72 protein-coding genes, 1 rRNA gene and 1 other annotated feature (1 of these 74 cut by a window edge) are annotated in these 55,057 nt (G+C 46.6%); of the genes, 3 read left to right on the forward strand and 70 right to left on the reverse strand.

Annotated features, from left to right (window positions below):
* The 3 genes from KJS65_RS28075 to KJS65_RS28085 form a co-directional block, all read right to left on the reverse strand.
* Positions 1-85 (reverse strand): 16S ribosomal RNA (locus KJS65_RS28075); the annotation flags it as partial.
* Between the two features lie 362 nt (positions 86-447).
* Positions 448-678: a hypothetical protein gene (locus tag KJS65_RS28080; RefSeq protein WP_136609141.1), complete on the reverse strand. Its 231-nt coding sequence runs from the start codon at positions 676-678 to the stop codon at positions 448-450.
* Between the two features lie 190 nt (positions 679-868).
* Positions 869-1,477, reverse strand: a complete 609-nt coding sequence (locus KJS65_RS28085) for a stage II sporulation protein M (protein WP_213653120.1) — start codon at positions 1,475-1,477, stop codon at positions 869-871.
* A 90-nt stretch (positions 1,478-1,567) separates the two neighbouring features.
* Here KJS65_RS28085 and pdaB point away from each other — a divergent pair, with 90 nt between their 5' ends.
* Positions 1,568-2,374 (forward strand): polysaccharide deacetylase family sporulation protein PdaB, encoded by an 807-nt coding sequence (gene pdaB / locus KJS65_RS28090; RefSeq protein ID WP_213653121.1) that lies wholly within the window; start codon positions 1,568-1,570, stop codon positions 2,372-2,374.
* Positions 2,375-2,409: 35 nt separating this feature from the next.
* On the opposite strand, the gene KJS65_RS28095 is transcribed toward pdaB, so the two are convergent.
* The gene (locus KJS65_RS28095) at positions 2,410-3,003 is read right to left on the reverse strand and encodes a KinB-signaling pathway activation protein (RefSeq protein ID WP_213653122.1); all 594 of its coding nucleotides are present in this window, start codon (positions 3,001-3,003) and stop codon (positions 2,410-2,412) included.
* Positions 3,004-3,127: 124 nt separating this feature from the next.
* Here KJS65_RS28095 and gerD point away from each other — a divergent pair, with 124 nt between their 5' ends.
* Positions 3,128-3,823 carry a spore germination lipoprotein GerD gene (gerD, locus tag KJS65_RS28100; protein WP_213653123.1) on the forward strand — a complete coding sequence of 232 codons (696 nt, stop codon included), beginning with the start codon at positions 3,128-3,130 and terminating at the stop codon, positions 3,821-3,823.
* Between the two features lie 53 nt (positions 3,824-3,876).
* On the opposite strand, the gene KJS65_RS28105 is transcribed toward gerD, so the two are convergent.
* From KJS65_RS28105 to KJS65_RS28125, 5 genes are all read right to left on the reverse strand, one after another.
* Complete coding sequence (locus KJS65_RS28105; protein ID WP_213653124.1) at positions 3,877-4,974, reverse strand: Mrp/NBP35 family ATP-binding protein; 1,098 nt, start codon at positions 4,972-4,974, stop codon at positions 3,877-3,879.
* Positions 4,975-5,041: 67 nt separating this feature from the next.
* A complete protein-coding gene (cwlD, locus tag KJS65_RS28110) occupies positions 5,042-5,815 on the reverse strand; it encodes an N-acetylmuramoyl-L-alanine amidase CwlD (protein ID WP_213653125.1) in 774 nt (257 codons plus the stop codon).
* Positions 5,816-5,883: 68 nt separating this feature from the next.
* Positions 5,884-7,053, reverse strand: a complete 1,170-nt coding sequence (gene sat, locus KJS65_RS28115; RefSeq protein WP_213653126.1) for a sulfate adenylyltransferase — start codon at positions 7,051-7,053, stop codon at positions 5,884-5,886.
* A 34-nt stretch (positions 7,054-7,087) separates the two neighbouring features.
* Positions 7,088-7,780 (reverse strand): phosphoadenylyl-sulfate reductase, encoded by a 693-nt coding sequence (locus KJS65_RS28120; protein WP_213653127.1) that lies wholly within the window; start codon positions 7,778-7,780, stop codon positions 7,088-7,090.
* Positions 7,781-7,960: 180 nt separating this feature from the next.
* Positions 7,961-8,449 carry a spore coat protein gene (locus KJS65_RS28125; RefSeq protein WP_213653128.1) on the reverse strand — a complete coding sequence of 163 codons (489 nt, stop codon included), beginning with the start codon at positions 8,447-8,449 and terminating at the stop codon, positions 7,961-7,963.
* A 184-nt stretch (positions 8,450-8,633) separates the two neighbouring features.
* On the opposite strand from KJS65_RS28125, the gene KJS65_RS28130 reads away from it, so the two are divergent.
* Positions 8,634-8,972, forward strand: a complete 339-nt coding sequence (locus KJS65_RS28130) for a hypothetical protein (RefSeq protein WP_213653129.1) — start codon at positions 8,634-8,636, stop codon at positions 8,970-8,972.
* 79 nt (positions 8,973-9,051) lie between these two features.
* On the opposite strand, the gene KJS65_RS28135 is transcribed toward KJS65_RS28130, so the two are convergent.
* The 61 genes from KJS65_RS28135 to KJS65_RS28435 form a co-directional block, all read right to left on the reverse strand.
* The gene (locus KJS65_RS28135; RefSeq protein WP_213653130.1) at positions 9,052-9,201 is read right to left on the reverse strand and encodes a hypothetical protein; all 150 of its coding nucleotides are present in this window, start codon (positions 9,199-9,201) and stop codon (positions 9,052-9,054) included.
* 182 nt (positions 9,202-9,383) lie between these two features.
* Positions 9,384-9,776 carry a 30S ribosomal protein S9 gene (gene rpsI, locus KJS65_RS28140; RefSeq protein ID WP_136609131.1) on the reverse strand — a complete coding sequence of 131 codons (393 nt, stop codon included), beginning with the start codon at positions 9,774-9,776 and terminating at the stop codon, positions 9,384-9,386.
* A 19-nt stretch (positions 9,777-9,795) separates the two neighbouring features.
* On the reverse strand, positions 9,796-10,233 hold the full coding sequence (rplM, locus tag KJS65_RS28145) for a 50S ribosomal protein L13 (protein WP_213653131.1): 438 nt from the start codon (positions 10,231-10,233) through the stop codon (positions 9,796-9,798).
* 183 nt (positions 10,234-10,416) lie between these two features.
* Positions 10,417-11,193 carry a tRNA pseudouridine(38-40) synthase TruA gene (truA, locus tag KJS65_RS28150; protein ID WP_213653132.1) on the reverse strand — a complete coding sequence of 259 codons (777 nt, stop codon included), beginning with the start codon at positions 11,191-11,193 and terminating at the stop codon, positions 10,417-10,419.
* 251 nt (positions 11,194-11,444) lie between these two features.
* A complete protein-coding gene (gene rplQ, locus KJS65_RS28155) occupies positions 11,445-11,810 on the reverse strand; it encodes a 50S ribosomal protein L17 (RefSeq protein ID WP_136609128.1) in 366 nt (121 codons plus the stop codon).
* 33 nt (positions 11,811-11,843) lie between these two features.
* A complete protein-coding gene (locus KJS65_RS28160) occupies positions 11,844-12,788 on the reverse strand; it encodes a DNA-directed RNA polymerase subunit alpha (RefSeq protein ID WP_127606487.1) in 945 nt (314 codons plus the stop codon).
* A 134-nt stretch (positions 12,789-12,922) separates the two neighbouring features.
* The gene (gene rpsK / locus KJS65_RS28165; RefSeq protein WP_127606489.1) at positions 12,923-13,318 is read right to left on the reverse strand and encodes a 30S ribosomal protein S11; all 396 of its coding nucleotides are present in this window, start codon (positions 13,316-13,318) and stop codon (positions 12,923-12,925) included.
* A 19-nt stretch (positions 13,319-13,337) separates the two neighbouring features.
* A complete protein-coding gene (rpsM, locus tag KJS65_RS28170; RefSeq protein WP_136609127.1) occupies positions 13,338-13,706 on the reverse strand; it encodes a 30S ribosomal protein S13 in 369 nt (122 codons plus the stop codon).
* A 21-nt stretch (positions 13,707-13,727) separates the two neighbouring features.
* Complete coding sequence (gene rpmJ, locus KJS65_RS28175; protein WP_003322638.1) at positions 13,728-13,841, reverse strand: 50S ribosomal protein L36; 114 nt, start codon at positions 13,839-13,841, stop codon at positions 13,728-13,730.
* A gap of 230 nt (positions 13,842-14,071) precedes the next feature.
* Positions 14,072-14,287 carry a translation initiation factor IF-1 gene (infA, locus tag KJS65_RS28180; RefSeq protein WP_018753971.1) on the reverse strand — a complete coding sequence of 72 codons (216 nt, stop codon included), beginning with the start codon at positions 14,285-14,287 and terminating at the stop codon, positions 14,072-14,074.
* A 2-nt stretch (positions 14,288-14,289) separates the two neighbouring features.
* The gene (locus tag KJS65_RS28185) at positions 14,290-14,598 is read right to left on the reverse strand and encodes a KOW domain-containing RNA-binding protein (RefSeq protein WP_213653133.1); all 309 of its coding nucleotides are present in this window, start codon (positions 14,596-14,598) and stop codon (positions 14,290-14,292) included.
* A gap of 10 nt (positions 14,599-14,608) precedes the next feature.
* Complete coding sequence (gene map, locus KJS65_RS28190) at positions 14,609-15,361, reverse strand: type I methionyl aminopeptidase (RefSeq protein ID WP_213653134.1); 753 nt, start codon at positions 15,359-15,361, stop codon at positions 14,609-14,611.
* Positions 15,362-15,366: 5 nt separating this feature from the next.
* Entirely contained in the window at positions 15,367-16,011 is a 645-nt protein-coding gene (locus KJS65_RS28195; protein ID WP_213653135.1) for an adenylate kinase, read from the reverse strand.
* A gap of 91 nt (positions 16,012-16,102) precedes the next feature.
* The gene (secY, locus tag KJS65_RS28200; RefSeq protein WP_213653136.1) at positions 16,103-17,401 is read right to left on the reverse strand and encodes a preprotein translocase subunit SecY; all 1,299 of its coding nucleotides are present in this window, start codon (positions 17,399-17,401) and stop codon (positions 16,103-16,105) included.
* The gene (gene rplO, locus KJS65_RS28205; RefSeq protein ID WP_136609121.1) at positions 17,401-17,841 is read right to left on the reverse strand and encodes a 50S ribosomal protein L15; all 441 of its coding nucleotides are present in this window, start codon (positions 17,839-17,841) and stop codon (positions 17,401-17,403) included. The genes secY and rplO overlap by 1 nt, the downstream gene beginning before the upstream one ends.
* A gap of 45 nt (positions 17,842-17,886) precedes the next feature.
* Positions 17,887-18,072 (reverse strand): 50S ribosomal protein L30, encoded by a 186-nt coding sequence (gene rpmD, locus KJS65_RS28210; RefSeq protein WP_127606503.1) that lies wholly within the window; start codon positions 18,070-18,072, stop codon positions 17,887-17,889.
* Positions 18,073-18,084: 12 nt separating this feature from the next.
* Positions 18,085-18,582, reverse strand: a complete 498-nt coding sequence (gene rpsE, locus KJS65_RS28215) for a 30S ribosomal protein S5 (protein ID WP_136609120.1) — start codon at positions 18,580-18,582, stop codon at positions 18,085-18,087.
* 26 nt (positions 18,583-18,608) lie between these two features.
* On the reverse strand, positions 18,609-18,977 hold the full coding sequence (rplR, locus tag KJS65_RS28220; protein ID WP_213653137.1) for a 50S ribosomal protein L18: 369 nt from the start codon (positions 18,975-18,977) through the stop codon (positions 18,609-18,611).
* A gap of 83 nt (positions 18,978-19,060) precedes the next feature.
* Positions 19,061-19,603, reverse strand: a complete 543-nt coding sequence (gene rplF / locus KJS65_RS28225) for a 50S ribosomal protein L6 (protein ID WP_136609118.1) — start codon at positions 19,601-19,603, stop codon at positions 19,061-19,063.
* 30 nt (positions 19,604-19,633) lie between these two features.
* Complete coding sequence (gene rpsH, locus KJS65_RS28230) at positions 19,634-20,032, reverse strand: 30S ribosomal protein S8 (RefSeq protein WP_136609117.1); 399 nt, start codon at positions 20,030-20,032, stop codon at positions 19,634-19,636.
* A 32-nt stretch (positions 20,033-20,064) separates the two neighbouring features.
* The gene (locus KJS65_RS28235; protein ID WP_074961883.1) at positions 20,065-20,250 is read right to left on the reverse strand and encodes a type Z 30S ribosomal protein S14; all 186 of its coding nucleotides are present in this window, start codon (positions 20,248-20,250) and stop codon (positions 20,065-20,067) included.
* A 46-nt stretch (positions 20,251-20,296) separates the two neighbouring features.
* Entirely contained in the window at positions 20,297-20,839 is a 543-nt protein-coding gene (gene rplE, locus KJS65_RS28240) for a 50S ribosomal protein L5 (RefSeq protein WP_136609116.1), read from the reverse strand.
* 31 nt (positions 20,840-20,870) lie between these two features.
* On the reverse strand, positions 20,871-21,224 hold the full coding sequence (gene rplX, locus KJS65_RS28245) for a 50S ribosomal protein L24 (protein WP_211147105.1): 354 nt from the start codon (positions 21,222-21,224) through the stop codon (positions 20,871-20,873).
* Between the two features lie 82 nt (positions 21,225-21,306).
* Positions 21,307-21,675, reverse strand: a complete 369-nt coding sequence (rplN, locus tag KJS65_RS28250) for a 50S ribosomal protein L14 (protein ID WP_136609115.1) — start codon at positions 21,673-21,675, stop codon at positions 21,307-21,309.
* Between the two features lie 38 nt (positions 21,676-21,713).
* Entirely contained in the window at positions 21,714-21,980 is a 267-nt protein-coding gene (gene rpsQ / locus KJS65_RS28255; RefSeq protein ID WP_136609114.1) for a 30S ribosomal protein S17, read from the reverse strand.
* A gap of 43 nt (positions 21,981-22,023) precedes the next feature.
* Positions 22,024-22,221, reverse strand: a complete 198-nt coding sequence (gene rpmC, locus KJS65_RS28260) for a 50S ribosomal protein L29 (RefSeq protein ID WP_036712586.1) — start codon at positions 22,219-22,221, stop codon at positions 22,024-22,026.
* Positions 22,211-22,645 carry a 50S ribosomal protein L16 gene (gene rplP, locus KJS65_RS28265; RefSeq protein WP_094600172.1) on the reverse strand — a complete coding sequence of 145 codons (435 nt, stop codon included), beginning with the start codon at positions 22,643-22,645 and terminating at the stop codon, positions 22,211-22,213. The genes rpmC and rplP overlap by 11 nt, the downstream gene beginning before the upstream one ends.
* Positions 22,646-22,647: 2 nt before the next feature.
* On the reverse strand, positions 22,648-23,313 hold the full coding sequence (gene rpsC / locus KJS65_RS28270) for a 30S ribosomal protein S3 (RefSeq protein ID WP_136609113.1): 666 nt from the start codon (positions 23,311-23,313) through the stop codon (positions 22,648-22,650).
* 13 nt (positions 23,314-23,326) lie between these two features.
* Positions 23,327-23,659, reverse strand: coding sequence for a 50S ribosomal protein L22 (rplV, locus tag KJS65_RS28275; RefSeq protein WP_136609112.1), 333 nt, complete (start codon positions 23,657-23,659; stop codon positions 23,327-23,329).
* Between the two features lie 34 nt (positions 23,660-23,693).
* Positions 23,694-23,972, reverse strand: a complete 279-nt coding sequence (gene rpsS, locus KJS65_RS28280; RefSeq protein WP_094600175.1) for a 30S ribosomal protein S19 — start codon at positions 23,970-23,972, stop codon at positions 23,694-23,696.
* 69 nt (positions 23,973-24,041) lie between these two features.
* A complete protein-coding gene (gene rplB, locus KJS65_RS28285) occupies positions 24,042-24,872 on the reverse strand; it encodes a 50S ribosomal protein L2 (RefSeq protein ID WP_213653138.1) in 831 nt (276 codons plus the stop codon).
* A 12-nt stretch (positions 24,873-24,884) separates the two neighbouring features.
* A complete protein-coding gene (gene rplW / locus KJS65_RS28290; RefSeq protein ID WP_136609110.1) occupies positions 24,885-25,178 on the reverse strand; it encodes a 50S ribosomal protein L23 in 294 nt (97 codons plus the stop codon).
* Complete coding sequence (gene rplD / locus KJS65_RS28295; RefSeq protein WP_213653139.1) at positions 25,178-25,801, reverse strand: 50S ribosomal protein L4; 624 nt, start codon at positions 25,799-25,801, stop codon at positions 25,178-25,180. The genes rplW and rplD overlap by 1 nt, the downstream gene beginning before the upstream one ends.
* Before the next feature lie 26 nt (positions 25,802-25,827).
* A complete protein-coding gene (rplC, locus tag KJS65_RS28300; RefSeq protein WP_136609108.1) occupies positions 25,828-26,451 on the reverse strand; it encodes a 50S ribosomal protein L3 in 624 nt (207 codons plus the stop codon).
* A gap of 32 nt (positions 26,452-26,483) precedes the next feature.
* On the reverse strand, positions 26,484-26,792 hold the full coding sequence (gene rpsJ, locus KJS65_RS28305) for a 30S ribosomal protein S10 (protein WP_005544556.1): 309 nt from the start codon (positions 26,790-26,792) through the stop codon (positions 26,484-26,486).
* A 229-nt stretch (positions 26,793-27,021) separates the two neighbouring features.
* Positions 27,022-28,368 (reverse strand): globin-coupled sensor protein, encoded by a 1,347-nt coding sequence (locus tag KJS65_RS28310; protein WP_244864906.1) that lies wholly within the window; start codon positions 28,366-28,368, stop codon positions 27,022-27,024.
* A 234-nt stretch (positions 28,369-28,602) separates the two neighbouring features.
* The gene (gene tuf, locus KJS65_RS28315; protein ID WP_213653141.1) at positions 28,603-29,793 is read right to left on the reverse strand and encodes an elongation factor Tu; all 1,191 of its coding nucleotides are present in this window, start codon (positions 29,791-29,793) and stop codon (positions 28,603-28,605) included.
* A 117-nt stretch (positions 29,794-29,910) separates the two neighbouring features.
* Positions 29,911-31,992 (reverse strand): elongation factor G, encoded by a 2,082-nt coding sequence (gene fusA / locus KJS65_RS28320; protein ID WP_136609105.1) that lies wholly within the window; start codon positions 31,990-31,992, stop codon positions 29,911-29,913.
* Positions 31,993-32,036: 44 nt separating this feature from the next.
* Positions 32,037-32,507 carry a 30S ribosomal protein S7 gene (gene rpsG / locus KJS65_RS28325; RefSeq protein ID WP_213653142.1) on the reverse strand — a complete coding sequence of 157 codons (471 nt, stop codon included), beginning with the start codon at positions 32,505-32,507 and terminating at the stop codon, positions 32,037-32,039.
* Between the two features lie 45 nt (positions 32,508-32,552).
* Positions 32,553-32,975 (reverse strand): 30S ribosomal protein S12, encoded by a 423-nt coding sequence (rpsL, locus tag KJS65_RS28330; protein ID WP_213653143.1) that lies wholly within the window; start codon positions 32,973-32,975, stop codon positions 32,553-32,555.
* 170 nt (positions 32,976-33,145) lie between these two features.
* Positions 33,146-33,397, reverse strand: coding sequence for a ribosomal L7Ae/L30e/S12e/Gadd45 family protein (locus KJS65_RS28335; protein WP_136609102.1), 252 nt, complete (start codon positions 33,395-33,397; stop codon positions 33,146-33,148).
* Positions 33,398-33,583: 186 nt separating this feature from the next.
* A complete protein-coding gene (gene rpoC / locus KJS65_RS28340) occupies positions 33,584-37,198 on the reverse strand; it encodes a DNA-directed RNA polymerase subunit beta' (protein WP_213653144.1) in 3,615 nt (1,204 codons plus the stop codon).
* A gap of 78 nt (positions 37,199-37,276) precedes the next feature.
* The gene (gene rpoB / locus KJS65_RS28345; RefSeq protein WP_213653145.1) at positions 37,277-40,822 is read right to left on the reverse strand and encodes a DNA-directed RNA polymerase subunit beta; all 3,546 of its coding nucleotides are present in this window, start codon (positions 40,820-40,822) and stop codon (positions 37,277-37,279) included.
* Positions 40,823-41,181: 359 nt separating this feature from the next.
* A complete protein-coding gene (locus tag KJS65_RS28350; RefSeq protein ID WP_213653146.1) occupies positions 41,182-41,784 on the reverse strand; it encodes a class I SAM-dependent methyltransferase in 603 nt (200 codons plus the stop codon).
* 142 nt (positions 41,785-41,926) lie between these two features.
* Positions 41,927-42,292, reverse strand: a complete 366-nt coding sequence (gene rplL, locus KJS65_RS28355; RefSeq protein WP_213653147.1) for a 50S ribosomal protein L7/L12 — start codon at positions 42,290-42,292, stop codon at positions 41,927-41,929.
* 70 nt (positions 42,293-42,362) lie between these two features.
* A complete protein-coding gene (gene rplJ, locus KJS65_RS28360; protein WP_136609097.1) occupies positions 42,363-42,866 on the reverse strand; it encodes a 50S ribosomal protein L10 in 504 nt (167 codons plus the stop codon).
* A 110-nt stretch (positions 42,867-42,976) separates the two neighbouring features.
* Positions 42,977-43,137 (reverse strand) — a sequence feature (ribosomal protein L10 leader region).
* A gap of 69 nt (positions 43,138-43,206) precedes the next feature.
* A complete protein-coding gene (gene rplA, locus KJS65_RS28365) occupies positions 43,207-43,899 on the reverse strand; it encodes a 50S ribosomal protein L1 (RefSeq protein WP_213653148.1) in 693 nt (230 codons plus the stop codon).
* Between the two features lie 87 nt (positions 43,900-43,986).
* Complete coding sequence (gene rplK / locus KJS65_RS28370; protein ID WP_160501045.1) at positions 43,987-44,412, reverse strand: 50S ribosomal protein L11; 426 nt, start codon at positions 44,410-44,412, stop codon at positions 43,987-43,989.
* Between the two features lie 68 nt (positions 44,413-44,480).
* Positions 44,481-45,014, reverse strand: coding sequence for a transcription termination/antitermination protein NusG (gene nusG / locus KJS65_RS28375; RefSeq protein WP_136609143.1), 534 nt, complete (start codon positions 45,012-45,014; stop codon positions 44,481-44,483).
* A gap of 31 nt (positions 45,015-45,045) precedes the next feature.
* Positions 45,046-45,237 (reverse strand): preprotein translocase subunit SecE, encoded by a 192-nt coding sequence (gene secE, locus KJS65_RS28380; RefSeq protein WP_036712533.1) that lies wholly within the window; start codon positions 45,235-45,237, stop codon positions 45,046-45,048.
* A 21-nt stretch (positions 45,238-45,258) separates the two neighbouring features.
* Positions 45,259-45,408 (reverse strand): 50S ribosomal protein L33, encoded by a 150-nt coding sequence (gene rpmG, locus KJS65_RS28385; protein ID WP_076176720.1) that lies wholly within the window; start codon positions 45,406-45,408, stop codon positions 45,259-45,261.
* Positions 45,409-45,805: 397 nt separating this feature from the next.
* Positions 45,806-46,450, reverse strand: a complete 645-nt coding sequence (gene sigH, locus KJS65_RS28390; RefSeq protein WP_136609095.1) for an RNA polymerase sporulation sigma factor SigH — start codon at positions 46,448-46,450, stop codon at positions 45,806-45,808.
* A gap of 163 nt (positions 46,451-46,613) precedes the next feature.
* Positions 46,614-47,135 (reverse strand): NYN domain-containing protein, encoded by a 522-nt coding sequence (locus tag KJS65_RS28395; RefSeq protein ID WP_213653149.1) that lies wholly within the window; start codon positions 47,133-47,135, stop codon positions 46,614-46,616.
* 6 nt (positions 47,136-47,141) lie between these two features.
* Positions 47,142-47,885 (reverse strand): 23S rRNA (guanosine(2251)-2'-O)-methyltransferase RlmB, encoded by a 744-nt coding sequence (gene rlmB / locus KJS65_RS28400; protein WP_213653150.1) that lies wholly within the window; start codon positions 47,883-47,885, stop codon positions 47,142-47,144.
* A 17-nt stretch (positions 47,886-47,902) separates the two neighbouring features.
* Entirely contained in the window at positions 47,903-48,358 is a 456-nt protein-coding gene (locus KJS65_RS28405; protein WP_213653163.1) for a Mini-ribonuclease 3, read from the reverse strand.
* Positions 48,355-49,761: a cysteine--tRNA ligase gene (gene cysS, locus KJS65_RS28410; protein WP_213653151.1), complete on the reverse strand. Its 1,407-nt coding sequence runs from the start codon at positions 49,759-49,761 to the stop codon at positions 48,355-48,357. The genes KJS65_RS28405 and cysS overlap by 4 nt, the downstream gene beginning before the upstream one ends.
* A 57-nt stretch (positions 49,762-49,818) precedes the next feature.
* Positions 49,819-50,502 (reverse strand): serine O-acetyltransferase, encoded by a 684-nt coding sequence (cysE, locus tag KJS65_RS28415; protein ID WP_213653152.1) that lies wholly within the window; start codon positions 50,500-50,502, stop codon positions 49,819-49,821.
* A gap of 627 nt (positions 50,503-51,129) precedes the next feature.
* The gene (gene gltX / locus KJS65_RS28420) at positions 51,130-52,593 is read right to left on the reverse strand and encodes a glutamate--tRNA ligase (RefSeq protein WP_213653153.1); all 1,464 of its coding nucleotides are present in this window, start codon (positions 52,591-52,593) and stop codon (positions 51,130-51,132) included.
* A 285-nt stretch (positions 52,594-52,878) separates the two neighbouring features.
* Positions 52,879-53,367 (reverse strand): 2-C-methyl-D-erythritol 2,4-cyclodiphosphate synthase, encoded by a 489-nt coding sequence (gene ispF / locus KJS65_RS28425; protein WP_213653154.1) that lies wholly within the window; start codon positions 53,365-53,367, stop codon positions 52,879-52,881.
* Positions 53,364-54,068, reverse strand: a complete 705-nt coding sequence (gene ispD, locus KJS65_RS28430) for a 2-C-methyl-D-erythritol 4-phosphate cytidylyltransferase (protein WP_280531364.1) — start codon at positions 54,066-54,068, stop codon at positions 53,364-53,366. Before ispD ends, ispF begins: the two co-directional genes overlap by 4 nt.
* A 48-nt stretch (positions 54,069-54,116) precedes the next feature.
* Positions 54,117-55,057, reverse strand: the 3' portion of a protein-coding gene (locus KJS65_RS28435; RefSeq protein WP_213653155.1) for a PIN/TRAM domain-containing protein. The gene runs 136 nt beyond the window's last position; the window shows 941 of its 1,077 coding nt (coding positions 137-1,077); its start codon lies beyond the right edge, outside the window; its stop codon occupies positions 54,117-54,119.

The raw sequence follows: 55,057 nt of genomic DNA on the forward strand, positions 1-55,057 counted from the left end.
AAGCTTCTCATCAACTCCGCTCGACTTGCATGTATTAGGCACGCCGCCAGCGTTCGTCCTGAGCCAGGATCAAACTCTCCAAGAAAGTTGATAGCTCATTTTGAAACTGACGAGATATAATCTCATTTGTGCTCCACCATCGATTCAGACAGAAGTCTTGAACCCGATGATCTCGCGTTTCGGCTTTGCAAGCAAAGCCTGTATCTCACTCGTTGTTCAGTTTTCAAAGATCAAATTCTTTCTCGTTTCCGCTTCAACATTTTGTCTCAGCAGCAACTCTTATAATATATCATACATGCTCGATGCTTTGCAAGTCTTTTTTTTTAAAACTTTTTTCGAAGTTTATTTCAATCAACTTTCGCAGGCATCTCACAGGCTCTCAATTCCATGTTACTAAAACTGAAGCGAAAATAAATTTATCATAGAATCCATTCCCCCGTCAAGCATTTAATGCTTAAATTGAGAGAGCTTGTTGTTACGTGCATATTTGGAGAGTTCCTTGGGTGGCGCAAACCGGGCATACATGCGAAATACCGTTTTATATCTGTTGGCAATCGCGTTTCTGACATCCAGATCCAATCTCTGATCACTCAAATCAAACAACATCTCATCCAGCTCTTTGCGTAGCACATAATCAAGTTCCTTGAATTCCTTATCATTAAAAAGCATACCCAGCATGTTTGCCTGGCCTCCTTGTCTATTGAAAACAATTGTATCTTCTCATATTGCAGAGCACGGATCGAGGTAATAATAGTAGCTTGGTTCAATTGATGTAGATGGCTCAATTTTACCGCCTTACTGTTATGCACAGTTTTTGGGAAATTTATGAATGTGATTTTCGTAAATTCCCCAATTGTAACCATTATGGCTATCCCTTCATCAGGGTATAAGTTACTGTGCTCTCAATAATGGCCGCGACAAACAACAAAATTACTATCCAAACGGACGCCGTTAGAGATCTTCTGAACATCTCCCTCCATCTTTCCTTCAATGCTCCCTTCCCGCTCCCGCCAAGACTTGAAAGAACCAGTAATCCCATTTGAAGTCCGAACGCACAGGCAATGATAATAGCCGGTATTTCAATGACCCCATGAGGCAGCAGTCCTTTAACCACCAAATCAAACAAGCTGTTCCCCTGCTCCATGGAGCTATGTACGAGATATCCTACTACCATTCCATTGATCAGCAGAAATAAGATCGGTAGGACGCCCACGAATAGACCCAGAAAAATCATCACCACGGCCTTAATGCTGTTATTGAAGAAAATAAATACAAAAAAGCTCCACTTTGGGCTTGTAGACTTGCTTAGAGTTTCACTGATATCACGAATACCACTCATCTGCTGATTAATGATTTCCGAAAGAGATCCCGTACTATACCATCCCGCTACGATGCCGAGAATAAACAGGATTGTTACAAACACTAACGTTTTCCGGATCGCTCCAAGGTCTTTTAGAAAAGTAGTGAATCGAAGCATATAAAACCTCCTCTTGGTAATAACTCGCTGGTACGAGCATACATTTGAAGTAAACAAGCATTCGAATGTGGGAAAGGGGCGACTATAGCGATGAATTCATTTTTTTATGTGTTGAACGGCCGCAAAATTAAACGTACCTTCTTTGTTCTCGCCGCGGCACTATTTGCTATCGGTATTGTTTATGTAGAATCCGACAATATTACAGTGTTCTCCGAAGGAGCTCCTGCTGCCATTTACAGCGTTCCTACGGACAAGAAGGTTATTGCCCTGACTTTTGATATCAGTTGGGGTGAAAAGCGTCCTGAGCCAATTCTCAACGTTCTCAAAGACAAGGGTGTCGAGAAAGCAACCTTCTTCCTCTCCTCCCCTTGGAGCAAGAGCCACCCGGATATCGTCAATCAGATTAAAACAGCCGGATTTGAAATCGGAAGCCACGGTCATAAGCATGTGAACTACACCACCTTAAGCGATGAAGAGATTAAGTCCCAGCTTACAACTGCCAATTCTATATTAACCGATTTGACTGGAAAGGAACCCAACCTGCTGCGCCTGCCTAATGGTGATTTTGATAAGCGGGTGCTGAAAATCGCAGACAGTTTGAATTACAAGGTCATCCAGTGGGATACCGACTCTCAGGATTGGAAAAATATCGGCGTCGACAATATCGTCAAGCGCGTCGTAAACAAAGCACATCCGGGTGATATCGTCCTCCTTCATGCCAGCGATTCCTCCAAACAAACGCATGAGGCTCTTCCTATTATTATTGATGAGCTCCGCAAACAGGGGTATGAATTCGTAACTGTTTCCGATCTTCTGACCCAAGCGGATACCAAAGGCAAGGAAATCCGTGACCAAGCCACGCTTCAGCAGGCAATTGATGATGCTGCTGGTATGTAGCATATAGAATCATAAAGAAAAAAGAGCTAAGTTTCTTAGCTCTTTTTTGATTTCAGCAGCTTATGCAGTATCAAAATCTGGTATGCATTGCAGGCTAACAATGGGACCACAATAAAAACTGTAGCATTATTGTCATTGATTTTGAGTCCCCCTACCATCTCGACGATCGTAATCGCTGTCATGAAAAAGATGGTTGGCACCCAAGCGCTTGGATTGGTAGCTCTGACTTTAAAGTAAGCTACTGCGACAGCCACAATCAGAATGGCTATCCCCAGCAGCAGATCAGCCATTTGGCTGCTGTTCTCCCTTCCCACAAAAGAACGGAAGAACATAACTTCCAGCAGCGCCAGGATCGCTAGAACAAACTGTATGTACTGCCACGCTTTTCTCGGAAAAACGCCGATTGCTGTATAATTCAGGATCATATAAGCAAAAAAGCCCAGCTGTGAGTACACGCTTGTCATTGCCCCAAAACCGAATAGAATAAGCAGATAAAATAAGATATCGCTTGTATCCTTAAATGAAATTGATTCTCTGCTGTACGGCAGCAGGAACCCGGTAATAATGGAGACAATAGCTCCCACAAGCAAGGTTTGAATAAATAACTTGGACCAATTTTTCAAGTTCAACTCGTCTGCACCCCCAAGAGTTTATTTTACCAACGTTCTCATTAAAAAACCATTCCCGAATCGACATATTTCGAAATTCACCTCGGCATACTACATTCAGGATGATAGCAAAGGAGTGACGCTTATGAAGTGGCCGGTATTAGGCATATGTGGAATCATACTCGGACTTTCTGCCGTACTGTCAGGCTGCGGATCCGAACAGAGCTATGCACCGCCGCAAGGCGATTATAAAGAAATGAAAACAATGGTGGTCGATATCCTCAAAAGCGATGAGGGCAAAAAAGCCGTTGAGGACGCGCTCAAACAAAGCGGCGGTAGCTCATCGGGCGGCATGGGCATGCAGATGATGACCACCCAGGCAACGGATCAGATCCGTACGGCCGTGAAAGACACCATCACATCCGAAGAGTATAAGAAGGAATTCGAAAAAATCATGACCGACCCGCAGTTCGCCGGTGACTTCGCGAAAGCGATCAGCACCCAGAACAAGCAGCTGCATATGCAGTTGATCAAAGACCCGACGTATCAAAAATCGGTTGCGGATATCATGAAGTCTCCGGAAGTGGCAAAGATGTTTCTGGATCTGACCAAAACGCCAGAATACCGCAAGCAGTCCATGACGGTAATGCAGGAAGCCATGCAAAATCCAATGTTTAAAATGGAGGTTATGAGCCTTCTGAAGAATGTTGTAACTCAAGAGCTTCAACCCAAGGTGGAAAAAGGCGGTAAAGGCGAGGAAGGCGGAAAGCAAGAAGGCGGCGACAAAGCTAACAAAGACAAAGACAAGGACAGCGGTGGCGGAGACAGCGGCGGTTCTTAACTTGAACAAAAGAAAAAGCCCTTTACGGGCTTTTTCTTTAATTTGACTCAATTTTATTTCTCACTCTTAGCAATAATATTGGCAGCCAGTTCATTATAAAGCTGACCGCTCGTCGATTCGGGCTTATACACCGATGGCGAGAAATCCGGTTCCGAGATATGATTATCCGGTGCTCCCAGCGGAAACTGCGCCAACAGATTCGTATGAAGCGTTTCGGCAAGCTGTCCGCCGCCTCCGCGTCCAAATACAAAATCCTTTTCTCCGCAATGAGAACATTCGTAATACGCCATGTTTTCTACCACACCCAAAATTTCATGGTTGGTTTGGATGGCCATGGCCCCTGCACGGGCTGCTACAAAAGCGGCCGTAGCATGCGGCGTGGTAACAATAATCTCTTTGCTTTGCGGCAGCATCTGATGCACATCAAGCGCAATATCACCGGTTCCCGGAGGTAGATCCAGAAGCATATAATCAAGCTCGCCCCAATTTACATCATTAAAAAATTGATGAAGCATTTTGCCAAGCATCGGTCCGCGCCATACAACCGGATTGTTCTCCCGGATGAAGAATCCCATAGACATGATTTTCACGCCAAAACGCTCCACTGGTACAATGACTCCGTCCACAACAACGGGACCTTCCTCGATCCCCATCATATCCGGAACGCTGAATCCATAGATATCCGCGTCAATCAGTCCCACTCTTTTCCCTTGACGGGCAAGAGCAGCGGCCAGATTAACGGTTACTGTGGATTTACCGACGCCGCCTTTTCCGCTTGCCACCGCGATAAAATGAACACGCGGATCGCCCAGCAGTTCATTTTTTTCAAGTCCGGCCGCATGTCCCTTCACCAGCTTATCCTCATCCGTCTTGCTTTCATGATCGCCCAGTATCTTGCTGCGCTCATGCTCATTTGCTTCGCGCATACGGATATGAACATCTTCGGCACCGGCAGCCTGCAAACGATCGCGGATTTCCTTCTCCAGCGCTTGTCCATATCCTTCACGATTATCCAGTGTAATTACGGAAAGCGATACTCTCGTTTCCTTTACAACAATATCTCTTATCATCTGCAGCTCAATCAGGCTTCTACCCGTGGCAGTATCACCAATGGGCTGTAACACTTCTTGAACTTGCTCACGTGACAACATGATGGCAGCACCTCTGCTTTATATATTGGCATCCATACATGGATAAGCCCCAGTAGGTATTATACCATCAACGCTCATTTTCTGACGACAGTTTCACCTTTTCTCCGGATAAATACCTCAGCATGCCCTTGTACACCGCTGCCGCGACCTTTCGCTGATAATTCTCATCTCGAAGAAGCTGTGATTCCTGCGGATGGGAGAGAAAACCTAACTCCACCAGCGCCGAAGGCATTTTTAATGCTTGCAAAAGATACACGGTATCCACCGTTTTGGCAACACGATCGGTATTTTCAAGATTACGCTTAATTTCATCCTGGATAAGTTCTGCGAGCCCTGCATTGTCCGGATGGTTAGGGTAATAGAAGGTTTGAGCCCCGCTCCAGCGATTGGACGGAAAGCTGTTCAAGTGTATGCTCAGAAACAGATCCGCCTTAGTATCCTGGATTAGCTTCGCCCGCTGCTTCAAGTCTTCCGTCTTGCGTTTGGAATACCCCTTGGTGTCAGCTCCGGCCAGATCGTAATCACCTTCACGTGTCATGTATACCAGAGCCCCAGCCTGCTGCAAATAATCCCGGAGATACAAGGCAATCGCAAGATTCACATCTTTTTCAATGACGCCCTGTTTGCTTACCGCTCCCCCATCCGGTCCGCCATGGCCAGCATCCAATGCAATTACCTTTCCCGATAATGGAAGGCTCCAGTGACCCGTAGTTTTTACCGTAGGGATATTAAATGTGGCTACAGCGATAAACACGACAAGCAGACACATGCCCATCAGCAATTTTTTGATTGAGCTTAGCCGAATCCACAGCATCTGCTTGCCAGGCCCCTGCTTGGACATAAAAAATCCACCTCCGTTCCCATATCGACTTTACTCATCTATATGGGTGGAGGTGGACAAATAGTACCTTAAGGTGTAACTTGAGCTCTCATACCGGATATGAGCACTTCAGCGACTTCCGGGCGGGTAAACTCCGGAGGCGGGCACTGGCCATCTCTCAGCAAACCGCGTACTTTGGTGCCGGAAAGTGTGAGATGGTCCTCATGCGGATGCGGGCAGGTCTTGCTCGAGGCCATATTACCGCATTTCTTGCAGAAAAAGCTATGCTCGAAGAACAGCGGCGTAATCCCGAGTTCTTCGGGCTTGAAATTAGAGAATATCTCCTGGGCTTCATAAGTACCATAGTAATCACCGACTCCCGCATGGTCGCGGCCGACGATGAAATGGGTACAGCCGTAGTTTTTACGTACAATGGCATGGAAAATGGCTTCTCTTGGACCTGCATAACGCATGGCTGCCGGAAAAACCCCCAGGAAGGTCCGATCCTCCGGATAATAATTCTCCAAGAGCACCAGGTAACTCTTCATCCGAACATCCGCCGGGACATCATCGGATTTGGTCTCCCCAACAAGAGGATTAAGGAAAAGCGCATCCACGATTTCCATGGCACTTTTCTGGATATACTCATGAGCCCGATGCACCGGATTACGGGTCTGAAAGCCGACAACCGTATTCCACCCCTTTTGACGGAAAAGCTCGCGCGTTCTAGCAGGATCAAAATAAAAATCGCCGAATCTTGCAGGCTGTGGGCGATTGAGGACCTTCACACTTCCACCAACATAGATTGGAGAGCGCTCCAGCAATTTTTTAACGCCTGGATGTTCCGGATCATTGGTCTTAAATACTTTCAGTGCTTCCTCATTCTGATCCGCCTCATAGACGCTTCCAACAGTCAAGACGGCGTAAATAACGTTGTCTTCGGCGCCAGTCAGTGCCACCTGATCTCCTAAGCTCAGTCCACGGGCTACCTCTTCATCTACCGATAAAGTAACCGGTATGCTCCAGACTGTTCCACTGGCAAGACGCATGGTACTGACTACAGATCGGTAATCCTCCTCATTCATAAAGCCTTCAAGCGGGGAGAAAGCACCGCTCCCGATTAAATCCAGGTCGGATATCGTCCAGTTATTCACCGGGATCTGCTTTAATTGATAAGAAGCCTTCAAAAGATCTTCTCTCTCCTGCCCTTCAGCAATCCGGTTAATGAGCTTGCCGCCATGCGGAAGTATTGCTGTCATATCTGTTCCCCCTGTTTCATTCGCTTTATTGGCTTTATTGGTGAAGTCCGCATTCTGTTTTCTCACTGTCGGACCAGCGTCCTGCTCTTGGATCTTCTCCCGGATTAACCGGGCGGGTGCAATGTTCGCAGCCTATACTGGGAAAGTTTTGATCATGAAGGGGATTGTACAGCACTTGATTATCGCGGATATATTTCCATACATCATCAGATGTCCATTCGGCAATGGGATTGAACTTAACCAGTCCGAATTTATGGTCATACTCTACCTTTTTGGCATTTGCACGAGTAGGGGCTTGATCCCTGCGTATTCCCGTAATCCAGGCATCATATTGGGAAAGAATTCGTGTCAAAGGTTCGACTTTGCGGATATTACAGCATTGGTTTGGATTTGTTTTCCACAGTTCCTCTCCATGCTGTGCAGCCTGCTCATCTGTGGTCAGCTTCGGAGATACACGCACGAACTGAATACCGTATTTTGATTCCAGGCGGTCTTTGGTTTCGTAAGTTTCTTTAAAATGAAAATCCGTATCCAGATAAAAGATATCAGTTGAAGGGCTAACCTTCTGTAAAATATCGACTAAAACCACATCTTCAGCACCGAAGCTGCAAGCGAATGTTAAATTCGGGAATGTCTCAACGGCTACACGGATCACTTCTTCGGCAGAAGCATGCTCAAGTTCAGCAGCCTGAATCTCAATCCACTTTTCCTTTTCAAGCAAATTCATTATGAAAGTCTCTCCCCTTCCGAATAATTCACTTCATTAAATTCAGTTAATACCTAGTGGTTTAATATGATTAAATCCAGTATAAACCAATATGGTTGGTTGTCAATGCTTTTAACATGTTTTTTCAAGGGAAACGAATAAAAAAAGCCCTTCAATAGAAGGACTTTTCTTCAAATTAAATTAAAGCTCCAGCGCTTTTTTGGCTGTCATCTTGTCATTCTCCAGCATTTTATGCAAATCGTAGGCATGATAAAGGCCGCGCTCCATCATAAAGTTAAACACTTTCGCATGTATTTTGATCGCACCGTTCAGCTGCTTCACGAATGTATCCCTTAACTGAGGTGTGGCCGTTTCGGTGATGGCAGTCGCGTAGTTCTTTATGCAGCATTTCAGCATGCCCAGCAAATGACCTGCATAAAAGCCCGTCATATCCTCATGTTCGCCTTTGCTTTTGTTGTTACGGTTCTCAGTCGGTGCCATCGAGTAAAAATGAAGCAGCTCTTTTAAATTGCTTTCCAGTGCCTTAATAGTATCCTCATAAAGAGCGTGCAGCTTCGGATCCGTCACTTCATGGAGATGCATCTTCAGGGCTATCAGATTGTTTGCCGTGGACGCCGTCAGCTCGTGCAGCTCCATCGTTTCATGCCATGCCAGGTGTTTGCGTTGCATGCTTGCGTTCACATTTTCATTTGCGCTAGGTTGCAAAATCGAATCCCTCCGTTTCTGTAATACTTCATCATATGGTGGATTCGCCCATTGGGCACATTGTCTTAATCATAAACAAAAAATAATTTGGGGCTTCAAAAGGCACAATATCAAATGCAGCAATAACCCCTTCCAAGGAGGAACAACTTTGAACACTTATAACCAACAGCAGATTTCTCAGCTCGTGCAGCAATTGATTCAGCAAACGCAGCAGGCCTCGCAAAAATACGAGCAGCTGCTCCGACAAGAGCAAAGCAATGCGGCTCAGCTCGAGCAAATGGCCCAGCGCGAACAGCAGGCAGCCCAAACGATTCAAACCGCCTTGCAAGGGCACCAGCATGCCATCCAGCAGTTGCAGCAAATCTCCAATCTGGCTCATCAGTTGAATGGCGGCGCATCCAACGACAACGCGTACTTCAACACGTTTGCACAACAGCAAAACCACCAAGGTATGGGAATGGGCGGTTTTCAAGGCTTCCAACGCTAAAAGATGTATATAAAGGAAACAGATCACAAGTCATTGCCGGTCTATTTCCTTTTTGGAGGTAAAGAGAGGTGATCCTATGTTAGTCGATTCCGGAAAAATTCAGTCTTCTTCCTTGGTCTGCAGCGATTGCGGCAAAGAGGCTGAACAGATTCATGTATGGTGGAAGAATGGACGAAACGACGATGGCCAGGGTTACAGCCAGGTTTTTGCAGAATGCCCGTCCTGCCATTCTCAGCTCCTTCACAAGGATGCATACGGGGAAATCGGGTCCGTTGAGGATGCTTTACGTATTTTACAGGGTTAATGATTCACATAATGGAACTGCCTATGGCAGTTCTTTTTTTACAATAAAAAACCCCTGGCCGGTAAAGGCCAGAGGCTTGTAATTCCTTGGAAACCAAGGAACAAATATTAACGTTTGGAGAACTGAGGTGCGCGACGAGCCGCTTTAAGACCGTATTTTTTACGTTCTTTCATACGTGGGTCACGAGTCAGGAATCCTGCTTTTTTCAAAGATGGACGGAAATCCGGATCTGCTTTGAGCAGTGCACGGGAGATACCGTGACGGATTGCTCCTGCTTGACCAGAGATACCACCACCGTGAGCAATAACGAGCACGTCGTATTGTCCCAGTGTTTCAGTCAAGTTCAGTGGTTGTTTAACGATCAGCTTGAGTGTTTCCAAACCGAAATATTCATTGATGTCGCGTTTATTGATGACAATGCGTCCTTCACCCGGTACAAGGCGAACACGTGCTACCGAATGTTTACGACGACCTGTCCCATAGTATTGTACTTGTGCCATGAAACTGTCCTCCTTTTAATTATCCGCGAAGTTCGTAAACTTCTGGGTTTTGTGCTGCATGTGGATGCTCAGTGCCTGCATATACTTTCAATCTCAGCTTCATTTTCTCGCCCATGCGAGTTTTAGGAAGCATGCCGTGAACAGCTGATTCCAATACACGTTCTGGTTTGCTGTTCAGAAGGTCATGAGCGTTAGTCACTTTCAAACCACCTGGATGCATGGAGTGACGGTAGTATTTCTTGTTTTGCATTTTCTTGCCTGTAAGGTGAATCTTCTCAGCATTGATGACAACTACAAAGTCACCTGTGTCAACGTGAGTTGTGAATTGTGGCTTATGTTTGCCACGGATCAAAGCAGCTGCTTCGCTCGCCAAACGACCAAGAGTTTTGCCTTCGGCATCAATAACGTGCCAGTTGCGCTCAACTTCATTTGGCTTAGCCATATAGGTGGTACGCATGAATAGTTCCTCCTTGTATTCGTCCGAAAATCATTTATCTTCGTTCATTGTCGTTATCAAAAGTCATTTGTAAATGTAAGGTTTGTAATTTTCTTAATTGGGGGCTGTGGGATAGCCATTAAGAAAACACAACTTTTATTCTACAGTATAGGCAGATAAATCGCAAGCTGATTTTCAATGTTTTTAATTGAAATTCTCATATTCCACATTCCATAAAATAAGTCCTTTGGATTCCGCGGTTGGACCTGCTTTCATCCGGTCTTTTGCCTGCAATATCGACGCGATATCCTCAGGCTTCTTACGGCCTTTCCCCACTTCCAGCAATGTGCCCGCAATAATGCGAACCATATGCTGCAAAAAGCCGTTGCCTGTAATAAAGATATGAATCAAGCCCTGGTCCCGGGTTCCCGGGCGGCAAATGGATTGATCCCTCTCTATATGGGCATCATATACCGTACGGATATGAGATGGCTTGGTAGAGTGTCGGGACGCAAAGGATGTATAGTCATGCGTGCCAATCAGATGCTTCAACCCCTCAGCCATGGCCTCTACATTCAACCTGCCAGGATGATGAAGCTCCGTATTTCTGCGGAATAAATCCGGAAATTGATTGGCATTGATGGTATAACGGTATGTTTTCCGCTTCGCAGACCTTCTGGAGTGAAACTCCAGCGGGACTTCTCTGGCTTCCGTGACCATGATATCTCTTGGAAGTCTGGAGTTCAGTGCCATACACCAACGTTCCACAGGAATCTTGGAAGTGGTGTGAAAATGAAAAACCTGTCCATAAGCGTGAACACCGGCGTCAGTGCGGCCCGAAGCATGTATTTTCACTTTCTCTCCCGCGAGCATATCAATTGACTTCTCCAGATAATCCTGAATGGCATTTCCATCCGGCTGGGTCTGAAAACCGCTGTAGTTCGTACCGTCATAGCTGACTTTCATACATATGTTGCGCATTCCCCATAACCTCCTGAATCCTCTGCCTGCCTTTTACCGAAAAAGGCAACTCATGCGCTGCTCACGCTGAAACATAAAACGGCTCCGCCGTACAACACGGCGGAGCCGTTCCTGATGAAGTCAAAGGAACACGAACCTGGGCCTGTTATCCGGAAAAGATGGTCTTTATCCGTTCACAAGTCCCGGACGTGAAAAAAAGGGTTCGATCAGAATCATACGATTCCTTCCCCCCTTTCCCCATCCTCACCTGTTTACGCGCGGTCAACCAGTTCCAGATAAACCATAGGCGCGGAGTCACCGCGGCGAGGTCCGAGTTTCAAGATACGTGTGTATCCGCCTGGACGCTCAGAATAACGGGTAGCCAGTTCGCTGAACAGTTTTTGGATAGCGTCTTGCTCTCCATCAATAGTTTCACGACGAACGAATGCTGCCACTTGACGACGAGCGTGAAGGTCACCCTTCTTTGCTTTAGTGATCAGCTTTTCTGCGATGGAACGAACTTCCTTCGCTTTCGCTTCCGTAGTTTGGATGCGTTCATATAAGAACAGGTCGGTAACCAGGTCACGGAATAAAGCTTTACGTGCGCTGGAATCGCGGCCCAACTTTTGGTATGCCATGTTTTCCCCTCCTTCGCTAACGATTCTAAGAAGCTATTCTTCTGTCCGAAGTCCCAGACCAAGTTCCTCGAGCTTTTCCTGTACTTCTTCCAAAGACTTGCGGCCCAGGTTACGGACTTTCATCATGTCTTCTTCGGTTTTAGTAGTCAGCTCTTGTACCGTGTTAATACCGGCACGCTTGAGGCAGTTGTAGGAACGAACGGAGAGATCAAGCTCTTCGATCGTCATTTCAAGCACTTTTTCTTTTTTGTCTTCTTCTTTTTCGACCATGATTTCAGCATCTTTTGCTTCGTCAGTCAGACCGACGAACAGCATCAAATGCTCGGTCAAAATTTTGGCGCCGAGGCTTACAGCCTCTTCTGGGCGGATGCTTCCATCAGTCCAGATTTCAAGCGTCAATTTGTCATAGTTGGTCACTTGACCAACCCGCGTATTCTCCACGCCATAGTTGACGCGGCTAATCGGGGTATAGATAGAATCGACCGGGATGACGCCAATCGGTTGATCATCACGTTTATTCTTATCTGCTTGGACATAGCCACGACCGCGGTTAGCAAAAATACGCATGTGAAGTCTCGAACCTGGACCCATCGTTGCAATATGAAGGTCCGGATTAAGAATCTCAACATCGCTGTCCGCCCGGATATCTCCTGCCGTCACAACTCCTTCACCCTCAGCATCAATCTCGAGGACTTTTTCCTCATCAGAATGAATTTTCAGGGATAGAGCCTTCAGGTTCAGAATAATTTCCGTCACGTCTTCCATTACACCCGGAACCGTTGAGAACTCGTGGAGAACGCCATCGATCTGTACGGATGTTACGGCTGCGCCTGGCAGCGAGGAAAGCAGGATCCGGCGAAGGGAATTCCCCAAAGTCGTTCCATATCCACGCTCAAGCGGTTCTACTACAAACTTGCCATAGGCTCCGTCTTCACTGACGTCTACGGTCTCAATTTTCGGCTTTTCGATTTCAATCACGCAATTACCCCTCCTTCAAACGTCGCTCCTATTTGAAACTGTCAACTTATCTTGTGTAAACATGTAGTATGCCTAAACAACCATTATTAGCAGATTGTGCCGGAAATATACCACATTCTTCAGGTTGACTTCAATTAGACACGACGACGTTTAGGCGGGCGGCAACCGTTATGTGGAACTGGAGTAACGTCTTTGATCAGGTTAACTTCCAGACCAGCTGCTTGCAAAGAGCGGATCGCTGCTTCACGGCCTGCACCTGGACCTTTAACCATAACCTCTACCGATTTCATTCCATGTTCCATAGCAGCTTTTGCTGCGGATTCTGCAGCCATTTGAGCTGCAAACGGAGTCGACTTACGGGAACCCTTGAATCCAAGGCCGCCGGAGCTTGCCCAGGAAATCGCGTTTCCATGAGGATCCGTAATTGTTACGATCGTATTATTGAACGTGGAACGGATATGAGCCACTCCGGATTCAATATTTTTGCGGTCACGACGTTTAGTACGTACGACTTTTTTCGGTTTAGCCATTCTCTTTTATCCCCCCTTCTTATTTCTTCTTGTTCGCTACAGTACGACGAGGGCCTTTCCGTGTACGAGCATTCGTTTTAGTACGTTGTCCACGAACCGGCAGACCGCGGCGATGACGCACTCCACGATAGCAACCGATCTCAACGAGACGTTTAATATTCAAGGAAATTTCACGACGCAGGTCACCTTCAACCTTAACCGATTTGTCGATCGTTTCACGCAATTTGCTGACTTCATCTTCCGTCAAATCACGAACACGAGTGTCCGGATTGATGCCTGTAGTGCTCAGAATTTTCTGGGAAGTCGTTTTACCGATTCCGAAAATATAAGTCAAGGCGATCTCAACGCGTTTGTCACGTGGCAAATCCACACCAGCTATACGAGCCATTTTACGCTACACCCCCTTCAATTAACCTTGTTTTTGTTTGTGTTTCGGATTTTCACAGATAACCATAACAGTACCTTTGCGGCGAATGACTTTGCATTTTTCGCAAATAGGCTTCACAGAAGGTCTCACCTTCATGTTAATTACCTCCCTCAAGTTTTGCAAAGCAAAACTCACTTCGTAAGGATTGACTAAAGTCTTGTAACACAAAACTTTTTTCATAAGGATTTGCTCCCATCATGAAGGAAGCAAATTCATATCTTATAGGATCAACCGGATTTTACAAGTGTAAAACCAGGAAAGAACATTTTCAAGTGCCATATAGGATCATAACATCCCTGGCGTCTTAATGAAAGAAACGGTAAAAATTACTTACGGTACGTTATACGGCCTTTGGATAAATCATAAGGCGATAACTGCACGACCACTTTGTCTCCTGTCAGAATACGGATAAAGTGCATCCGCAGCTTACCGGAAACATGAGCAAGAATTTGATGACCATTCTCAAGCTCAACCTTGAAAGTAGCATTCGGCAACGGTTCGATGACCGTACCTTCCACTTCAATTACATCTTCTTTGGCCACAGTTAGTCTCCTTTCTCTTCAGCATGGGATTCGGTGGACTGCACAAACTTCGCGACTGCAAAACGCAGCTTTCCGTTCGTGACCCGACCGCTTTCATTTAAACTGTTAGCGACCTCGCTGCTAATGAAGGACTGGAGCTCCAGATGCTGAAGATTCTTCTTCTTTCTCTGGTCAAACTTTCGTTTGTTCCCATCCGCTATATATACGAACCTGCTGTCTTCAATGGATACGACCACGGCCACCTGTCCGGCATCTTTGCCTTTCAGGATTTTCACAATCTGGCCGATCTGCAGGCTGTTTTGATTACTCAAGAACAATCACCTACACATCCAGTTTTGTGAGAATCTCATGACCTTCGGAAGTAACGGCTATTGTATGCTCAAAGTGAGCACATAAGGATCCGTCGACCGTAACGACCGTCCAATTGTCTTCAAGCGTTTTGACATAACGTGAGCCGGCATTAACCATCGGTTCGATCGCCAGCACCATGCCAGCTTTGAGCCGAGGTCCCCGATCCGGAACGCCAAAGTTCGGAATATTCGGTTCTTCATGCAGTTCTGCCCCAACTCCGTGTCCGACATACTCTCGAACAACCGAGAAGCCGGCGTCTTCAATGACGCACTGGATGGCATGTGAGATCGTGAACAGGCGCACATCAGGTTTGACAAGCTCCAAGCCTGCATACAAAGATTGTTCGGTGACGTCCAGCAGACGCTGGGCCTCATCGGAAATCCTGCCTACAGGATAGGTCCAAGCGGAGTCTCCATGGTAACCACGGTACTGCGCACCGATGTCTAGCGTAATAATGTCGCCTTCGTTTAATTTGCGTTTGCCGGGAAATCCGTGTACCAACTGATCATTGACTGAAGCGCAAATGCTGGCAGGAAAACCATTGTAGCCCTTAAAAGACGGCAGTGCTTTTTGACTGCGAATGTAGTGGTCGGCAATAGAGTCAAGTTCCCCGGTCGTAATGCCAGGTTCAATGTGCTTTGCCATGAGACGGTGCGTTTCCGCCACAATTCGCCCTGCTTCTCGCATAAAGCCGAGTTCCGTTTCGGACTTACAAATGATCATTACGACTAACCTCGCAGCACCGATACGATCTCACTCGATACCGTATCGATTTCTTGATCACCATCGATCTGACGCAATAGACCTTTGTTCTCATAAAATGCTAGGAGTGGTGCTGTTTTGTTGATATATTCGTCCAGACGGGTACCGACGCTCTCTTCATTGTCATCTGAGCGTTGATACAATTCGCCTCCGCATTTATCACATACACCTTCCTGTTTCGGCGGGTTGAAGATCACATGATAAGTAGCACTGCAGTTTTTACATATCCGGCGTCCTGTAAGGCGCGCCATCAATTTATCACGATCTACTTTCAGGTTGATGACATGATCCAGCTGGGTATGAAGTCTGCTAAGTATATCATCCAGCGCTTCCGCTTGCGAAAGGGTTCTTGGAAAGCCATCCAATAAAAAACCTTTTTCGCAATCGGACTGCTGCAGACGTTCCTCCACAATGCCGATCGTTACATCATCCGGTACCAAAAGCCCTTGATCCATGTATTCTTTGGCTTTGATGCCAATAGGAGTTCCCTGTTTAATCGCCAGACGAAATGCATCGCCGGTAGAAATATGGGGAATGCCGAATTCATTGACAATGACTTCTGCCTGTGTTCCTTTTCCTGCCCCAGGAGGGCCCATGAATAGTATGTTCACGTTTCTCTCTCCCTCCGACACTGCCTCTTTACAAGAAACAACGCAATAAGTTGCCGGGAAGTTCAAAGTGGACTTCACCGGAACCTATCACTTATTTGTTGATAAAACCTTTGTAGTGACGTTTGATCAACTGACTTTCGATGGTCTTCATCGTATCAAGTGCAACCCCGATGACGATCAGCAGTGAAGTGCCTCCGATTTTAACTGAGCTAGGCAAGCCAGCCAGAGTACCGAAGCCAATCGGCACGAGAGAAATGACAGCCAGGAAGATGGCACCGGTCATGGTAAGCCGGGACATTACACGGGTCAGATACTTCTCGGTTGCTTTACCAGGGCGAATACCCGGGATATAGCCGCCGTTTTTCTTCATGTTGTCTGCCATTTGGTTCGGGTTCATCTGCACGAACGTGTAGAAGAACGTGAAACCGATAATCATCAGAACGTACAGTACCATACCCAGAGGATAGTCATATCTCAAGTTAGTTTGAATCCACTTCGCCCATTCATGAGTAGACCAGAATCCTGCGATAATAGTAGGGAACTGCAGCAGAGATACTGCGAAGATGACCGGAATAACGCCAGCCGCATTGATTTTCATCGGAATATGCGTATTCTGTCCACCGTACATCTTGTTGCCAACGACACGTTTTGCATATTGTACAGGTATTTTACGAATCGCCTGCTGGATGTAAATAACACCCACAATAATCGCCACGATGACAATGAGAACGATCAATGTTTTCAGGGAATTCATGAAGACCTGGCCTTCTTGAATAAAGTTCGATTGAGCAGTAGACCGGATATAAGTCGGGATATTTGCGATAATCCCGGAGAAGATCAGAATGGAAATACCATTACCGATTCCTTTTTCCGTAATCTGCTCGCCGAGCCACATCAGGAATGCGGTACCCGCTGTCAGCACGATGGCAATCAGCAGATAATCCACAAAAGTAGCATTAGGAATCATTTCGGCTGAGTACAACCGGTTAAACCCGATTGACATCGCAAATGCCTGGATGAGACCCAATACAATCGTACCATAACGAGTCAATTGCGCTGATTTCTTCTTCCCGTGCTCGCCTTGTTTTGCCCACTCAGCCAGCTTAGGAATAACATCCATCGAGAGCAATTGCACGATAATGGACGAGGTAATATACGGCACGATCCCGAGGGCAAAGATGGAGAATTGATGCAATGCACCACCCGAGAACGTGTTTAAGAGACCAAACAATTCTGAGCCTTGCTGATTCGTCTGTTCCAGGACCGTTTTATCAACGCCAGGAACAGGAACGAATGAACCAATACGGTAAATGATCAGTACCAACAAGGTGAACAGAATTCTTTTACGAAGGTCCTCAACCCGCCATATATTCTTCAGGGTCTTAAACATTAGATCACCTCGGTTTTACCGCCGGCAGCCTCGATCTTCTCTACCGCAGATTGAGAGAACTTATTTGCTTTTACAGACAATTTGACGGTTACTTCGCCATTGCCAAGAATTTTGATGCCGCTCATCGTATTTTTCACTACGCCGCTCTCCACCAAAAATTCCGGAGTTACTTCTGTACCCTCTGCAAAGCTGTTCAGTTCCTCGATGTTAACAATCGCATACTCTTTCCGCGTAGGATTTACAAAACCACGTTTTGGCAGACGACGATACAGTGGGTTTTGTCCACCCTCGAATCCAGGACGTACGCCGCCGCCGGAACGAGAATTTTGCCCTTTGTGACCGCGGCCAGATGTTTTACCCGTACCGCTACTTGTACCGCGACCTACACGCTTACGGTCTTTACGGGAGCCAGTAGCTGAAGTAAGTTCATGTAACTTCATCGTTCGTTGCACCTCCTTAATATTTGTAGGTTAATCTTTAGCAGATTAACCTTCAATTTCTGTTACAGATACCAGATGACTCACTTTGTTGATCATTCCGCGAATCGCAGGATTGTCGTTATGAACCACGCTGGAGTTAAGTTTACGCAAGCCGAGAGTCTTAACGGTAGTACGCTGAGTTTCAGGACGACCGATTACACTGCGGACGAGGGTAATTTGAAGTTTAGCCATGACATTCCCTCCTTAACCGAGCAGCTCTTCGACAGATTTGCCACGAAGTTTGGCAACCTCTTCAACACGCTTCAGACGGGATAAACCTTCCAAAGTTGCGTTGACCATATTCATGGAGTTCGAAGAACCCAAAGATTTTGTCAAGATGTCACCCACACCAGCAAGTTCCAGTACGGCACGTACAGGACCGCCAGCGATTACTCCAGTACCTTCAGAAGCTGGTTTCAAAAGAACGCGACCAGCACCGAAGTGACCAGTAACCAGGTGAGGAATGGATGTTCCTACGATCGGAACGTGAATCAGATTTTTCTTAGCATCTTCGATGCCTTTGCGGATGGCGTCAGGTACTTCGCCTGCTTTACCGATACCGGCACCAACGTAGCCTTTGCCATCACCGACAACAACCAGAGCGCTGAAGCTGAAACGGCGTCCGCCTTTTACAACTTTAGCTACACGGTTAATATTTACAACTCTTTCAGTCAGTTCTAAAGTGTTCGGATCTACACGCAAGTCGTTAACCTCCTTTTTAGAAATTCTTAGAATTCCAAGCCTGCTTCGCGTGCTGCTTCAGCCAAGGCTTGAATCCGTCCATGATACAGGTAACCTCCACGGTCGAATACAACCGCTGTGTGACCTTTTTCTTTAGCGCGCTTAGCAACCAGTTCGCCAACTTGACGAGCGGATTCTACGCTGCCGCCGTTTTTAATAGAACTGCTAAGTTCTTTATCAACTGTAGATGCGGAAACGATGGTTACACCAGCTACGTCATCGATCAGTTGAGCATAGATATGTTTAGAAGAACGGAATACGTTCAGACGTGGACGAGCAGCGGTACCTTGGATTTTCTTGCGTACACGCAGATGACGTCTGACACGTGCCTTGTTCTTATCCTGTTTTGTAATCATGACTTCCATTTCACTCCTTTCAGTTTGCCATTACAGCTTCACTTTAAGACGCATGGGGTAAAAAACTGATAAGTTTAGAAAGCTTATTTCTTCTTACCAGCTTTACCTTCCTTACGGATAATGCGTTCGCCTTCGTACTTAATCCCTTTACCTTTGTAAGGCTCAGGTTCGCGAACGGAACGGATTTTAGCAGCGTATGCACCTACGCGCTCTTTATCAATACCGCGAACGATGATTTTTGTATTTGCAGGCACTTCGAATTCGATACCGGCTTCTGGAGTGATTTCAACTGGATGAGAGTATCCAACGTTAAGAACGATTTTATCTCCGGATTTGCTTGCACGATATCCGACCCCAACCAATTCCAGAGATTTGGAGAATCCTTCAGTAACGCCGCTCACCATGTTGTTGACAACGCTGCGGGTCGTGCCGTGAAGGGAACGATGCAGTTTGTTATCAGACGGGCGTTCAACGACGATTTCGTTGTTTTCAACCGTTACTTTCATATCCTTGTGAAGTTCACGAGTCAAAGATCCTTTAGGTCCTTTAACAGTGATTTCGGTATTGTTCAGTGTGATATCCACACCGCTAGGTACTGCGATTGGTTTGCGACCAATACGGGACATTTGTTGCACCTCCTTGTTTTGTGACGTGTATTACCAAACGTAGCAGACAACTTCTCCGCCAGCTTTGGATTGACGAGCTTCTTTGTCGGTCATAATCCCCTTAGAAGTGGAGATAATCGCGATTCCGAGACCGCCGAGTACACGAGGGATTTCGTTGCTCTTCGTGTAAACGCGCAGACCTGGTTTACTGATTCTTTTCAAACCGGAGATAACGCGTTCGTTGTTTGCACCATATTTCAGGAAAACACGGATAATCCCTTGTTTGTTGTCATCGATATATTCTGCATCACGGATGAAACCTTCACGCTTCAAGATATCAGCGATTTGTTTTTTCATCGTCGAAGCAGGCATTTCTACTGTTTCGTGACGCACAGTGTTGGCGTTACGGATACGAGTAAGCATATCTGCAATTGGATCAGACATAGTCATGTGTGTAAACCTCCTTCCCGATTATAAACTTCTTACCAGCTTGCTTTTTTGACGCCAGGAATCTGGCCCTTATAAGCTAATTCACGGAAACAAATTCTGCAAATTTTGAACTTTTGCAGTACCGAATGTGGACGACCGCAACGTTCGCAGCGCGTGTAAGCACGAACTTTATACTTAGGCGTACGTTGTTGTTTTACTTTCATCGAAGTTTTTGCCACTTAGCCTGACACCTCCTAAAAATTTTCGGAGAAATGGATTCACGAATTACTTCGCAAAAGGCATTCCCAATTGAGCGAGCAGCTCGCGGGACTCTTCGTCAGTTTTAGCCGTCGTTACGATTACGATATCCATACCACGGACTTTATCCACTTTATCATACTCGATCTCAGGGAAAATCAGTTGTTCCTTGAGGCCAAGTGTGTAGTTACCGCGTCCGTCAAATGCTTTGGTGGACACGCCATGGAAGTCACGTACGCGTGGAAGAGTAATGTTGAACAATTTGTCCAAGAAGTAATACATACGCTCACCGCGCAGAGTTACTTTAACACCGATCGGCATATTCTCACGCAATTTGAATCCTGCGATGGATTTTTTAGCACGAGTAATGACTGGTTTTTGACCAGCAATCAGCTGCATATCAGCCACTGCGGAATCAAGCACTTTCGAGTTCGATACAGCCTCACCAACACCCATGTTGATGACAACCTTCTCGATTTTAGGCACTTGCATTACCGTAGAATAATTGAACTTCTGCATCAAGGCAGGAGTAATTTCATTCAGAAAGCGTTCTTTCATTCTTGTTGCCATGAATCATAAACCTCCTTTCTCCACTGTTCGATTAGTCGATAACTTCTCCGGACTTCTTAGCAACACGAACCTTTTTACCGTTATCGAGCACTTTGTAACCAACACGAGTTACTTTACCGCTCTTCGGATCAAGATGCATCACATTGGATACATGGATCGGCGCTTCTTGTTCAATAATTCCGCCTTGCGGATTCATTTGGTTCGGCTTCTGGTGTTTTTTCACCATGTTGACGCCTTCCACAAGCACACGGTTTTCACGAGGGTACGCTGCAATGACACGGCCTTTTTTGCCTTTGTCTTTACCGCTGATAACCATAACCGTGTCTTCTTTCTTGACGTGCAGCTTGTTATTGTGCGATTCCAGAACCTTTTTCACTTTTGGCATTTGTTACACCTCCTGCGGCTTGCCTTTTGACAAGCATAACTTGGAACGATCTATTCAATCGGTTATCCGATCATTGTAAGTCTTAGATAACTTCCGGTGCCAAGGAAACGATTTTCATGAAGTCTTTATCACGAAGTTCGCGAGCCACTGGTCCGAAAATACGAGTTCCGCGTGGGCCCTTGTCGTCTTTAACAACAACCGCTGCGTTTTCGTCAAATGCGATATAAGATCCGTCCTTACGGCGTACAGAACGCTTCGTACGAACCACAACAGCCTTGACTACGTCACCCTTTTTGACAACGCCGCCTGGTGTTGCTTGTTTCACGGAACAAACGATCAAATCACCGATTGCAGCAGTACGACGACCCGTACCACCCAATACGCGGATACACATCAGTTCCTTCGCACCAGAATTGTCAGCTACATGCAGACGTGTAAATGGTTGAATCATTGAAATTTCCTCCTTTCGGAAAAACTGTCGTTATATCTTTAGATGATAACCGCTTTTTCAACGACTTCTACCAATCTCCAGCGTTTGTCTTTGGAGAGTGGACGAGTTTCCATGATTTTAACGGTATCTCCGATTTTTGCAGTATTGTTCTCATCATGCGCCTTAAATTTCTTAGTGTATTTAATACGCTTGTGATAGAGATCATGTTTTTTGTAAGTTTCAACAGCTACAACAATGGTTTTTTCCATTTTGTCACTGACAACTTTACCTACTTGCACTTTACGAGCATTGCGTTCTTCGCTCATCGTTAGCCTCCTTCCTGAATACAGGCAAAAATGACTGATTCAATTAACTAATCCCAAGTTCTCTTTCACGGATGACGGTTTTAGCACGAGCTATTTCCCTGCGCACATCACGGATCCGAGTCGGGTTGTCAAGCTGTCCGGTAGCCAATTGAAAACGGAGGTTAAAGAGCTCCTCTTTAAAACCCGCAATCTTTTGCTCAATTTCTGCAGTGGTCAAGTTACGCAGATCATTAGCTTTCATTTGCTTCACCACCCAATTCTTCACGTTTCACAAACTTCGTTTTGATCGGCAGCTTGTGAGCGGCAAGACGCATCGCTTCGCGAGCGATCTCCTCAGGCACGCCTCCAAGTTCAAACATAATCTTACCTGGTTTGACAACTGCGACCCATTTCTCTACGTTACCTTTACCGCTACCCATACGAACCTCAAGAGGTTTTTGAGTGATCGGCTTATCAGGGAAAATTTTAATCCATACTTTACCGCCACGTTTGATGTAACGCGTCATAGCAATACGCGCTGCTTCGATCTGGCGGTTAGTAATCCAAGTTGGCTCAAGAGCTTGCAGACCGAATTCACCGAAGTTGAGCTCAGTGCCGCCTTTAGCCATACCTTTCATGTGACCGCGTTGTTGCTTGCGGTGTTTTACACGTTTTGGTACCAACATGATTAGTTGCCTCCTTCCTGAGCAGCTTGTTTCTTAGCCGGAGGAAGTACCTCACCACGATAGATCCATACTTTTACGCCAATACGGCCATAAGTAGTATGCGCTTCTGCTGTACCATAGTCAATATCAGCACGGAGCGTATGAAGAGGAACTGTTCCTTCACTATATCCTTCCGAACGAGCAATCTCGGCTCCGCCAAGACGTCCGCCGACTTGAGTTTTAATTCCTTTTGCGCCAGAACGCATTGTTCTTTGAATCGCTTGTTTCAGAGCGCGACGGAAAGATACACGACGTTCCAGTTGTTGTGCGATGCTTTCTGCAACCAAGATTGCATCCAGATCCGCATGTTTGATTTCAGAGATATTGATGTGAACTTTTTTGCCGCCTGCAATTTTAGTAACTTGGCTCCGCAGTACTTCGACTTCAGAACCACCTTTACCGATAACCATTCCTGGTTTCGCAGTGTGGATAGTCACATTCACACGATTTGCCGCTCTCTCGATTTCAATACGAGATACAGCAGAATCTTTTAGTTTATTCTTAAGGTATTCGCGAATTTTAACGTCTTCCAGCAAAAGATTTCCGAAATCTTTGCCTGCATACCATTTAGATTCCCAATCACGGATAATACCGATCCGGAGTCCGACAGGATTTACCTTTTGGCCCACACGTTATCCCTCCTTATTTTTCAGATACCACCAAAGTAATGTGGCTGGTGCGTTTATTGATTCTGCTTGCACGGCCCATGGCGCGTGGACGGAATCTCTTCATGGTTGGTCCTTGGTTAACGAAAACCTGGCTAACAACCAAACTATTAATATCCATAGAGTAGTTATGCTCAGCATTGGCGATCGCTGAGTTCAGCAGCTTCTCTACAACCAGGGAAGCCGATTTCGGAGTGTGGCGGAGAATGGCGATTGCCTCACCAACTTGCTTACCACGGATCAAGTCAATCACGAGCTTGACTTTACGAGGAGCAATCCGGATCGATCTGGCATGTGCTTTTGCTTCCATTTGTTTTACCTCCTCTCAAACAAAGAGCTTCAAATTATCTTCTTGTTTTCTTGTCATCGTCCGTATGACCTTTGTAAGTACGTGTTGGAGCAAATTCACCCAATTTGTGACCTACCATGTCTTCCGTTACATATACAGGAACGTGTTTGCGTCCATCGTATACACCGAACGTGTGACCGATAAATTGTGGGAAAATCGTAGAACGGCGGGACCAAGTTTTGATAACAGCTTTCTTGCTCGACTCGTTCATCACTTCTACTTTTTTCAGCAGGTACCCATCAATGAAAGGTCCTTTTTTCAAACTGCGACTCATCTATAAAATCCTCCCTTCGTCCAATCTCTCGTTACTTTCGGCACTTCACAAAGTTATGCACAATGTGCATTATTTTGTGCGGCGGCGAACGATATACTTGTCAGAAGCTTTTCCTTTTTTACGCGTTTTGTAACCAAGGGTTGGTTTGCCCCAAGGAGACATAGGCGATTTACGACCGATCGGAGCGCGGCCTTCACCACCACCGTGAGGGTGATCGTTAGGGTTCATGACTACACCGCGGACTTCAGGACGTTGTCCGAGCCAGCGACTGCGGCCTGCTTTACCGATTTTGATGAGCTCATGATCTTCGTTACCAACAGAACCGATGGTTGCGCGGCAAACCTTCAAGAGCTTGCGAACTTCACCAGAAGACAAACGTACGGATACGTATTTCTCTTCTTTACCAAGAAGCTGAGCTTCGGTACCGGCAGCACGAACCAATTGTCCGCCTTTGCCAGGTTGCAGTTCGATATTGTGGATAACAGTACCTACTGGAATGTTCTCCATTGGAAGAGCGTTACCGATTTTGATGTCGGCGCTCGGTCCGGATTCGATCTTGTCTCCAACTTTCAGACCTTTAGGAGCGATGATGTAGCGTTTCTCTCCGTCTGCATAGTGGATCAGAGCGATGTTAGAAGTACGGTTCGGATCATACTCAACTGTAGCAACGGTACCTGGTATGCCGTCTTTCGTACGTTTGAAGTCGATGATACGGTATTTACGTTTATGTCCGCCGCCGTGGTGACGAACTGTAATTTTACCTTGGTTGTTGCGGCCAGCTTTTTTGCTAAGCGGTGCAAGCAACGATTTCTCCGGCTGATTTGTCGTAATCTCTTCGAAAGTAGATACGGACATGTTACGTCTTGCCGGGGAAGTAGGTTTATACTTTTTAATAGGCACGTGATTTCCTCCTTACTCTACAGATTCAAAAAACTCGAGCGCTTTGCTGTCTTTGCTCAGCGTTACGATGGCTTTTTTCCACTCGGTTGTATAACCGTTGTAGCGGCCATAGCGTTTCGGCTTAGCTGGGACGCGCATAGTGTTAACGCTGGTTACTTTCACTTTGAAAATAGACTCAACGGCTTGTTTGATTTCGGTTTTGTTAGCACGAATGTCAACTTCGAAGGCATACTTAAGGTCAGCCATGTAGTCAGCAGTACGTTCTGTAATCACCGGACGTTTGATAATATCACGAGGATCTTTCATTACGCGAGCACCTCCTCTACCTTCTGAACTGCTTCTTTCGTAATGATCAGCTTGTCGTACATAAGCACGTCAAGAACATTAATGCCGTCTGCCGCTACGAATTTCACTCCAGGAATATTACGAGCGGAAAGAGCTACATTATCATCATAGCTAGGAGCGACGATCAGAGCTTTACGTTCCACTTTCAAGTTGTTCAGGATCGATGCAAATTCCTTCGTTTTAGGCGTGGTCAGAGCAAGTGCATCCAGAACAATAATGTTATTGTCAATCACTTTGGAAGACAATGCGGATTTAATCGCCAGACGACGAACTTTCTTAGGAAGCTTGAACGAGTAACTGCGTGGTGTTGGACCAAATACAGTACCGCCGCCTTTCCATTGTGGTGAACGGATCGAACCTTGACGTGCACGGCCTGTGCCTTTTTGTTTCCAAGGCTTACGTCCGCCGCCGCGTACTTCAGAACGGCCTTTCACTTTGTGTGTACCGCGACGCAAAGATGCTCTTTGCAGCAATACAGCTTGGTTCAAAACGTGGACATTAGGTGTAATACCGAATACCGCATCGTTCAGTTCCAATTCTTCTACTTGGCTTCCGCTGACATTAAACACGGATACTTTTGGCATTGCTTGTTCCTCCTTTCCTTAGGTGATTATTTTTTCACCGTTTCATTGATTTTCACGAAGCTGTTTTTAGGGCCTGGGATAGCGCCTTTGATCAACAGAACGTTACGCTCTGTATCAACTTTTACAACTTCAAGCTTTTGTACAGTTACAGTTACATGGCCCATGTGTCCTGGAAGGTGTTTGCCTTTAGGAACGCGGTTTGCTTGAATGGAGCCCATGGAACCTGGTCCACGATGGTAACGCGATCCGTGTGCCATTGGTCCGCGGCTTTGTCCCCAACGTTTGATGTTACCTTGGAAACCTTTACCTTTAGAAGTACCAGTTACGTCAACATATTCGCCTTCTGCAAAAATGTCAGCTTTCAGCTCTTGGCCAACCTCGTATGCTCCGAGGTCAACACCGCGAACCTCGCGAACGTAGCGCTTAGGCGCAGTATTAGCCTTTTTGGCATGACCTGCTTCAGGTTTGTTGGATCTGCTTTCTTTCTTATCAGAGAAACCGATTTGGATCGCTTCGTATCCATCGTTCTCGACATCTTTCTTTTGCAGAACAACACAAGGACCTGCTTCGATAACCGTTACAGGAATTACGTTACCTTCAGCGGTAAACACTTGAGTCATTCCGAGTTTTTTTCCTAAGATACCTTTCATGTTGACACCTCTTTTCCTTCTTAATTCGGGAATTACAATTTAATTTCGATATCTACACCGGACGGCAGGTCCAAGCGCATAAGAGCATCCACAGTTTGTGGAGTTGGGTTTACAATGTCGATCAAACGCTTATGTGTGCGCATTTCGAATTGTTCCCGAGAATCCTTATACTTGTGTACCGCACGGAGAATAGTAATGATTTGTTTTTCAGTTGGAAGCGGAATCGGTCCAGATACACCTGCACCCGAACGTTTCGCTGTTTCAACAATTTTCTCAGCGGATTGATCAAGAATTCTGTGATCGTAAGCCTTCAAACGAATACGAATTTTTTGCTTTGCCATTTTAGTCCCTCCTTCTATCGCCCAATTTGGTATCGGACATACTCCGTGAAAATTTTCTAACACACTGCTCCATGGCAAAGGGGCCGGGTGTGTCAGTAACCTCTCACATCATCGCAACGTCTCAGAACAACATTCACTATTATATATAAAGAATGGGCACATTGCAAGCTTTAAATAAAAAGAGCGCCATTCTTTTGGAATGAACGCGAACTATTGGCATTTTAGCTATTTAAAGCTGGGCAGAAGCGGCTTTGAAGCGTTCTGCTGAACCTGCTGCTTGCGAGGTAGAATGTCCTATTCCTTCTATTGTAGTAATCAACAGTCTGATCTGCTCCTCAACCGACACAATTTCCTGGGTGCTATGTTTCATGGAACCGACAATGTTGGCAAAGACCATGCTCGTGTCGGAAGATTGTTGTCTTCCCGTGTCGGTTAGCTGACGCACCTCTTTGATCTTGCTTACGACCTTGGATGTGATATCGGCAGAGTTTTTCACCAAATCTGCAATGCGAACGACGGTCTGCTTCGTATCTTCAGACAAACGGCTGACTTCCTGAGCAACCACACCAAAGCCCCTGCCATGTTCACCGGCTCTTGCGGCTTCGATCGTCGCATTTAAAGAAAGCATTTTAGTCTGGCTTGCAAACTCTTTTACGGAATCCACTATGTACTCAATTTGTTTTGATGCATCAGTTAGTTCTTTAACGTAATCCTCCATTTCATGGGTACGCTCATAAATACTGCTAATGCGTTCGTTGAGTCCATCCATTTGCAGACTTCCCTCCTGGGCCAACTTCTCGGAGTTGACAGCAAGAGAAGAGGTTTTATGGAAGCTATCGGTAACTTCACCACTGCTTGCAATCAGCTGCTCAATCGCAGCATTAGTCGAAATACTTAGATGAACAAGATCCTCACTGAACATGGCAATTTTGTTCTTTAATTCATCCTTAACCTTTTCGTATTCAAGCTGTTTTTCTAGCATATTTTCTTTTTCGTATGCCTCCAGCACAAGCTGCTGCTCCAAATTGAGCAGTTTGGTAATCGTCCGGATAACCTTTAATCTTTGCTCGTCATCCGTTAGTATCTCCTTATATATGATCTCCATAAACCCATTTTGTAAATTCTGAAACGCTGATAAATACCATTTTGGCTCTAACCCCACTCTTTTATGGACTTTCGCGATCATCAACCTTTTATTTATGTATTCCTCATCGACATTCCCATCGAAAATCTCCAGCAGATGATCACGGAGCGTTCTCTTTAATCGTTCAATAGTACTGTGCTTCACTATAATTTGTTCAAGCTTATCAACATCCAATACTGACTCATAAAAGTAATCGGTTATCCGGTCCATATATGTTTCGATTGCCGGCTTAATTTGACGAAGTAAGCTTAAATCTCTTTCATTCAAGTCGATCATTCGCATCTGTTCATTGAGTTCTTCGTGTCCGGGTAAAAAATGCGAGCTTCGCTCCATAAAGTCTTCGGCAAAAGCTTGTTTCAAATCATTGCTTTGAAGATTCTGGTTATCCTTACTGTGCAGCTTTTGACTTATAAAACCGAACGGGCATTTCATACTCACGATCACTCCTCATTCATCTGCGGAAAATAATGTTATACAAAGACTGTACAACATCATACAAAATATATACAAGATTGTAAAGGGTTTAAAAACTATGAAACTCTTCAAAATAAAAAACAGGAGGCACTTCTCATAAGAGAAGTGCCTCCTGCATCATTCGTTCACATCATAACGTTACTCGTTCCAGCACATTGTTGCATTTATTAAAACCAAAGGCGTTAGCCTTTATTATTTCGTGATTGTAGCTACCGCACCGGCACCTACTGTACGTCCACCTTCACGAATAGAGAACTTAGTTCCTTCTTCGATCGCGATTGGAGCAATCAGTTGTACAGTAACTGTGATGTTGTCGCCAGGCATAACCATTTCAGCGCCTTCTGGCAAGCTGATGATACCAGTAACGTCAGTTGTACGGAAGTAGAACTGTGGACGGTATCCAGTGAAGAAAGGCTTATGACGGCCACCTTCTTCTTTAGTCAGAACGTAGATTTGTGCAGAGAATTCAGTGTGTGGCTTAACTGAACCTGGCTTAGCCAGTACTTGACCACGTTCGATTTGAGCACGGTCTACACCACGAAGCAGGGCTCCGATGTTGTCACCAGCTTGAGCGGAATCAAGCAATTTGCGGAACATTTCTACGCCAGTTACGACGGATTTTTTGGACTCTTCAGCGATACCGATGATTTCGATTTCGTCGCCCACTTTAACTGTACCACGTTCTACACGACCTGTAGCAACGGTACCGCGGCCAGTGATGGAGAATACGTCCTCGACAGGCATAAGGAAAGGCTTGTCAGTGTCACGTACTGGAGTTGGGATGTATTCGTCGATGATGTTGAACATTTCAACGATTTTTTGTGCCCACTCGCCATCTGGGTTTTGAAGAGCTTCACGAGCAGAACCTTGGATGATTGGAGTGTCGTCGCCTGGGAAGTCATATTCATTCAACAGGTCACGTACTTCCATTTCAACCAACTCAAGAAGTTCAGCGTCTTCAACCATGTCGCATTTGTTCAAGAATACAACGATGTAAGGAACGCCTACTTGGCGGGACAACAGGATGTGCTCGCGAGTTTGCGGCATAGGGCCGTCAGCTGCGGATACAACCAGGATTGCTCCGTCCATTTGAGCAGCACCAGTGATCATGTTTTTAACATAGTCGGCGTGTCCTGGGCAGTCAACGTGTGCATAGTGACGAGCAGGTGTTTCGTATTCTACGTGAGCTGTGGAGATTGTGATACCGCGCTCGCGCTCTTCTGGAGCTTTGTCGATTTGGTCGAATGCTACAGCAGCACCACCGTAAGTTTTGGACAATACAGTTGTGATAGCAGCAGTCAAAGTAGTTTTACCATGGTCAACGTGACCAATAGTACCGATGTTAACGTGCGGTTTGTTACGTTCAAATTTAGCCTTTGCCATTTTGAACAATTCCTCCTTAAATGGAATAATTATATTTTTATGTTTGTGCTGACCGGAGTCTATGCAGGTTGTCTTGGATGTTGAATGTTCCGGCCAGTCTTTAAAACGTTATTGAAATTACTCAGCAGATCCTTTGGACTTCGATACGATCTCTTCAGCAATATTCTTAGGAACTTCATCATAGTGAGACAGTTCCATCGAGAACACGCCGCGTCCTTGCGTACCGGAACGAAGAGTTGTCGAGTATCCGAACATTTCGGACAGAGGCACCTTCGCACGGATAATTTGAGCACCGGAACGGGAATCCATTCCTTCAATGCGTCCACGACGGGAGTTCAGCATGCCCATTACGTCGCCCATGTATTCTTCAGGCGCAGTAACTTCAACTTTCATGATAGGCTCGAGCAAGACAGGCTTACACTTGTCTTTTGCTGCTTTAAGTGCCATGGAACCGGCAATCTTAAACGCCATTTCATTGGAGTCAACATCATGGTACGATCCGTCAACGATTGTAGCTTTAACGTCTACAAGCGGGAAGCCGGCAAGGACACCACTCTTCATGGTTTCTTCGATACCAGTAAGTGCTGGCTGAATGTATTCTCTTGGTACAGAACCGCCGACAACCTTACTTTCGAACTGGCTGCCTGTTCCTGCTTCGAGAGGTTCGAACTCAACCCATACGTGACCATATTGACCACGACCGCCGGATTGGCGAACGAATTTACCTTCAACACGAGCTGCTTGACGGAAGGTTTCACGGTAGGCAACCTGTGGTTTACCCACATTGGTTTCTACTTTGAACTCACGACGCATACGGTCGATGATGATGTCAAGGTGAAGTTCACCCATACCTGCCAAGATTGTTTGGCCTGTTTCTTCATCTGTGTGCGCGCGAAGCGTAGGATCTTCTTCAGTCAATTTGCCCAAAGCAACGCCCATTTTATCTTGGTCGGCTTTCGTTTTAGGTTCTACTGCGATTTCGATAACTGGATCCGGGAAGTTCATGGATTCCAGGATTACCGGATGCTTCTCATCGCAAAGTGTATCACCTGTACCGGTGTCTTTCAAACCTACAGCAGAAGCGATATCTCCGCAGTAAACTTCAGAGATTTCTTGACGGCTGTTTGCATGCATTTGAAGGATACGGCCGATACGCTCACGTTTACCTTTCGTTGCATTCAGTACATAAGAGCCGGATTGCAATACACCGGAATATACACGGAAGAACGTAAGTTTACCAACGTAAGGGTCAGTCATAATTTTAAATGCAAGCGCAGAGAAAGGTTCATTATCATCAGAATGACGAACCGTTTCAGTACCATCTTCCAGATGACCCACGATAGCTGGTACATCTGTTGGAGCTGGCAGGTAATCAACTACAGCATCCAGCATCAGCTGAACACCTTTGTTGCGGTAAGAAGAGCCACAAATAACTGGGAAGATCTTAACTTCTACAACACCTTTACGGAGTGCAGCCTTCAGTTCTGGAATTGTGATTTCTTCACCTTCCAGATACTTCATTGTCAATTCTTCGTCGAGTTCTGCAACTTTCTCGATCAGTTCTGCACGAAGTTCTTCGACTTTGTCTTTGAACTCTGCAGGAACTTCGGTTTCTTCGATATCTTGACCCAAATCGTCTTTATACATAAAGGCTCTTTGTTCAACAATGTCGATGATACCTTTAAAATCATTTTCTGCACCGATTGGCAGCTGAATTGCTACCGCGTTCGCCTGAAGACGATCACGCATATCAGATACAACGTTCAGATAGTCAGCACCGATAATATCCATTTTGTTAACATATGCGATACGTGGAACACCATAGCGGTCAGCCTGTCTCCAAACAGTTTCAGACTGAGGCTCTACGCCCTCTTTCGCACTGAAAACACCTACTGCCCCATCCAATACACGAAGGGAACGTTCAACTTCAACAGTGAAGTCAACGTGCCCTGGGGTGTCAATGATATTTACGCGGTGACCTTTCCAAGAAGCGGTCGTCGCAGCGGAAGTAATCGTGATCCCGCGCTCCTGCTCTTGCTCCATCCAGTCCATTGTAGCAGCACCTTCGTGAACTTCACCGATTTTGTGCGTGCGTCCTGTGTAGAACAAGATCCGCTCCGTGGTAGTTGTCTTACCAGCGTCAATATGAGCCATGATCCCGATGTTACGTGTATTTTTCAAGGAGAACTCTCTAGACATGAAACAGTCTCCCTTCAAAATTCAAGTTTATATTGAACTGAATCCTACCAACGGTAGTGTGCAAACGCTTTGTTTGCTTCAGCCATTTTGTGTGTATCTTCACGTTTCTTAACGGAAGCGCCTGTGTTATTGGAAGCATCGATAATCTCTGCTGCCAAACGCTCTTCCATGGTTTTCTCACCGCGGTTACGGGAGTAGTTTACGAGCCAACGTAATCCCAAAGCAGTACGTCTCTCTGGTTTTACTTCGATTGGCACTTGGTAGTTTGCACCGCCGACACGACGAGCTTTAACTTCCAGGACTGGCATGATATTTTTGATAGCTGCTTCAAAAACTTCCATAGGCTCTTTGCCTGTACGTTCTTGGATAAGCTTGAACGAGTTATACAGAATATTTTGAGCAACACCTCTTTTACCATCCAACATGATGCGGTTTACAAGACGTGTTACCAATTTGCTGTTGTACACCGGATCTGGCAATACGTCTCTCTTAGTAACTGGACCTTTGCGTGGCATGGATATCCCCCTTTCTTAAGTCATTGAATCCCTTTATAGAATCCACTATTGTTTTTTAGCTTTCGGACGTTTCGCACCGTATTTAGAACGAGATTGCATCCGGTTGTTCACACCTGCAGTATCAAGCGCGCCGCGCACGATATGATAACGTACACCTGGAAGGTCTTTTACTCGTCCACCGCGAACCAATACCACGCTGTGCTCTTGCAAGTTGTGTCCGATACCCGGAATGTAAGCTGTCACCTCGATGCGGTTCGTCAAACGAACACGGGCATATTTACGAAGTGCGGAGTTCGGTTTTTTCGGAGTCATTGTACCCACACGAGTACATACACCACGTTTTTGAGGAGCGCTCAAATCCGTATCTTCACGCTTCAAAGCGTTGTATCCTTTCTGCAGAGCAGGGGACTTAGATTTATAGATTTTTGCTTGACGTCCTTTGCGAACCAGTTGGTTAATTGTTGGCATTCTAGCCACCCCCTTCCAATATGATTATTCTCGTTACAAACCCTTTTTTAAGTCCACAGACCCAGGCGGTTCATAAAAGAACAAATGAAAAGTCTTTGCCAAGAGAAAGTCAGCCTTCTCCAACAAAAACGTTTCTTTACAGATTGAACGTTAACGTCCATTCCATATTGCTATGGTTTAATGATGGCAGCCATTGCTGCACCCACTTCTATACCACATGCTTTACCCAAATGCTGCATGGTTTCTACATAGGTGATTTTCACGCCCTGCTTGCTGCAGAGGCTTTCGATCTTGGAAATGAGCCGGTGTTCCGCATCTTCAGCCACATAAACTTCAGCGGCCTGGCCTAACTCCACGAGTTTCATGGTTTGTTTAGCCCCGATCTTCACATGAGCATCCTGTAATCCTTTATCATTAGACATCTTTTACGATTCCTCCAAAAGCACAGGGATGTTACCACTCACGCACCTTTGATATATTAGCACCTGCGCTGCATGATGTCAAGAACATCTACTATTAATTTTCACAAGGAAAATCATTGAAAAAGCTATTGTGAGGCAGCACGGGTAGCCCGGCTGCTCTCTCAAGTCGCTCTATTTATTCTTGAATTATTCTGCAGAAACAGTTTCCAATTCTTTTGAGCTGTCATTTTCCGCATTAGGATCATCGAGTTTGACACTGCGGTAACGGTTCATGCCCGTACCTGCAGGGATCAATTTACCGATAATAACATTTTCTTTCAGGCCGAGCAGCTGGTCGACTTTACCTTTAATGGCAGCGTCGGTCAACACGCGGGTTGTTTCCTGGAAGGATGCTGCAGACAGGAACGAATCAGTTTCCAGCGAAGCCTTGGTAATACCAAGCAGAACAGGTTTGGCTACTGCCGGTTCCTTACCGCTCAGAAGCGCTTCTTTGTTGGCTGCTTCGTACTCATGCATGTCGCTGAAAGATCCTGGCAGAAGCGTAGTGTCACCAGCATCTACGATGCGGATTTTACGCAGCATTTGCTTGATCATGACTTCGACGTGCTTATCATTAATTTCTACGCCTTGGTTACGGTATACACGTTGTACTTCCTGCAGAATGTAGTTTTGTACACCGCGGATGCCTTTAATGCGCAGCATTTCTTTAGGGTCAATTGAACCTTCAGTCAGCTCATCACCAGCTTCGATTTCCTGACCTTCGCTTACGCGCAGACGGGAACCGTAAGTGACAGAGTAAGTTTTCGTTTCCGCTTCGCCTTGAACCTCGATTTCACGACGGTCCTTACCTTCACGGATCTCTTTAACCACTCCATCAATTTCACTGATGGTCGCTTGACCTTTTGGATTCCGTGCTTCAAACAATTCCTGAATACGCGGAAGACCCTGAGTGATATCGTCACCGGCTACACCACCGGTATGGAACGTACGCATGGTAAGCTGGGTTCCTGGTTCACCGATGGACTGAGCAGCAATAATACCGACTGCTTCGCCGATTTCAACGAATTTACCAGTAGCCAGGTTTCGTCCGTAGCACTTCTTACATACACCGTGACGTGCACGGCAGCTGAGTACAGAACGAATTTGCAATTTGGTTACCCCGGAATCTACGATCAGGTTCGCCTTATCAGAATCGATCAGTTCGTTGCGATTAACCAGAACTTCCTTGGTTTTCGGATGACGAACGGTTTCGAAGCAGTAACGACCCTCGATACGATCATAAAGATCCTCGATAACTTCTTTACCGTCTTGAATTCTGCTGACAGTAAAGCCTTTATCCGTACCACAGTCTTCCTCACGAACGATCACGTCTTGAGCAACGTCTACCAGACGACGAGTCAAGTAACCGGAGTCAGCGGTACGAAGTGCTGTATCCGCCAGACCTTTCCGCGCTCCGTGCGTGGATAGGAAGTACTCGAGTACTGTCAGTCCTTCACGGAAGTTCGATTTAATTGGGAGCTCGATGATACGACCCGATGGGTTGGCCATCAGACCACGCATACCGCCCAGCTGGGTGATCTGCGATTTGTTACCCCGTGCTTTGGAGTCGACCATGAGCATAATGGAGTTGAAACGGTCCATTGATTTCATGAGGACTTCCGTAATATCGTCCTTGGCTTTGGACCAAATATCGATAACACGGTCATAACGTTCTTCATTGGTAATCAGACCACGACGGTACTGGTTCGTTACAACCGCTACCTTGTCGTCGGATTCCTTCAGAATAGCCTGTTTCTCTTCAGGTACGATTACGTCGGATACCGCAACGGTTACGCCGGCACGGGTAGAGTATGTGAATCCAAGCTGTTTGATTTTATCCAAAATAACGGAGGTTTCCGTTGTATGGTAAATTTCAAAGCAGCGAGCAATGATCTGACCAAGATACTCTTTACCAACAGCACTGCTGATTGGAAGCTGATTCAGGCTCTCACGGATGTCAGTACCTTTTTCATAAACGAAATATTTCTCAGGCGTACCGTTGAACAGATTGTCGCGGGTAGCTTCGTTAATGTAAGGGAAGCTGCTTGGGAAAATCTCATTGAAAATAATACGTCCAACCGTTGTGAGGAGCATGGCGTCTTGTTGTTTATCCGTAAAGCTGGTTTTACCCAAAGCTCTTACAGGAATGGCAACACGGGCATGCAGACCTGCCGAGCCGCGTTGGTAAGCGGAAACCGCTTCGTTCACGGTACGGAGAATCATGCCGCTTCCCTTTTCTTCCTTGTTATCCATCGTCAGATAGAAAGAACCAAGGACCATATCCTGGGAAGGGGTAACAACTGGTTTACCGTCTTTAGGGTTCAGGATGTTACCGGATGCCAGCATCAGGATGCGTGCTTCCGCCTGAGCTTCAGCAGACAGTGGTACGTGAACCGCCATTTGGTCACCGTCAAAGTCGGCATTGTAAGCCGTACATACGAGCGGGTGAAGACGAATTGCGTGTCCTTCAACCAAAATAGGTTCGAACGCTTGAATACCCAAACGGTGAAGCGTTGGTGCACGGTTCAGCAGTACTGGATGTTCCTTGATGACTTCTTCAAGCACATCCCATACTTCCGGACTAACACGTTCAACCTTCCGTTTAGCACTCTTAATATTATGAGCAAGGCCTTTATTGACCAATTCTTTCATGACGAACGGCTTAAACAGTTCCAGCGCCATTTTCTTAGGCAGGCCGCATTGGTACATTTTCAGGTACGGTCCTACTACGATAACGGAACGACCAGAGTAGTCAACACGTTTACCGAGCAAGTTCTGACGGAAACGTCCTTGTTTACCTTTCAGCATGTGGCTGAGAGATTTCAGCGGACGGTTACCAGGACCTGTTACAGGACGTCCACGACGACCATTATCGATCAGGGCATCAACAGCCTCCTGCAGCATACGTTTTTCGTTCTGCACGATGATATCAGGAGCACCCAGATCAAGCAGGCGTTTCAGACGGTTATTACGGTTGATAACACGACGGTACAGGTCATTCAGGTCAGACGTCGCGAAACGTCCGCCGTCCAGCTGTACCATTGGACGAAGCTCCGGAGGAATAACCGGAAGAACATCCATGATCATCCATTCAGGCTTATTGCCGGAATTACGGAATGCTTCGATAACTTCAAGGCGCTTGATCGCACGATTACGGCGTTGTCCTTGAGCTGTACGAAGCTCTTCTTTCAGGAATTCGAGTTCTTTGTCCACATCGAGGTCCTGAAGAAGCTTTTTAATAGCTTCAGCACCCATGCCTGCTTGGAATCCGTAGCCATACTTTTCACGATAGCTGCGGTATTCTTTTTCAGACAAAAGCTGTTTCTTCTCCAGAGGCGTATCTCCTGGATCCGTTACAACATAAGATGCAAAATAGATGATCTCTTCCAGAGATCTTGGAGACATATCCAAAGCGAGACCCATACGGCTCGGAATGCCTTTAAAGTACCAGATATGGGATACAGGAGCTGCCAGCTCAATATGACCCATCCGTTCGCGGCGGACCTTCGCACGGGTAACTTCTACGCCGCAGCGGTCACAGACAACGCCTTTATAACGGACACGCTTATATTTACCGCAATGGCATTCCCAGTCTTTTTGCGGTCCAAAAATCCGCTCGCAGAACAGGCCTTCCTTCTCCGGTTTCAGCGTACGGTAATTGATGGTTTCCGGTTTTTTTACTTCTCCGCGGGACCATGAACGAATTTTTTCCGGGGAAGCAAGCCCGATTTTCATGAATTCGAAATTGTTTACGTCCAACAAGGAGCAACCCTCCTAGTCCTATTGTTTTGATCCGTGAATGAGGCAGACGGGTTAGCCCCGTCCGCCATGATCACGATCTTATTCCACTCCGACTTCCGTGCCTTCCAGATTGAGGCTCAGCTTATCGCCTGCAGTCTCATCTTCATCATCAAGTTCTTTCATCTCGATCTCCTGCTCGTCACCACTGAGTATCTTCACGTCCATACCCAGAGACTGAAGCTCTTTGATCAAGACCTTGAATGATTCAGGAACGCCCGGTTCCGGAACATTTTCACCCTTGACAATGGATTCGTAAGTTTTAACCCGGCCGACCACATCATCGGATTTGACGGTGAGGATTTCCTGCAGTGTATATGCAGCGCCGTAGGCTTCCAGCGCCCACACTTCCATCTCACCGAAGCGCTGGCCACCGAACTGAGCTTTACCACCCAGAGGCTGCTGCGTAACGAGAGAGTAAGGACCTGTGGAACGGGCATGGATTTTATCATCAACCATGTGCGCCAACTTGATCATGTGCATAACGCCAACGGTAACTTCACGCTCAAATCTTTCGCCAGTCCGTCCGTCATACAGCACGGTTTTACCGTTACGCTGCATGCCTGCTTCTTCCATGGTATCAAACACATCATACTCATTAGCTCCGTCAAATACCGGCGTAGCCACATGAATACCGAGCTGCATAGCCGCAAAGCCCAGATGGACTTCGAGCACCTGTCCGATGTTCATCCGCGATGGTACACCAAGCGGGTTCAGTACAACCTGTACAGGCGTACCATCAGGCAGGAACGGCATATCTTCTTCTGGCAGGATACGTGCCACGACACCCTTGTTACCGTGACGTCCGGCCATTTTATCACCCTCAGAAATTTTACGCTTCTGAGCGATGTACACACGAACCAGTTGGTTCACACCAGGAGGCAGCTCATCGCCGTTCTCACGGGTAAACACTTTGACATCAACGATAATACCATCACTACCATGTGGTACGCGTAGGGACGTGTCACGGACTTCACGAGCCTTTTCACCGAAGATTGCATGCAGGAGACGTTCTTCAGCAGTCAGCTCTGTAACACCCTTAGGCGTTACTTTACCAACCAGAATGTCACCGGCGCTGATTTCGGCACCAATACGGATAATACCGCGCTCGTCAAGGTTCTTAAGAGCATCTTCACCCACGTTAGGAATATCGCGAGTAATTTCTTCAGGTCCAAGCTTGGTATCACGCGCTTCGGACTCATATTCCTCAATGTGGATCGAGGTATAGACATCCTCTTTAACCATTTTCTCGCTCAGCAGGATCGCATCCTCGTAGTTGTAACCTTCCCAGGTCATGAACGCAACAACAACGTTACGTCCCAGAGCAAGCTCACCCATCTCTGTGGAAGGTCCGTCTGCCAGAATATCACCTTGCTTCACAATGTCGCCTTTTTTCGCAAGCGGACGCTGATTAATGCACGTTCCTTGGTTCGAACGCATAAATTTGTGTAATTTATGCTTAACGATATCACCTTTGACTTCTTTGCCGTCCACGTTTTCAATCCGGCGTACCCAGATCTCATCCGCACTCGAACGTTCCACGATGCCATCATGCTTGGAAACGATACATACGCCCGAATCCTTCGCCGATTTGTGTTCCATTCCTGTTCCGACGAGCGGAGCTTTAGGAATGAGCAGTGGTACAGCCTGACGCTGCATGTTCGATCCCATCAGCGCACGGTTGGAGTCATCGTTCTCGAGGAACGGAATGAGCGCCGTCGCGACGGATACAACTTGTTTAGGTGATACGTCCATGTAGTCAACACGTTCATTAGGCATCGGCAAAATGTTGTCAGACTGTTTGTTATAACGGACGATAACCATATCTTCCGCAAACGTTCCGTCTTCATTAAGCTGCGCATTCGCCTGAGCGACAACGTAATTGTCTTCCTCGTCCGCCGTCAGATAGTCGATATGATCGGTTACCACACCATTCTTCGGATCCACCCAGCGGTACGGAGCTTCGATAAAGCCGTACTCATTAATACGGGCAAATGTAGACAAGGAGTTGATCAAACCAATGTTCGGACCTTCCGGCGTTTCGATTGGACACATACGGCCGTAGTGACTGTGGTGAACGTCACGCACTTCAAAGCCCGCGCGTTCGCGCGTCAAACCGCCAGGTCCGAGTGCAGACAGACGACGTTTGTGCGTTAGCTCTGCGAGAGGGTTCGTTTGGTCCATAAACTGCGACAGCTGGGAGCTACCAAAGAACTCTTTGATCGATGCAATCACAGGACGTATGTTAATCAGTGCCTGAGGCGTGATTACATTAGCGTCTTGAATTGACATTCTTTCACGAACCACACGCTCCATACGGGAAAGACCAATACGGAACTGGTTCTGCAGCAGCTCACCTACAGAACGCAGACGACGGTTACCCAAATGGTCAATGTCATCTGTGTTACCAATGCCGTGAAGCAGATTAATAAAGTAGCTGATTGAGGAAATAATATCAGCAGGCGTGATATGCTTCACCGATTTGTCGATGTTCGCATTCGCCAATACTTTAACTACTTTCCCATCTTCAATCGGCGAGAACACCTCAATGCTTTGCAACGGAATATCATCCGCATCAAGCACACCATTTGCGACATGATAAGTCTTATGACCAACCATATTGTCTAAATGAGGCAAAATTTCATCAAGTAATCGACGGTCAACCATTTGACCAGCTTCCGCAATGATTTCACCTGTGTCGGCGTCAATCAGCGTTTCAGCCAGGCGTTGGTTGAACAGGCGGTTCTTGATATGAAGCTTTTTATTAATTTTATAACGGCCGACGTTGGCCAGATCATATCGTTTTGGATCAAAGAAGCGCGCTACGAGGAGACTTTTTGCGTTATCCAGCGTAGGCGGTTCGCCTGGACGGAGGCGTTCGTAAATTTCAATGAGCGCTTTTTCCGTAGAATCGGTATTGTCTTTGTCCAGCGTATTGCGTATATATTCGTCGTTGCCAAGCAGGTCCAAAATTTCGGCGTCACTGCCGAAACCAAGCGCCCGTAGCAAAACAGTAACCGGAATTTTACGGGTACGGTCAATCCGAACATACATAATGTCCTTCGCATCCGTCTCCAGTTCAAGCCATGCGCCGCGGTTAGGAATAACTGTTGCGGTGTATGTCTTTTTGCCGTTTTTATCGACTTTCGTACTGAAGTAGACGCTAGGAGAGCGTACCAACTGGCTGACAATAACCCGTTCTGCGCCATTGATAATAAATGTACCGGTCTCCGTCATCAATGGGAAATCCCCCATAAATACTTCCTGTTCTTTGACTTCTCCGGTTTCTTTGTTGATGAGCCGCACCTTAACCCGTAGAGGTGCCGCATACGTCACGTCACGTTCCTTAGCGTCATCGACGGTGTATTTAGGTTCACCAAGACTGTAGTCAATGAACTCCAGCACCAAATTGCCCGTAAAATCCTGAATTGGCGAGATATCCTGGAACATTTCGCGCAATCCTTCCTCCAAAAACCAATCATATGATTTCTGTTGGATTTCGATCAGGTTCGGAACCTCTAGTACTTCATTAATTCGCGCATAACTTCGCCGAGTGCGTCGACCATACTGAACAAGATGTCCTGCCAACTTTAACTCACCCCTCATGTCTACTCACTTCAAAAATTGATTGCGAACCTCTGTTTGGAACCTTATAATGGATTCATGCAGAGGATTCACCCACAAATAAAGAAAAGCCCTTACCCGAATGCTTTCGAACAAAGAGCAACTTATCCATGGTCTTCCTACTAAACACGGAAGTGACTTCATATCCTGTAGATTTGCCCAAAATGTACATATTATACGTGAACATGCCCTATTTTATGCATTTCTGCGCATAAAAACTATTGACATTTCAGTCAACTAAAGACAAGAAGCCTATCCTAATACTGACATTTTATAATAATATCACATCTGCAAATTCAAGTCAATAGTCCGATTGTGCATTATTAAGAAATTTTTGTAGCTTTGAAAATCCGATAGCCTTTATCCTTCGTTACTTCCTCAACCTGTCCGAACAAGCTTTCTAGCTTCGCTTTGGCAGAAGGAGCACCCTGTTTTTTCTGGATGACGATCCACAACGTTCCTCCATCCCGCAAATGCGCATGCGCTTGTTCGAAAATGGCGTGCACCGTTTCTTTTCCGGCGCGTATGGGTGGATTGGTCAGTACGACATCAAAGCTCTTCCCCTGCACGGCCGCCAGCAAATCACTTTCCAGAATGGTTACATTTTGAATGCCGTTCAGCTTTGCGTTTTCTTTCGCTAATTCCACCGCACGGGAGTTCACATCAAGCATGGTCACGTGACCGTTACCAGCAAGCCTGGCTGCAGTAAAACCAATCGGACCATAGCCGCAGCCGACATCCAGAACCTCTGCATTGTCCGGAATATCCATCACCTCAATAAGCACCTTACTGCCATAATCAACGCCTTTTTTGGAAAACACTCCGGCATCGCTTATAAACTTAAGGGTCTGGTCCCGAAGGTGTTCTTCCAGCTGACGTCTGTCATGACTGGCTTCCGGCTGATTCGAATAGTAATGCTGTGACATGCTGTTCCTCCGTATCTTGGTCTTGTATTCATAGATTTCCCCGACCGGTCTATGTTCAGACATAGGGAAATGCGGTTTTTACAAAAACAAACCCCTTGAGAATTCAAGGGGTTCGTTTTGTTTAAAGCAGCTTGAGAAGAAATTACTTCACTTCTACAGAAGCGCCTGCTTCTTCCAATTTAGCTTTAACGGAATCAGCTTCTTCTTTACCCACTTTTTCTTTCAGTGGTTTTGGTGCGTTGTCAACGAGGTCTTTAGCTTCTTTCAAGCCAAGGCCAGTGATTTCGCGAACCGCTTTGATAACGTTGATTTTGGAAGCACCAGCGCTAGTCAGGATTACGTCGAATTCAGTTTGCTCTTCAGCTTCAGCCGCGCCAGCGCCGCCGCCTACCATAGCCATAGGAGCTGCAGCAGTTACGCCGAATTCTTCTTCGATTGCTTTAACAAGATCGTTCAGTTCCAAAACAGTCATACCTTTGATTGCTTCCAAGATTTGCTCTTTACTCATGGTTGAACCTCCATTTTATAATAAAAGTTTTTTGTTGTTTGTACTTCATACTGCATGAAGAGACAGGTGCTTACGCGCCTTGCTCTTCTTTCTCTGCAACGGCTTTAACTGCAAGCGCGAAGTTGCGCATAGGAGCTTGAAGCACGCTGAGGAGCATGGAAAGGAGACCTTCGCGGGATGGCAGTTCTGCCAGCGCTTTAACTTGGTCAACGCCAACTACACGGCCTTCAACCACGCCACCTTTCAATTTCAATGCGTCGTTCTTCTTAGCAAAATCGTTAAGGATTTTGGCTGGAGCTACGGCGTCATCCGCACTGAATGCAATCGCTGTAGGACCGGTCAATACTTCGTCCAGTTCTGTCAGCTCAGCAGCAGCGGTAGCGCGGCGCAGCAACGTGTTTTTCAACACTTGGAATTCAACGCCAGCTTCACGAAGCTGCTTACGCAGTTCGGTCACTTGGGAAACGTTCAATCCACGGTAGTCCGCTACAACGGTAGTTACGCTATCGCGCAATTTAGCCGTTACAACATCTACTGCTTCTTGTTTCGCTTGAATCACTTTTGCGTTTGCCAATGTCTACACCTCCTGAAAGTTTCACTGCCTCGGCATCCGGATCCGGAATTACCGGGACATTCTGTATCGTTAGGATGAAAAGTCTGACTACTTCCCGTCCCATACTCGTTCTAGGCAAGTAAAAAGCCTCCGTAGAATCACGAAGGCCTGATGAATGATGGTTGTCCGAAACGTATTCGGGAGCAAACATCTATATTCTATCACAACACCTCGGTAGGAGATTAAGCCTTTGCGGGGCACCTACTGTCTACGGTAAGCATATTCAACTTTAAAGGTCAGTTCTTTTACAACAACTTTTACAGATTATCAGATAACGTGACAGAAGTCAACGTCATATTTATTATCTGTAAGAAGCTGTGCTCACACGTGCGCTTGGTCCCATCGTCGAGGATACTGCGATCCCTTTCAGATAAACACCTTTAGCAGCAGCTGGCTTAGCACGGTTGAGTGCGTCGATGAGAGCTTTAAGGTTCTCATTCAGTTTTACCGCATCAAAGGATGCTTTACCAATTGGAGCATGAATTTGACCTGCTTTGTCCAGACGGTATTCGATTTTACCAGCTTTAATTTCTTGAACAGCTTTGGAAACATCGAATGTAACTGTACCTGCTTTAGGGTTAGGCATGAGGCCTTTACCACCGAGCAGACGACCCAGTTTACCGACTTCGCTCATCATATCAGGTGTAGCTACGCAGACGTCGAATTCGAACCAGCCTTGTTGGATCTTGTTGATCATGTCTTGATCGCCAACATAATCCGCGCCAGCCGCTTCCGCTTCCTTCGCTTTTTCACCTTTTGCAAATACCAGTACACGTTGTGTTTTGCCTGTGCCGTGAGGCAGGACAACAACACCACGAACAGCCTGATCTTGTTTACGCGGGTCTACACCCAAACGCACTGCAACTTCAACGGTTTCGTCGAATTTAGCTGTCGCAGCTTTTTTCACAAGCTCAACGGCTTCTGCTGGTTCGTAAAATGTTTCGCTGTCAATCAACTTGGCAGCTTCAACATATTTCTTACCATGTTTCGCCATGTTTGTTCCTCCTTTGTGGTTTTAACGGAAATTCCTCCCACATATGCCGGTCACGCTTGACCGGTTGTCGCAGAAAAACCGAAATAATTAGTCTTCGATATTGATACCCATACTGCGGGCAGTACCTTCAACCATACGCATAGCAGCTTCAACAGATGCAGCGTTAAGGTCAGGCATTTTAGTTTCAGCGATTTCACGAACTGCGCTACGTTTAACAGTTGCCACCTTTTTCTTGTTAGGTTCGCCGGAACCCTTCTCGATTTTTGCAGCTACGCGAAGCAGAACTGCAGCCGGTGGAGTTTTAGTGATAAACGTAAAGGAGCGATCTTCAAATACCGAGATTTCAACCGGAATAATCAGACCAGCTTGATCAGCAGTACGAGCGTTGAATTCTTTACAGAATGCCATGATGTTGACACCTGCTTGACCCAATGCTGGACCTACTGGTGGTGCTGGATTCGCTTTACCTGCAGGAATTTGCAGTTTCACCATTTTGATTACCTTTTTTGCCATGTAAGACACCTCCTTCAAAAGTGGTTAACGGGACTCTATGGCCCCTCCCACAAGAAACCTGAAGAATTTTATATCTTCTCTACTTGAGTATAATCCAGCTCAAGCGGGGTTTCCCGTCCAAACATGTTGACGTGAACTTTGAGTTTGCTCTTGTCGGCTAGAATTTCTTCTACAGAGCCCACAAAATTCGCAAACGGACCAACCTTGATACGCACGGATTCCTTAATGTCGAATTCAATCTTAGGTTTAGGCTCTTCCATTCCCATATGCTTCAGAATCTGTTCAACTTCATCTGGAAGCAATGCTGTCGGTTTAGAACCCGAACCCGTCGATCCAACGAATCCTGTAACTCCAGGCGTGTTGCGGACAACATACCACGAGTCGTCAGTCTGGATCATTTCAACCAAGACATAACCGGGGTAAACTTTTCTCATGACGGTCTTTTTCTTACCATCCTTGTTTACCACTTCTTCTTCCATCGGAACAAGAACGCGGAAAATCTTGTCTTCCATGCCCATAGACTCAACACGTTTTTCTAAATTGGCCTTGACCTTGTTCTCATACCCTGAATAGGTATGCACAACGTACCATCTTTTTTCCATAGTTTCCATATCAAGCCACCCGGGACCCTTCTTAAATAATCGCTTCGATCACAGCGGAAATGCCGATATCCAGAACCCAAAAATAAATCGTGACGAATACAATGGTGCCGAGGACGATAAGAGTATAATTCGTCAGCTCTTTACGATTAGGCCAGCGAACTTTTTTGAGCTCCGCCCAGCTTTCAGAGAAAAAGGAAAACAGAGACTTGAAACTACTTTTCACGCCGACTACACCTCCAAAAAACTATCTGGTTTCGCGATGAGGAGTTTGCTCGTTACAGAACTTGCAAAATTTCTTCATCTCCATGCGGTCGGGGTGATTTCGCTTGTTTTTGGTAGTCGTATAGTTTCTTTGTTTGCAGTTCGTACAAGCCAAAGTTATAATTACCCGCATGCTGTGCACCTCCCGAAGACGTCCTTCTTTCCAGAAGACTCTATATTTCCTAGCAGAACAGCCTAAGCCCTTCATTGCTGAAAAGAAAATAACCGTTCCTGCGAAATGAACAATAAACAAAAACCTACGGTCTTTGCTCATACATTCATTAAAACACGCGAATTTAGGCCTACCTAAAACACTTTATCATAAGGGTCAATTCGTGTCAACGAAAGAATGACCCTGTTTTCGGCGTGCCGGGATCGCATTTCCCCTAGTCGTTTCAAGCCTTTTTTTCTCTGTTCAAGCTGCCTGCATTCATTTACCAGTATGATTCATTCCTGAGGTGCTTAAACCTTGGCATGTTCCATTGTGAAAAAAAAAGACTCTAAAGTGAGTCTTTTTTGGATCTAAGCGTCTAATTATCACGAACTTCCAAATAACGTTCCAGTTTGCGTTTGACACGCTGCAGTGCGTTATCAATCGATTTCACATGCCTTTTGAGATCAACCGCGATCTCCTGATAGGAGCGGCCATCCAAATACAGCATCAGCACTTTACGTTCCAGGTCACTCAAAATCTCGGACATCTTGTCCTCAAGACCTACAAACTCTTCTTGGTTGATTATTAATTCCTCGGGATCAGAAACCTGAGTACCACAAATCACATCAAGCAGTGTCCGGTCGGAATCTTCATCGTAAATCGGCTTGTCCAAAGATACATAGGAATTCAGCGGAATATGCTTCTGTCTTGTCGCTGTCTTGATCGCCGTAATAATCTGTCTTGTAATACAGAGCTCGGCGAAAGCTTTGAACGAAGACTGCTTGTCCATACGGAAATCACGGATCGATTTGTATAAGCCGATCATGCCTTCCTGAATGATATCCTCTCGGTCCGCACCGATCAAAAAGTAAGACCTGGCTTTGGCGCGCACGAAATTCCGGTACTTGTTAATCAAGAACTCCAGCGCTTCGCTATCGCCTTCACGAAAATATTCGACAACGTCCTCATCTGACTTGTACTCGTAATCCGACAACGATAATTCTTTGAGGTCTACACTCACCAAGAATCCCCCCGGCTGCAACGCAAGGTACCCCGTTACTCTGTGAAATATACGAACAGTATATATGATGGCAGTTGAAACCGTCAACCACGTATTACCTAAAAAAGAACATGAATAACAAAATTGTCAAGAGATTCAAATTTGTAATCTCTTCCATTATTTGTCACTCTCTGCGCCATTTCTCGAATATTTCTCGAAGCTCCGGTTTGAGCTTGCTGTCCAGCGTATTTCGTGTCGATGGGGCATGATCGCTCCTGATGCGGTTTTGTATCGCCTTCTCGCAGTTCTCCACCTCGATCAACAGCTCACGGGCAGAGAGCCGCAGCGCACCGCGTGCAAATATCACATGCTGCTCGATGAAATCGCTGGTAGCTACATATATTTTACGGCTGCGAAGGCTCAGTTCTCCCACAAGCCGCTCTATACATTCATCGGCAGTTTCTTTCTCTTTTGTGAAATAAACCTGTATTTTACTTTGGGCAAAGGCTTTGCCGAGCCCTGGAACCCGATACGCATCGAAGACGGCAATGACTTTGCGGCCTGTGAATGCCTGGTAATCCGCAAGCTTGCCAAGCAGATTATCGCGCGCCTCCTGCATGCTGATTTGCGACAGCTTCGCAAGAGACGGCCAGGCTCCGATCATATTGTAGCCGTCCACCAGAAGCACATCCCGCAAATCCGCCATTTCACGTTAACCTTGATTACGGCGGCGCAATACTTCGTACATCACTACACCGGCTGCCACAGAGGCATTCAGCGAGTTGATCTGTCCGTTCATCGGCAGCTTGATCAAAACATCGCATTTTTCCCGGATAAGCCGCCCCATACCTTTGCCTTCATTGCCAATGACGATGGCTACCGGACCGTCAAAGACGTTGGTTTCATAGATCCCCGCAACAGCCGAAACATCCGTGCCTACGACCCAAACTCCTTTTTCCTTCAAAGAATCAATCGTCTGTCCCAAATTAGTAACCCTTGCTACCGGGACATATTCTGCTGCTCCTGCCGAGGTTTTGGAGACAGTGGCTGTCACCTGCGCCGAGCGGCGTTTTGGAACAATGACTCCGTGCACTCCGGTGCAATCTGCTGTACGCAGAATGGATCCCAGATTGTGAGGATCCTCAATTTCGTCAAGCAGCAGGATAAAAGGCGGCTCGCCCTTATCCTCCGCTACCTTCAGAATGTCCTCTACTTCAGCGTAAGCGTAAGGCGCAACCTGCGCGACTACACCCTGATGCTGCATGTCAGGTGCCATTTGGTCAAGCTTGCGCTTATCGACCTGCTGGATCACAATCCCCAGCTTTTTTGCCTCGATAATAATTGGCTGCGTCAAATGCTTTTGGGCATTTTCAGCAATCCAAATTTTGTTGATGGTACGGCCGGATTTTAGCGCTTCGATAACCGAGTGCTTCCCGCCGATGATTTCTTCATCCATGATATCCTCCAGAAGCTTTATTTTACATGCTGATTTTGTTCTATATATTCAATACCCATTCCAATGAGCTCCTGCATCCGATCGAGCTGCTGCATGTAGTACAGATATCCGATCAGACTTTCAAATGCCGTAGCGTGGCGGTATTCCAGCACGTCGGCATTTTTGGGAATGCTGCCGGATTTGGCATTGCGTCCTTGCCTTACGACGTCCTTTTCCTCATCCGTTAAAACAGGATCAAGGGCTGTCACGATCCGGCTTTGTGCTTTGGCTGACACCATTCCTGTCGCCTGACGGTGAAGCTGATTCGGCTTCAGATTCGGTTTGGAAATCAAGTATTGCCTGACAGCTACTTCATAAATGGCGTCCCCGATGTATGCGAGCACAATCGGCGGAATCAGCCGGGGCTGTCTGGAAGGAGGGTAATTGAACCATCCCGCTTCCGGTGTCAGCCCCTGATTGTCTTGGCCGCTCATTTCCGCCGCCAACGCATGCCCTGCGCCGTATCCTCCAGCACAATTCCCTGCGCACCCAGGAGATCACGGATTTCATCAGCGCGGCTCCAGTTCTTATCCTTACGTGCTTCCATCCGCTCTGCAATGAGGTTCTCAACCTCTTCGTCCAGGAGCTCAGCCTCTTCGCCCGCATACAAACGAAGCACGGCATTCAACTCTTCAAAAGCAGCCAGCATAGCCTTTAATTCTTCCGGGTTCGCCACGGACTCCTGCAGCAGCAAATTGGCTTCATTGACCCATTCGAACATTGCGGTAATGGCATCCGGTGTATTGAAATCGTCATCCATCTTTTCGTAGTACTGCTTCAGAATGCTATCCAGCTTCTGCTTCATTTCATCCCGAACCTGCCCGTGACCATCAGGAGTAACGGTTTTCAAACGGTGCTTCAGGTTGCCGACAGCATTGGCAATACGCTCCACACTGTTCATCGCCTGATCCATCGTTTCCGCGTTGAAGTTAAGCGGGTTACGGTAGTGTGTTGAAAGCATGAAATAGCGGATGGCCTCTTTTTTGAATTCCTTGCGCAGATCTTTAACCAGAATACCATTGCCGAGTGATTTCGACATTTTTTCGTTATTAATTTTGATATAACCGTTATGCATCCAGTAATTAGCCAGCGGTTTGCCTGTCAGCGCTTCGGACTGGGCTACCTCACACTCATGATGCGGGAACTGCAAATCCTGTCCGCCTCCGTGAATATCAATTGTATCCCCCAGATAGCGGCGAGCCATTGCCGAGCATTCAATATGCCAGCCTGGACGTCCGTCTCCCCAAGGGCTGGACCAGTAGATTTCACCCGGTTTGGCTGCTTTCCAGAGCACGAAGTCCTCCGGATTTTCCTTGCGCTCGTCGACGTTGATCCGAATGCCGAACTGCAGTTCATCCAGCTTCTGATGCGAGAGCTTACCGTAATCAGGAAATTTATTCGTCCGGTAAAACACATCGCCGCCTTTTTCATAAGCAAAACCATTCTGCTCCAGCTCCTGAATGAAGGCAATGATATTGTCCATATTCTCGGTTACGCGCGGATTGATTGTCGCCTTGTGAATACCAAGGCCTTCCAAATCCTCAAAGTATGCCTTGATAAACTTGTCAGCTACCTCTGGCACCGTGCTGCTCAACTGCTCTGCCTTGCGGATAAGCTTATCGTCCACGTCCGTGAAGTTAACCACATAGTTAACCTCATTGCCGATTTGTTCAAGATACGTACGGACCACATCAAAAAAGATCATTGGCCGCGCGTTGCCGATATGGATGTAATCATATACGGTAGGCCCGCATACATACATCTTCACCTTTCCAGGTTCCTGCGGCACAAATTCTTCCTTGGCTCGATTCAATGTATTATAAATTTGAAGCGCCATATTCACATTTCCTTTCTTTCTTTAAATGAAAATCCTGAATGTTCCATAACCCAAGTTTTAATCATTATGCTCCCTGCCTGCGGCGGCTTTGATCTGAACCAGCTCGTTGTTTTCGTATTTGATGCTTTCGAGCTCCCCCCGGAGGCGGTCAATTTCCCTCTGCATACCTCGAATCGAATCCACAATCGGGTCGGGCAGCTGGTGGCTGAGGCGATCTACACGACGACCATCCTGCTTGACAATGGTCCCCGGTATGCCTACGACCGTACTGTTGGCAGGCACCTCTTTCAGCACAACCGAGTTAGCACCAATGTTGCTTTGGTCTCCCACCTTAAAAGATCCCAGAACCTTGGCACCGGAAGCGATGACGACATTATTCCCAATCGTCGGGTGGCGTTTCCCCTTTTCCTTGCCGGTACCTCCCAGCGTGACGCCTTGGTAAATCACAACGTCATCACCAATCTCACAGGTTTCCCCTATAACTACGCCCATGCCATGATCGATAAAGAGCCTCCTGCCGATCTTGGCGCCGGGATGGATCTCGATTCCTGTCATGAAACGACTGAACTGTGAAATAATACGCGCCAGTGTGAACCACCGATGTCTGTACAGCTTGTGGGCAATCCGGTGAGCCCAGATGGCGTGCAGTCCTGAATATGTGAATACCACTTCGAACAGTCTTCTGGCGGCCGGATCATTTTCAAATACCGTCTGGACATCCGATCTGATCTGCTTAAACATATCCGTTCCCCTCTTCGTCTCTTCTAATCCCTCGCGTCGCGAAAGATATCTGGTACTACCGGTGGTTTATCTCAAAAGAAAAACTTTATCGGCGTATTTCCACAGAAGACTGACCGCTTGTAACCGAAGTTTTTCTTGTGATAAAAGGCAGCCACGTCTTCAAAGTTATACTATTTAAAGACCAAAAAACGCCTCGGCAGCTTTCGCTGCAGAGGCGTTATACGCGGTTCCACTCTGCTTGAATCCATTTTTATGCATAGGTCTGCGCATAAAGCTGAATTCCTCTCATCTGTCCTGTTAACGGGGGACCTTCCGGCATAGTCTAACGGTTCAATCTGAACCGCTCATCCATGCAGCTCACAGGCGCATTTCCGCAGTCGGCATATGGATAACTTCCAGCCGCATGGAAAGCAGATTCTCCATGAGGTTATCCTCTCTGGCAAATGCCTGGGGTTAAAGCGTACTTCTCCTGTTCGTCGCTGTTGGGCAACATCATCTATTCAGGCCTGCTGCTTAGGGCAGGTTTTTATAGATCTTATTTTGGTAGTAATTATAGCCGAAAATGCATCAGACTGACAAGAAATGTTTTCGCCCATATTCGGGCCTTCTATCCAGTCGTCGTTTCCGCTAGGCTCCTTTAATTTGCGATCTCAAACGTTCGATTACGCGATTCTTGCCAAGCAGATAGATGGTTTCATTCAAATCACGGCCATGCATCTGGCCCGTTAACGCAACACGGATTGGCATAAACAGCTGTTTCCCTTTGAATCCGGTTTCCTTCTGCACTTCTTTGATCAGAACAGCGATTTGAGCAGCTGTATACTCCTCGGATGCCTCAATTTTGTCCAGCAGAGCTTTCAATACGGTTGGTACCTGCTCTTCAGCCAGAACAGGCTGGGCATCATGGTCCACTTCCATATGCGTGCGGAAGAACACATCGGACAAACCGACAATGTCGGAGGCTGCGGTCATTTGCTCCTGGTAAAGAGCGACCAGCTTCCTCGCCCAAACTTCCTGCTCTTCACTGAGCTCCGCCGGCAGACGGCTCGCTTTTTGGAGATGAGGGATAGCCAGCTTGGCAATCCGCTCTGGATCTGCCTGCTTGATGTAGGCGTTATTCAGATGAGCCAGTTTGTTCTGGTCAAACACGGCTGGACTCTTCGACAACCGGTCCGGGTTGAAAATTTTAATCAGCTCTTCTCGGCTGTAAATCTCCTCTTCCCCTTCCGGCGACCAGCCGAGCAGTGCGATAAAGTTAACCAGAGCTTCAGGAAGATAGCCAAGCTGATCATACTGTTCAATGAACTGGATAATGGACTCATCCCGCTTGCTCAGCTTCTTATGGTTTTCGTTCACGATCAATGTCATATGGCCGAAACGAGGCGCTTCCCAGCCCAAGGCTTCATAAATCATCAGCTGGCGGGGAGTATTCGAAATATGATCCTCTCCACGGAGTACATGGGAGATCTTCATCAAATAATCGTCGATAACAACTGCATAGTTATATGTCGGAATGCCGTCTCTTTTCACAATAACAAAGTCGCCTGTGTCCTGAGTATTGAAGGAAATCATGCCTTTAACGATGTCGTCAAACGTATACGTCTTGTCCTCAGGGACGCGGAAACGAATGCTTGCTGTACGTCCTTCTGCTTCAAAGGCCTTACGTTGATCCTCAGTCAAATCACGGTGTTTGCCGGAGTAACGAGGTGTTTCGCCGCGGCCCATTTGCTCCTCGCGTTCCTTCTCCAGCTCCTCTTCCGTGCAGTAGCAGTGGTATGCGAGACCTCTGTCCAGCAAATCCTGCGTATATTTATTATAAATATCAAGGCGCTCCGTTTGACGGTAAGGTCCGTATTCGCCGCCGATATCAATACTTTCATCCCAATCCAGACCAAGCCATTTCAAATACTTCAGCTGGCTCTCTTCACCACCTGCAATGTTGCGCTTCACATCCGTATCCTCAATCCGGATAATGAAATCTCCGCCTTGATTACGGGCATACAAATAGTTAAACAACGCCGTTCTGGCGTTCCCGATATGTAAATGTCCTGTAGGACTAGGTGCGTAACGTACGCGAACTTTATTAGTCATGGTAATCCCCTCCGCTTTTGTGTTATTAAACCAGTCATAATTCTTGCGTGTGACCGCTACGGTTCCCGGATCGTTCTTCCGATCGCTGTTGTCTCCATATTTCCTGATTTAATCTTTTAAAGGGAGAAATATGGAGACAAAGCATATGCTTCCGAAGCGAGCTTTCCTGCGGAAACCTTTTAGCCGACCGCTTCGCTTCTTCAGATCGATTCCGGTCTCCTCCGCTACTTGTGCTGTCACTATTCAATATATTGATTAATAACTCGAATGCCAATCAAAAATCCCTCAAGATGATAGCACATCTTTAACGAGACAGACAACAGACTGCGCCGCAATGCCTTCTCCCCGTCCGGTGAATCCAAGCTGCTCCGTCGTTGTTGCCTTTACGTTCACCTGATCCAGATCTGCATCAAGTGCCTTGGCGATGACTTCGGCCATCTGTGGAATATATGGAGCCATCTTTGGTTTCTGAGCGATAATCGTAGAATCAATATTCCCGAGACGGTAACCCCGCTCCTTCGCCATATCCCAAATATACAGCAGCAGCTTCAGGCTATCCGCATCTTTAAATTCTGGATCGGTATCGGGAAAATGCTTACCGATATCCCCGAGTCCAAGCGCACCCAGAATCGCATCTGTCACCGCATGCAAAAGCACGTCGGCATCCGAATGCCCAAGCAGTCCCTTTTCATAAGGAATCGTAACTCCCCCAATAATACATGGCCTGCCCTCTACAAGCTCATGCACGTCAAACCCTTGTCCTACACGTATCATGGATTTCTCTCTCCCCTGCGTTTTAACATGAATTCGGCATATTCCAAATCTTCCGGCGTCGTGATTTTTATATTCGTATAGCTGCTCTCCACGACAGCTACCGGAATGCCCATTCTTTCCACGAGCATGGAATCATCCGTTCCAATGAAGCCGTCAGCCTCAGCCTGCTCATGCGCCTTCTTCAATGCTGAAAGACGAAAAGCCTGTGGGGTATGAATCGCCCACAGACTCCGGCGGTCGGGTGTTGCTTCGATCATTCCCGACTCACTCACCTGCTTAATCGTATCCTTCACCTTCACCGCGAGCACCGCAGCTCCGGAAAGCTGTGCTTTCCGGCAGCATGCCTCAACATGTTCAGGTTCAATGAACGGGCGTACACCGTCATGTACCATTACCCATTCCGTACCGATCTCCAACAAGCCTTTATATACGGACTGCTGTCTTTCGCTTCCGCCCGATATCACTTTAACCACTTTGCTGAGTCCGTACTCCTTGATCCATCCGGTGCATCGATCTATATCTTCTGCCCCGGTCACCAGAACGATTTCTTGAACCAGCGGCATCCGTTCGAAGACGTCCAATGTATGCATAATAATGGGCTTGTCCTTCAGCAGCAGATACTGCTTGCTTTCGCGGGTTCCCATTCTTGTGCCTCTGCCCGCGGAAACCACGACCACGCCCACACGATTTTCTGTGTCCAAGCTGCGCCCTGCCTCCCAGTAAAAATGTATACCCCCATCATACCCCTTTTACTGGGCTTTTTCCAACAGTTTCGGTTTGGCAAAAATCATCCGTCCCGCGGAAGTCTGGAGCACACTCGTCACCAGGACCTCCATCATACTTCCGATATAGTCACGCCCGCCTTCGACCACAATCATGGTTCCATCATCCAGATAGGCTACTCCCTGCCCATGTTCCTTGCCATCCTTGATCACCTGCACCATAATTTCTTCCCCTGGCAGGACGACCGGCTTGACCGCATTGGCCAGATCATTAATGTTAAGTACCGATACTCCCTGCAGCTCACAAACCTTATTCAGGTTAAAATCATTCGTAACGACTTTGCCCTGAAGTACCTTCGCGAGCTTGACCAGCTTGCTGTCCACCTCCGAAATCTCTTCGAAGTCCCCCTCGTAGATCAGCACTCTGACATCCAGTTCTTTCTGAATTTTGTTTAAAATATCAAGTCCTCTGCGGCCGCGGTTGCGTTTGAGCAAATCCGACGAATCTGCAATATGCTGCAGCTCTTCAAGCACAAATTCTGGAATGACGATCGTACCTTCGATAAAACCTGTCTTGCAGATGTCGGCGATACGGCCATCAATGATCACGCTGGTATCCAAAATTTTATGCTCTTCAATTTTCCGGTCCTCATAGGCATCCCCTTTGCCCCATCTTCCGGATGTCCACAGCGTCGCCAGCTCATCCTTTTTATCCAGACCAACCCGGAATCCCATGTAGCCGCATAGTAGAGTCAGCCCCACAGCTGCGATTTCTCCGGCTTTACCTGCCCAAGCCAAGCTCGGATAGATCAGCAGAGACAGCAGAAGGCCTCCTACCAGACCGGCAGCTCCGGCTGCCAAGTCATTCATTGGCATACCCGCAAACAATTGGATTATGGACTGTACACGGGCAGTTAACGCCTGAGCAGATATGGAACCTATCAACAAAAATAAAATTGCGCCAAGTC

It is taken from the genome of Paenibacillus sp. J23TS9 (assembly GCF_018403225.1).
In the GTDB taxonomy this organism is placed as follows: domain Bacteria; phylum Bacillota; class Bacilli; order Paenibacillales; family Paenibacillaceae; genus Paenibacillus_AQ.

What these genes read in the sequence shown, in the direction of transcription:
- tuf (WP_213653141.1), bottom strand. Translation starts at nt 29,793, where the DNA reads ATGGCAAAGGCTAAATTTGAACGTAACAAACCGCACGTTAACATCGGT.
- KJS65_RS28080 (WP_136609141.1), bottom strand. Translation starts at nt 678, where the DNA reads ATGCTGGGTATGCTTTTTAATGATAAGGAATTCAAGGAACTTGATTAT.
- rplX (WP_211147105.1), bottom strand. Translation starts at nt 21,224, where the DNA reads ATGCCAAAAGTGAAAAAGGTTCTGGAATCGCACAATAACAAGCTGCAC.
- rplK (WP_160501045.1), bottom strand. Translation starts at nt 44,412, where the DNA reads ATGGCAAAAAAGGTAATCAAAATGGTGAAACTGCAAATTCCTGCAGGT.
- rplL (WP_213653147.1), bottom strand. Translation starts at nt 42,292, where the DNA reads ATGAGTAAAGAGCAAATCTTGGAAGCAATCAAAGGTATGACTGTTTTG.
- KJS65_RS28120 (WP_213653127.1), bottom strand. Translation starts at nt 7,780, where the DNA reads ATGAATTTGCTTGAAAAGGAAAAGTGGATTGAGATTCAGGCTGCTGAA.
- gltX (WP_213653153.1), bottom strand. Translation starts at nt 52,593, where the DNA reads ATGACTAATAAAGTTCGCGTACGTTACGCACCTAGTCCTACAGGACAT.
- KJS65_RS28310 (WP_244864906.1), bottom strand. Translation starts at nt 28,368, where the DNA reads ATGAAATGCCCGTTCGGTTTTATAAGTCAAAAGCTGCACAGTAAGGAT.
- KJS65_RS28395 (WP_213653149.1), bottom strand. Translation starts at nt 47,135, where the DNA reads ATGGCGGATTTGCGGGATGTGCTTCTGGTGGACGGCTACAATATGATC.
- secY (WP_213653136.1), bottom strand. Translation starts at nt 17,401, where the DNA reads ATGTTTAAGACCCTGAAGAATATATGGCGGGTTGAGGACCTTCGTAAA.
- KJS65_RS28135 (WP_213653130.1), bottom strand. Translation starts at nt 9,201, where the DNA reads ATGGCAGGACGGGCATTCTGCAAAAACCTGGCTGTAACCCTGGCCATC.
- KJS65_RS28405 (WP_213653163.1), bottom strand. Translation starts at nt 48,358, where the DNA reads ATGAGCGGCCAAGACAATCAGGGGCTGACACCGGAAGCGGGATGGTTC.
- rplM (WP_213653131.1), bottom strand. Translation starts at nt 10,233, where the DNA reads ATGCGTACCACCTATATGGCTAAGCCAAATGAAGTTGAGCGCAACTGG.
- rplQ (WP_136609128.1), bottom strand. Translation starts at nt 11,810, where the DNA reads ATGGCATACCAAAAGTTGGGCCGCGATTCCAGCGCACGTAAAGCTTTA.
- rpsJ (WP_005544556.1), bottom strand. Translation starts at nt 26,792, where the DNA reads ATGGCAAAGCAAAAAATTCGTATTCGTTTGAAGGCTTACGATCACAGA.
- rplW (WP_136609110.1), bottom strand. Translation starts at nt 25,178, where the DNA reads ATGAAAGATCCTCGTGATATTATCAAACGTCCGGTGATTACAGAACGT.
- KJS65_RS28350 (WP_213653146.1), bottom strand. Translation starts at nt 41,784, where the DNA reads ATGTCACAGCATTACTATTCGAATCAGCCGGAAGCCAGTCATGACAGA.
- rpsS (WP_094600175.1), bottom strand. Translation starts at nt 23,972, where the DNA reads ATGAGTCGCAGTTTGAAAAAAGGACCTTTCATTGATGGGTACCTGCTG.
- rplO (WP_136609121.1), bottom strand. Translation starts at nt 17,841, where the DNA reads ATGAAGTTACATGAACTTACTTCAGCTACTGGCTCCCGTAAAGACCGT.
- rplR (WP_213653137.1), bottom strand. Translation starts at nt 18,977, where the DNA reads ATGATTACAAAACAGGATAAGAACAAGGCACGTGTCAGACGTCATCTG.
- KJS65_RS28335 (WP_136609102.1), bottom strand. Translation starts at nt 33,397, where the DNA reads ATGTCTAATGATAAAGGATTACAGGATGCTCATGTGAAGATCGGGGCT.
- rplF (WP_136609118.1), bottom strand. Translation starts at nt 19,603, where the DNA reads ATGTCCCGTATTGGTCGCAAACCAATCGCAGTACCTAGCGGTGTGGAT.
- rplP (WP_094600172.1), bottom strand. Translation starts at nt 22,645, where the DNA reads ATGTTGGTACCAAAACGTGTAAAACACCGCAAGCAACAACGCGGTCAC.
- ispF (WP_213653154.1), bottom strand. Translation starts at nt 53,367, where the DNA reads ATGATACGTGTAGGACAAGGGTTTGACGTGCATGAGCTTGTAGAGGGC.
- rpsM (WP_136609127.1), bottom strand. Translation starts at nt 13,706, where the DNA reads ATGGCTCGTATAGCTGGTGTGGATTTGCCACGTGACAAACGCGTTGAG.
- rplD (WP_213653139.1), bottom strand. Translation starts at nt 25,801, where the DNA reads ATGCCAAAAGTATCCGTGTTTAATGTCAGCGGAAGCCAAGTAGAAGAA.
- KJS65_RS28125 (WP_213653128.1), bottom strand. Translation starts at nt 8,449, where the DNA reads ATGCAACGCAAACACCTGGCATGGCATGAAACGATGGAGCTGCACGAG.
- truA (WP_213653132.1), bottom strand. Translation starts at nt 11,193, where the DNA reads ATGCGCAACATATGTATGAAAGTCAGCTATGACGGTACGAACTACAGC.
- rlmB (WP_213653150.1), bottom strand. Translation starts at nt 47,885, where the DNA reads ATGGATGAAGAAATCATCGGCGGGAAGCACTCGGTTATCGAAGCGCTA.
- rplE (WP_136609116.1), bottom strand. Translation starts at nt 20,839, where the DNA reads ATGGCAACAAGAATGAAAGAACGCTTTCTGAATGAAATTACTCCTGCC.
- rpsL (WP_213653143.1), bottom strand. Translation starts at nt 32,975, where the DNA reads ATGCCAACAATTAACCAACTGGTTCGCAAAGGACGTCAAGCAAAAATC.
- fusA (WP_136609105.1), bottom strand. Translation starts at nt 31,992, where the DNA reads ATGTCTAGAGAGTTCTCCTTGAAAAATACACGTAACATCGGGATCATG.
- rplN (WP_136609115.1), bottom strand. Translation starts at nt 21,675, where the DNA reads ATGATTCAACCATTTACACGTCTGCATGTAGCTGACAATTCTGGTGCG.
- cysS (WP_213653151.1), bottom strand. Translation starts at nt 49,761, where the DNA reads ATGGCGCTTCAAATTTATAATACATTGAATCGAGCCAAGGAAGAATTT.
- rpsQ (WP_136609114.1), bottom strand. Translation starts at nt 21,980, where the DNA reads ATGAGCGAAGAACGCAATGCTCGTAAAGTGCAAGTAGGTAAAGTTGTC.
- rpsK (WP_127606489.1), bottom strand. Translation starts at nt 13,318, where the DNA reads ATGGCTAAACCGAAAAAAGTCGTACGTACTAAACGTCGTGACCGCAAA.
- rpsH (WP_136609117.1), bottom strand. Translation starts at nt 20,032, where the DNA reads ATGACTATGTCTGATCCAATTGCAGATATGCTTACTCGTATCCGTAAC.
- rpmC (WP_036712586.1), bottom strand. Translation starts at nt 22,221, where the DNA reads ATGAAAGCTAATGATCTGCGTAACTTGACCACTGCAGAAATTGAGCAA.
- gerD (WP_213653123.1), top strand. Translation starts at nt 3,128, where the DNA reads ATGAAGTGGCCGGTATTAGGCATATGTGGAATCATACTCGGACTTTCT.
- cysE (WP_213653152.1), bottom strand. Translation starts at nt 50,502, where the DNA reads ATGTTTAAGCAGATCAGATCGGATGTCCAGACGGTATTTGAAAATGAT.
- rpsG (WP_213653142.1), bottom strand. Translation starts at nt 32,507, where the DNA reads ATGCCACGCAAAGGTCCAGTTACTAAGAGAGACGTATTGCCAGATCCG.
- KJS65_RS28105 (WP_213653124.1), bottom strand. Translation starts at nt 4,974, where the DNA reads ATGTTGTCACGTGAGCAAGTTCAAGAAGTGTTACAGCCCATTGGTGAT.
- map (WP_213653134.1), bottom strand. Translation starts at nt 15,361, where the DNA reads ATGATCATTTGTAAGTCCGAAACGGAACTCGGCTTTATGCGAGAAGCA.
- KJS65_RS28085 (WP_213653120.1), bottom strand. Translation starts at nt 1,477, where the DNA reads ATGCTTCGATTCACTACTTTTCTAAAAGACCTTGGAGCGATCCGGAAA.
- rpsI (WP_136609131.1), bottom strand. Translation starts at nt 9,776, where the DNA reads ATGGCACAAGTACAATACTATGGGACAGGTCGTCGTAAACATTCGGTA.
- pdaB (WP_213653121.1), top strand. Translation starts at nt 1,568, where the DNA reads ATGAATTCATTTTTTTATGTGTTGAACGGCCGCAAAATTAAACGTACC.
- rpmD (WP_127606503.1), bottom strand. Translation starts at nt 18,072, where the DNA reads ATGGCTAAACTTCAAATTACCCTCGTCCGCAGTGTAATCGGTCGTCCT.
- rplC (WP_136609108.1), bottom strand. Translation starts at nt 26,451, where the DNA reads ATGAAAGGTATCTTAGGAAAAAAACTCGGAATGACTCAAGTGTTTACC.
- rplA (WP_213653148.1), bottom strand. Translation starts at nt 43,899, where the DNA reads ATGGCGAAACATGGTAAGAAATATGTTGAAGCTGCCAAGTTGATTGAC.
- rpmJ (WP_003322638.1), bottom strand. Translation starts at nt 13,841, where the DNA reads ATGAAGGTGAGACCTTCTGTGAAGCCTATTTGCGAAAAATGCAAAGTC.
- nusG (WP_136609143.1), bottom strand. Translation starts at nt 45,014, where the DNA reads ATGGAAAAAAGATGGTACGTTGTGCATACCTATTCAGGGTATGAGAAC.
- rpmG (WP_076176720.1), bottom strand. Translation starts at nt 45,408, where the DNA reads ATGCGGGTAATTATAACTTTGGCTTGTACGAACTGCAAACAAAGAAAC.
- rplV (WP_136609112.1), bottom strand. Translation starts at nt 23,659, where the DNA reads ATGGAAGCAAAAGCACATGCCAGATCGATCCGGATTGCTCCTCGTAAA.
- cwlD (WP_213653125.1), bottom strand. Translation starts at nt 5,815, where the DNA reads ATGTCCAAGCAGGGGCCTGGCAAGCAGATGCTGTGGATTCGGCTAAGC.
- sat (WP_213653126.1), bottom strand. Translation starts at nt 7,053, where the DNA reads ATGACAGCAATACTTCCGCATGGCGGCAAGCTCATTAACCGGATTGCT.